The organism is Corynebacterium sp. HMSC05C01, from assembly GCF_001807155.1.
GTDB lineage: Bacteria > Actinomycetota > Actinomycetes > Mycobacteriales > Mycobacteriaceae > Corynebacterium > Corynebacterium coyleae.
The window spans coordinates 55512-107824 of the sequence record NZ_KV787940.1 but is presented as its reverse complement, the minus strand read 5'-3'; the positions used below and the strand labels follow the sequence as shown (position 1 = coordinate 107824).

Annotated in this window: 43 protein-coding genes and 1 tRNA gene (1 of these 44 only partly in view); 19 read left to right on the top strand and 25 right to left on the bottom strand. The window is 63.4% G+C overall.

Annotated elements, in window-relative coordinates:
* The coding region (locus HMPREF3145_RS11415) for an HNH endonuclease signature motif containing protein (protein ID WP_141740782.1) at positions 1-286 on the top strand (286 nt) is incomplete at its 5' end.
* Here the strand turns inward: HMPREF3145_RS11415 and HMPREF3145_RS01950 are convergent.
* From HMPREF3145_RS01950 to HMPREF3145_RS01925, 6 genes are all read right to left on the bottom strand, one after another.
* Positions 260-1024, bottom strand: coding sequence for a type 1 glutamine amidotransferase (locus HMPREF3145_RS01950; RefSeq protein ID WP_070421579.1), 765 nt, complete (start codon positions 1022-1024; stop codon positions 260-262). The two genes, HMPREF3145_RS11415 and HMPREF3145_RS01950, sit on opposite strands and share 27 nt — an antisense overlap.
* Positions 1017-2303: a Mur ligase family protein gene (locus HMPREF3145_RS01945; RefSeq protein WP_070421578.1), complete on the bottom strand. Its 1287-nt coding sequence runs from the start codon at positions 2301-2303 to the stop codon at positions 1017-1019. Before HMPREF3145_RS01945 ends, HMPREF3145_RS01950 begins: the two co-directional genes overlap by 8 nt.
* A gap of 10 nt (positions 2304-2313) precedes the next feature.
* Positions 2314-3297 (bottom strand): exonuclease domain-containing protein, encoded by a 984-nt coding sequence (locus tag HMPREF3145_RS01940; protein WP_070421577.1) that lies wholly within the window; start codon positions 3295-3297, stop codon positions 2314-2316.
* A 13-nt stretch (positions 3298-3310) separates the two neighbouring features.
* Positions 3311-4546: a hypothetical protein gene (locus tag HMPREF3145_RS11615; RefSeq protein WP_070421576.1), complete on the bottom strand. Its 1236-nt coding sequence runs from the start codon at positions 4544-4546 to the stop codon at positions 3311-3313.
* Positions 4547-4605: 59 nt separating this feature from the next.
* On the bottom strand, positions 4606-6417 hold the full coding sequence (leuA, locus tag HMPREF3145_RS01930) for a 2-isopropylmalate synthase (protein WP_070421575.1): 1812 nt from the start codon (positions 6415-6417) through the stop codon (positions 4606-4608).
* 147 nt (positions 6418-6564) lie between these two features.
* Positions 6565-7395 carry a DMT family transporter gene (locus tag HMPREF3145_RS01925; RefSeq protein ID WP_070421574.1) on the bottom strand — a complete coding sequence of 277 codons (831 nt, stop codon included), beginning with the start codon at positions 7393-7395 and terminating at the stop codon, positions 6565-6567.
* A gap of 91 nt (positions 7396-7486) precedes the next feature.
* Between HMPREF3145_RS01925 and HMPREF3145_RS01920 the strand changes: the two genes are divergently transcribed.
* Both HMPREF3145_RS01920 and HMPREF3145_RS01915 read left to right on the top strand, forming a co-directional pair.
* A complete protein-coding gene (locus tag HMPREF3145_RS01920) occupies positions 7487-8752 on the top strand; it encodes an aspartate kinase (protein WP_070421573.1) in 1266 nt (421 codons plus the stop codon).
* Between the two features lie 12 nt (positions 8753-8764).
* Positions 8765-9793 carry an aspartate-semialdehyde dehydrogenase gene (locus HMPREF3145_RS01915; protein ID WP_070421572.1) on the top strand — a complete coding sequence of 343 codons (1029 nt, stop codon included), beginning with the start codon at positions 8765-8767 and terminating at the stop codon, positions 9791-9793.
* A gap of 3 nt (positions 9794-9796) precedes the next feature.
* Here the strand turns inward: HMPREF3145_RS01915 and HMPREF3145_RS01910 are convergent, their stop codons facing one another.
* Genes HMPREF3145_RS01910 through HMPREF3145_RS01875 form a run of 8 tightly spaced genes read right to left on the bottom strand, consistent with a single transcriptional unit; the run spans position 9797 to position 17683 of the window.
* Positions 9797-11227, bottom strand: coding sequence for a YkvI family membrane protein (locus HMPREF3145_RS01910; RefSeq protein ID WP_070421571.1), 1431 nt, complete (start codon positions 11225-11227; stop codon positions 9797-9799).
* A 9-nt stretch (positions 11228-11236) separates the two neighbouring features.
* Entirely contained in the window at positions 11237-11776 is a 540-nt protein-coding gene (locus HMPREF3145_RS01905) for an RNA polymerase sigma factor (protein ID WP_070421570.1), read from the bottom strand.
* A 12-nt stretch (positions 11777-11788) separates the two neighbouring features.
* Positions 11789-12100 (bottom strand): Na+/H+ antiporter subunit G, encoded by a 312-nt coding sequence (locus HMPREF3145_RS01900; protein ID WP_070421569.1) that lies wholly within the window; start codon positions 12098-12100, stop codon positions 11789-11791.
* A complete protein-coding gene (locus HMPREF3145_RS01895) occupies positions 12100-12366 on the bottom strand; it encodes a cation:proton antiporter (protein ID WP_070421568.1) in 267 nt (88 codons plus the stop codon). The genes HMPREF3145_RS01900 and HMPREF3145_RS01895 overlap by 1 nt, the downstream gene beginning before the upstream one ends.
* On the bottom strand, positions 12367-12804 hold the full coding sequence (locus HMPREF3145_RS01890) for a monovalent cation/H+ antiporter subunit E (protein ID WP_070421567.1): 438 nt from the start codon (positions 12802-12804) through the stop codon (positions 12367-12369).
* On the bottom strand, positions 12804-14309 hold the full coding sequence (locus HMPREF3145_RS01885; protein ID WP_070421566.1) for a monovalent cation/H+ antiporter subunit D family protein: 1506 nt from the start codon (positions 14307-14309) through the stop codon (positions 12804-12806). The genes HMPREF3145_RS01890 and HMPREF3145_RS01885 overlap by 1 nt, the downstream gene beginning before the upstream one ends.
* Entirely contained in the window at positions 14309-14770 is a 462-nt protein-coding gene (locus HMPREF3145_RS01880; RefSeq protein WP_070421565.1) for a sodium:proton antiporter, read from the bottom strand. The genes HMPREF3145_RS01885 and HMPREF3145_RS01880 overlap by 1 nt, the downstream gene beginning before the upstream one ends.
* A gap of 3 nt (positions 14771-14773) precedes the next feature.
* On the bottom strand, positions 14774-17683 hold the full coding sequence (locus HMPREF3145_RS01875; RefSeq protein WP_070421564.1) for a DUF4040 family protein: 2910 nt from the start codon (positions 17681-17683) through the stop codon (positions 14774-14776).
* A 121-nt stretch (positions 17684-17804) separates the two neighbouring features.
* On the opposite strand from HMPREF3145_RS01875, the gene HMPREF3145_RS01870 reads away from it, so the two are divergent.
* From HMPREF3145_RS01870 to HMPREF3145_RS01860, 3 genes are all read left to right on the top strand, one after another.
* Positions 17805-19199 carry a hypothetical protein gene (locus HMPREF3145_RS01870; RefSeq protein WP_070421563.1) on the top strand — a complete coding sequence of 465 codons (1395 nt, stop codon included), beginning with the start codon at positions 17805-17807 and terminating at the stop codon, positions 19197-19199.
* 151 nt (positions 19200-19350) lie between these two features.
* Entirely contained in the window at positions 19351-26574 is a 7224-nt protein-coding gene (locus HMPREF3145_RS01865; protein WP_070421562.1) for a G5 domain-containing protein, read from the top strand.
* Positions 26575-26744: 170 nt separating this feature from the next.
* Positions 26745-29963 (top strand): alkaline phosphatase, encoded by a 3219-nt coding sequence (locus HMPREF3145_RS01860; RefSeq protein WP_070421561.1) that lies wholly within the window; start codon positions 26745-26747, stop codon positions 29961-29963.
* An 87-nt stretch (positions 29964-30050) separates the two neighbouring features.
* Here HMPREF3145_RS01860 and HMPREF3145_RS01855 read toward each other — a convergent pair whose 3' ends face one another.
* The 7 genes from HMPREF3145_RS01855 to HMPREF3145_RS01825 all read right to left on the bottom strand — a co-directional run bounded on the left by HMPREF3145_RS01855 (position 30051) and on the right by HMPREF3145_RS01825 (position 38224).
* Positions 30051-31241: a M20 metallopeptidase family protein gene (locus tag HMPREF3145_RS01855; protein ID WP_070421560.1), complete on the bottom strand. Its 1191-nt coding sequence runs from the start codon at positions 31239-31241 to the stop codon at positions 30051-30053.
* Between the two features lie 2 nt (positions 31242-31243).
* A complete protein-coding gene (locus HMPREF3145_RS01850) occupies positions 31244-32428 on the bottom strand; it encodes an amidohydrolase family protein (RefSeq protein ID WP_070421559.1) in 1185 nt (394 codons plus the stop codon).
* Positions 32418-33722, bottom strand: a complete 1305-nt coding sequence (locus HMPREF3145_RS01845; protein ID WP_070421558.1) for a type I glutamate--ammonia ligase — start codon at positions 33720-33722, stop codon at positions 32418-32420. The genes HMPREF3145_RS01850 and HMPREF3145_RS01845 overlap by 11 nt, the downstream gene beginning before the upstream one ends.
* Entirely contained in the window at positions 33719-35152 is a 1434-nt protein-coding gene (locus HMPREF3145_RS01840; RefSeq protein ID WP_083279331.1) for an APC family permease, read from the bottom strand. The genes HMPREF3145_RS01845 and HMPREF3145_RS01840 overlap by 4 nt, the downstream gene beginning before the upstream one ends.
* A gap of 159 nt (positions 35153-35311) precedes the next feature.
* A complete protein-coding gene (locus tag HMPREF3145_RS01835; RefSeq protein WP_070421556.1) occupies positions 35312-36031 on the bottom strand; it encodes a hypothetical protein in 720 nt (239 codons plus the stop codon).
* A gap of 821 nt (positions 36032-36852) precedes the next feature.
* Positions 36853-36929: transfer RNA gene (locus HMPREF3145_RS01830), tRNA-Pro, on the bottom strand.
* A gap of 410 nt (positions 36930-37339) precedes the next feature.
* Positions 37340-38224, bottom strand: coding sequence for a metallophosphoesterase (locus HMPREF3145_RS01825; protein WP_371325689.1), 885 nt, complete (start codon positions 38222-38224; stop codon positions 37340-37342).
* Between the two features lie 33 nt (positions 38225-38257).
* On the opposite strand from HMPREF3145_RS01825, the gene HMPREF3145_RS01820 reads away from it, so the two are divergent.
* Complete coding sequence (locus tag HMPREF3145_RS01820; protein ID WP_070421554.1) at positions 38258-38707, top strand: GatB/YqeY domain-containing protein; 450 nt, start codon at positions 38258-38260, stop codon at positions 38705-38707.
* A 9-nt stretch (positions 38708-38716) separates the two neighbouring features.
* Here the strand turns inward: HMPREF3145_RS01820 and HMPREF3145_RS01815 are convergent, their stop codons facing one another.
* Positions 38717-41119, bottom strand: coding sequence for a transglycosylase domain-containing protein (locus HMPREF3145_RS01815; RefSeq protein ID WP_070421553.1), 2403 nt, complete (start codon positions 41117-41119; stop codon positions 38717-38719).
* A gap of 182 nt (positions 41120-41301) precedes the next feature.
* On the opposite strand from HMPREF3145_RS01815, the gene HMPREF3145_RS01810 reads away from it, so the two are divergent.
* Genes HMPREF3145_RS01810 through HMPREF3145_RS01800 form a run of 4 tightly spaced genes read left to right on the top strand, consistent with a single transcriptional unit; the run spans position 41302 to position 43144 of the window.
* Positions 41302-41661, top strand: a complete 360-nt coding sequence (locus HMPREF3145_RS01810) for a WhiB family transcriptional regulator (protein ID WP_070421552.1) — start codon at positions 41302-41304, stop codon at positions 41659-41661.
* 14 nt (positions 41662-41675) lie between these two features.
* Positions 41676-41831, top strand: coding sequence for a Sp36 family protein (locus HMPREF3145_RS11610; protein ID WP_092101229.1), 156 nt, complete (start codon positions 41676-41678; stop codon positions 41829-41831).
* The gene (locus HMPREF3145_RS01805) at positions 41832-42293 is read left to right on the top strand and encodes a RidA family protein (protein WP_070421551.1); all 462 of its coding nucleotides are present in this window, start codon (positions 41832-41834) and stop codon (positions 42291-42293) included.
* Between the two features lie 41 nt (positions 42294-42334).
* Positions 42335-43144, top strand: coding sequence for an MBL fold metallo-hydrolase (locus HMPREF3145_RS01800; protein ID WP_070421550.1), 810 nt, complete (start codon positions 42335-42337; stop codon positions 43142-43144).
* A gap of 30 nt (positions 43145-43174) precedes the next feature.
* Here HMPREF3145_RS01800 and glxR read toward each other — a convergent pair whose 3' ends face one another.
* Complete coding sequence (gene glxR / locus HMPREF3145_RS01795; RefSeq protein ID WP_070421549.1) at positions 43175-43858, bottom strand: CRP-like cAMP-activated global transcriptional regulator GlxR; 684 nt, start codon at positions 43856-43858, stop codon at positions 43175-43177.
* A 250-nt stretch (positions 43859-44108) separates the two neighbouring features.
* Here glxR and nth point away from each other — a divergent pair, with 250 nt between their 5' ends.
* Genes nth through HMPREF3145_RS01775 form a run of 4 tightly spaced genes read left to right on the top strand, consistent with a single transcriptional unit; the run spans position 44109 to position 47350 of the window.
* Positions 44109-44900, top strand: coding sequence for an endonuclease III (gene nth / locus HMPREF3145_RS01790; protein ID WP_070614333.1), 792 nt, complete (start codon positions 44109-44111; stop codon positions 44898-44900).
* Entirely contained in the window at positions 44897-45454 is a 558-nt protein-coding gene (locus HMPREF3145_RS01785) for a TlpA disulfide reductase family protein (RefSeq protein ID WP_070421548.1), read from the top strand. The genes nth and HMPREF3145_RS01785 overlap by 4 nt, the downstream gene beginning before the upstream one ends.
* The gene (locus HMPREF3145_RS01780; protein WP_083279330.1) at positions 45454-46152 is read left to right on the top strand and encodes an NUDIX hydrolase; all 699 of its coding nucleotides are present in this window, start codon (positions 45454-45456) and stop codon (positions 46150-46152) included. The genes HMPREF3145_RS01785 and HMPREF3145_RS01780 overlap by 1 nt, the downstream gene beginning before the upstream one ends.
* Before the next feature lie 10 nt (positions 46153-46162).
* Positions 46163-47350: a MarP family serine protease gene (locus HMPREF3145_RS01775; RefSeq protein WP_070421547.1), complete on the top strand. Its 1188-nt coding sequence runs from the start codon at positions 46163-46165 to the stop codon at positions 47348-47350.
* Here HMPREF3145_RS01775 and HMPREF3145_RS01770 read toward each other — a convergent pair.
* Positions 47347-47856, bottom strand: coding sequence for a phage holin family protein (locus HMPREF3145_RS01770; protein ID WP_070421546.1), 510 nt, complete (start codon positions 47854-47856; stop codon positions 47347-47349). The two genes, HMPREF3145_RS01775 and HMPREF3145_RS01770, sit on opposite strands and share 4 nt — an antisense overlap.
* Before the next feature lie 118 nt (positions 47857-47974).
* Positions 47975-48793, bottom strand: coding sequence for an HAD family hydrolase (locus HMPREF3145_RS01765; RefSeq protein WP_070421545.1), 819 nt, complete (start codon positions 48791-48793; stop codon positions 47975-47977).
* Positions 48794-48962: 169 nt separating this feature from the next.
* On the opposite strand from HMPREF3145_RS01765, the gene ssd reads away from it, so the two are divergent.
* The 4 genes in view from ssd to HMPREF3145_RS01745 are tightly spaced (each overlapping or abutting the next) and all read left to right on the top strand, a layout consistent with a single transcriptional unit that may run on beyond the window.
* A complete protein-coding gene (ssd, locus tag HMPREF3145_RS01760; RefSeq protein ID WP_070421544.1) occupies positions 48963-49982 on the top strand; it encodes a septum site-determining protein Ssd in 1020 nt (339 codons plus the stop codon).
* The gene (locus tag HMPREF3145_RS01755; protein WP_070421543.1) at positions 49983-51110 is read left to right on the top strand and encodes a TadA family conjugal transfer-associated ATPase; all 1128 of its coding nucleotides are present in this window, start codon (positions 49983-49985) and stop codon (positions 51108-51110) included.
* Positions 51107-51853 (top strand): type II secretion system F family protein, encoded by a 747-nt coding sequence (locus tag HMPREF3145_RS01750; protein WP_083279329.1) that lies wholly within the window; start codon positions 51107-51109, stop codon positions 51851-51853. The genes HMPREF3145_RS01755 and HMPREF3145_RS01750 overlap by 4 nt, the downstream gene beginning before the upstream one ends.
* Positions 51850-52313: the 5' portion of a type II secretion system F family protein gene (locus HMPREF3145_RS01745; protein ID WP_070421542.1), read on the top strand. Its footprint extends 94 nt past the window's final position; 464 of the gene's 558 nt are visible here — the first part of the coding sequence; it begins with the start codon at positions 51850-51852; the stop codon falls past the right edge of the window. The genes HMPREF3145_RS01750 and HMPREF3145_RS01745 overlap by 4 nt, the downstream gene beginning before the upstream one ends.

Sequence of the window (52313 nt, the reverse complement as noted above, 5' to 3'; positions counted from 1 at the left end):
GGTCTCCCCGGTGTGTGCGTTTCCTGGCTGCCGTCACGGAGCTGACGTGTGCGAGTTACACCACGTGGAGGCCTGGCGGCATGGCGGGGAGACCAACATTGGCAACCTGGCGCCGTTGTGTCGCTATCACAATCGGGTGAATGATGATGACCCGTGGCGCAAGAAACGCGGCCGGATCGTCATGGTGCGGGGTGCCCCAGTATGGATCTCACCCCGCGGGTATCCGGTGAAAAACACCAACCGCGGGGCAATGGACCAACTATTTGGCGAGGCGTTCCCGACGTAGTTGGGCAACATCCTCGAGATCAAGCGGAGCCAACTCCGCAAGCGGCACGTCCAGCGCGCGTGCAATGAGCAAATCCGCCAACTGCGGGTTTCGCGCGAGCGCCGGACCGTGCATGTAAGTAGCGATCACGCTGCCCTGCACCACGCCATCCACCTTCGCGCCAGTGGTCGCAGCGGTGCCCGCAGCACCGGCACTAGCGCCATCACCGGCACCGTTGCCGACGCCGCGCGTCACCACGCCCAGCGCCTGCGCCTCGGGGCCGAGCACGGTGGCGCCCATGTGGTTCTCAAAGCCGGTCAGCGTCTCGGTCAGCTCGGCGGTGATGCCGGCCTGCGTCGGCTCGGACAGGAGTTCGCCCGTCGCGCGGGTATCCAACGGCGACGTGGTGATGTCCAGAAGCCCCACGCCCTCAACCTCCTCGCCATGCGCACGGAACGTGTGACCCAACACCTGCAAACCGGCGCACACCGCGAAGACCGGACGCCCATCCGCGGCAGCCGCCTGCAGCCCCGGCGAGGCGCTCAAACGGGCAGCGGCGATCAACTGGGCGGCGTCCTCGCCACCGCCGAGGGTGTAGATGTCGCAGGTGGCGGGGATGTCGTCGTGAAGTAAGAAGCGCTCGATGTGCGCATCGAAACCACGCAGGCGCGCACGCTCACGCAACACCAACGCATTGCCGTCATCGCCGTACGTGCCCAACACGTCGGGCAACACAAGACCAATGGTGAGTTTAGGCACGGTAATCCTCCTGCTTCGACAGCGCGCGGCGCAGATTCAGCAACGCCGTGTAGTTGGCCAACACCTCCACGCGACCCGGAGGGCAGGCACGAATCGCCTCCACAGGGTCGGGGATGCGCTCGTGGTCAATGCCGCCGTACGTCAGGCGCACCGCAAGGTCAGTGGCGCGCTCGCCGGCGGCGACGACGTGGGTGTCGCCGAAGTCCTCGAACTTCACGTCCCACAGCCACGAGACGTCCTCGCCGTCGCCTTGCTTGGCATTGACAGCGATGACGACACCGTCGGCGTCACGGTCCACCATCGACAGCGCCTCCTGCCATCCGGCCGGGTTCTTGGCCAAAAGCAGGTGGATGTCGTGTTCGCCGAGGTGGACGGTGGTGTAGCGACCGGCGACGTTGTCCACTTCGCTGGCGGCGCGCACCGCGTCGTCGAGCGGCACCCCGAAGGCTTCGACGGCGCACGCGATGGCTTGGGCGGCGTTGCCCCGGTTCGCGCGCCCGGGCAGTTTCAGGTCGAGTACCGCCGCGCCTTGAGGGGTTTGCAGGGCGTTGTCGGTGACGGTGTACTGCGGGGTGGGGCGGCGGAATTCGCGGCCGTCGGGGAGTGGTTCGACGGCGTACCAGTCCATATCGTCGTTGTTCGCGAGGGACGAGCGAACAACGTGCCCGCCGGAGCGTGGGTTGGTCACGGAGTCACCCAGCCAGCCGGCGCCCGCGGCGACCCAGATGACGTTGGGGTGGTCGTAGGCGATCGAGGAGATGAGCACATCATCGCAATTAGCGACGACCACCGCATCCGGATGCGCCATCACCGCCCCACGTAGCGCGCGTTCGATGGAGTTGATCTCGCCGACGCGGTCTAATTGGTCGCGCGTGAGGTTCAGCAGGACGAACGCTTTCGGCTGCAGACGCTCGGCAACTTTGGGGACGTGCAGTTCGTCGCACTCGAGCACGATGGCCTCCGCGTCCTTGCCGGCGAGCAAAGCGGAGATGATGCCGGCGTCCATGTTGTCGCCGCCGTCATTGGTGGCCACGGTGTGTTTCGTGCGGACGGCGCCGGCGAGCATGCGGGTGGTGGTGGATTTGCCGTTGGTGCCGGTGACCAGCACGGTGGGGCGGCCGCCGCCGAGGGTGGCCATGATGTTCGGGTCGATCGCGCCTGCGACGAGGCCGCCGATCATGCCGCCGGCGCCGCGTCCGGTGGCGCGGGAGGCTGCGGTGGCGAGGTTGGCTGCGGTCGTCGCTAGGCGTGCCCGGGCTCGGGAGATGGGTCCTTGCATGCGCACAAGGCTACTCTGCGGGGGTCATGTCTCCTAGTAGGCGGGCGAATTCGTCGCCGGAGACGACGGGGATGTTTTTGCGGTCGGCGTGCATGGCTTTGCCGCGCAGTTCGGCGCCGTGGAGTTTGGCGTCGGAGACGGTGACGGAGGTTTCGCGGGTGAGTTTTTCGCGGTAGGTCAGGCCGGCGCGCATGGCGGCGTCGATGAGGTCGTCGGGGTTGCGGGTGATGTCGTCGGAGATGACGAATTCCATGCCGGGTTTGAGACCGTCTTCGTCGAGCGGGCCGGGGTTGGCGGTGAGTGCGGGGGCTTTTTCGGCGTCGACGCGGACGGCGCTGCGTTGGAGGCCGAATTTGTCGCCAGTGAGGTCGGCGGGGTTGTAGGTGGCGGGGTTGTCGGCCATGTGGAGGTACATGGCGACGAGTTTGAGGGTTTGTTCGCGGGAGAATTCGGCTTCGGGGATTTGCGCGCGCTCAAGCGATGCGGTTGCGGGTGGGGATGCGACGCCAATCATGTTGGCGACTGCGTTGATGCGGGTGTCTGCGGGGATGTGGCCATTGCGTTGCGACGACGCCAGCACGTCCACAATCATCTCCGGCCGCGGCACGTGTCCGACGCGTTGGCGTCGTTTGTTGCCTCGGCCGCGGCGTGAGCGGTTGGCGCGGGCGGCGGCGTTCATGGCGCGTTTCGCCTCGGAGACGATGAAGCCCCAGGTGGTGGGGGCGTCGTGGACGATGAGGGTGCGGTTGTCGAGAAGTTTGTCCAGCGTGCGCAGGTGTCGGGAGAAGCGTGGTGCTTGGGCGAAGTCGTGTGGGGTGAGCCCGTGGGTGTGGGCGGGGCCGGGGTCGGTGCCGGGGTTGATCACGGCGTGGAAGTCTTCGCCGATGCGACCGGAGGCGTCGAAGGTGACTGCGTCGATGGTGAGCAGGCGTGCGGTGGATGGGTGGATGCCGGTTGCCTGCACGAATACTGCGACGAAGGGGTAGTCACTCATTGTTCAGAGGGTACTACGGCTCGGTGACCTCATACAGCGGGCGGTCGAGCGGGGCGTTGGATCGGACTTTGAAGCCGCCGATGGAGTATTCGTATGGGCGCGGGTCGGGCGCCGGTGCTGGCGCGGGGGCAGGTGCGGGTGCTGGTGCCTGCTCTTGTACCGGTGCCGGCGCTGGCGCTGGCGCGGGGGCAGGCGCGGGCGCGGGTGCTTGGACGGGCGCGGGCACGGGGGCAGGTGCGGGCACTGGCAGTTGTTGCTGTGGGGTGGGTACGCGTACGGCGGGGACGCTTGGCGCGGCGGGCGATTCGGACGGCTCCGGCGACTCCGACGGCTCGGGCGTCTCCGACGCCTCCGACGGTTCGGACGTCTCGGGCGTCTCCGACTCAGACGATTCCGACGATTCCGACGTGGTCGTGTTGGTGACGGTTTCGGGGAAGGGGGAGACGGAGCTTTGGTCTTCGCGCCAGGATGCGCTGATCATAGCGGTGCCGACGACGGTGACGGCGACGGCGATGACGGCGGCGCCTGCGGCGACGAGTCGGCCGGCGATGCTGTTGCGGCCTGCGGTGTCGGGTTCGGTGTGCTCTTCGGTGTCGGCGGCGAGGGCTGCGGCTTCGGCGTCGACGGTGGCGAAGAATCCGGTGTCGTTCTCGCGTGGCAGGGCGGGCAAGAATGGCAGGGGTGAGATGTTGAGGTCGCCGGTGTGGGGTGCGGCGTCGATGGTCAGCGTGTGGCCGTCGGTGGTGCCGCGGGCGACGATGGTGAGGTCGCGCGCGGTGAGGTCGGCGATTGTGTCGGCAAGTTCCGGGGCCTCTAGCTTTGCGACGACCCGCCCATCGACCGACACGTCCCCACCCGGAGCGATCACTGCGAGGACTTGGGCGGGGTGCTGGTCGGTCTCGTACGGGCCGACCGCGTACGTCTGGCCGCTGGGGAGGAGGACCCAGGGGGCGCGGGGTGGTTCGTTGGTGGGGATGGACAGGCTTGGGACGGCGAGGTCGAGGACGATGTCGTTGCCGTCGATACGCGCGCGCACTTGGGGTGCGAAGCCGTGGCGGGCGATGTGGTCGAGGTCGGCGCGGCGCCCGGCGCTCAACACGCCAACTACGGCGTCACCGCGCAGTACCTCGAACCCGCCTCGGTCGAGGGGGTTGAGGGTGGCGGTGAAGGGGGTGGCGGTGGGGTCGTCGATACGCGGTTGCTCGATGGGGACGTCAAATCCCCCACCGGGTACCGCGTACGTTCGCATCCGTCCTCCTCACCGCCTGCAAAGGTGTGCCCAAGTATAGACCTCTTGGGCAGGGCGGCCTAGTTCTTGACGTAGGACCGGTTCACAGCCGACACGATCGCTTCAAGCGAGGCACGTGTGGTGGAGCCGGCAATGCCTACGCCCCAGGCGGAGGTGCCGTCGACGTCGGCGTAGATGTAGCAGGCTGCGTCGGCGTCGTCGCCTGCGGTGCGGGCGCGCTGCGAGTAGTCCTGCACTTCGAAGTCGATGCCGATCTGCTCGAGTGCGTTGGCGAACGCCGCGATGGGGCCGTTGCCGGAGCCTTGCACTTCTCGACGAGCCCCCTCGTACGACACCACCGCCGACACGCGCGTGTCTTCGCCTTCTTCTTCGGCGGCGTCGATGCGGTAGGACGCCAGGTCCAGCGGGGTGTCCAGGTCGAGGTAGGTGGTGGCGAAGATGTCCCACATGTTCTTGGAGTTGACTTCGCCGCCTTCGGAGTCGGTGATGTTTTGCACCACGGCGGAGAATTCGGGCTGCATGGCCTTGGGCATGTTGATGCCGTGGTCGGTCTTCATGATGTAGGCAACGCCGCCCTTGCCGGATTGGGAGTTGACGCGGATGACGGCTTCGTAGGTGCGGCCGACGTCTTTGGGGTCGATTGGCAGGTAGGGCACTTCCCAGGTGGTGTCGCGCAGTTCGTCCCAGGTGACGTCTTCGCTGGTGGCGTCGGGGCGTACGGTTTGGGCGAGCGCGTCGAGGCCTTTGTTAATGGCGTCTTGGTGGGAGCCGGAGAATGCGGTGAAGACGAGGTCGCCGCCGTATGGGTGGCGTTCGGGTACGCGCAGTTGGTTGCAGTATTCGACGACGTCGCGGATGCGGGAGATGTCGGAGAAGTCGATTTGGGGGTCGACGCCTTGGGTGAGCATGTTCAGGCCGAGGGTGATCAGGTCGACGTTGCCGGTGCGTTCGCCGTTGCCGAACAGGCAGCCTTCGATGCGGTCGCCGCCGGCGAGGTAGCCGAGTTCGGCTGCGGCGACGCCGGTGCCGCGGTCGTTGTGGGGGTGCAGTGACAAGATCACGGCCTCGCGGTTGGCCAGGTTGCGGTGCATCCATTCGATGGAGTCGGCGTAGACGTTGGGGGTGATCATTTCCACGGTGGCGGGCAGGTTGATGATCATCGGGTTGTCTGGCGTGGCACCCATCTTTGCGACGACCGCGTCACAGACCTCCTTTGCAAACTCCAGCTCGGTGCCGGTGAAGGATTCGGGGGAGTATTCCCAGCGCCAGTTGGTGTCGGGGTAGTCGGCGGAGATGGTTTTGATCAGTTCGGCGGCGTCGGTGGCCAGGGCCTTGATCTGCTCGCGGTCCTTGCGGAATACCACGCGGCGTTGCAGTTTGGAGGTGGAGTTGTAGAAGTGGACGATGACGTTCTTCGCACCTGCGCAGGCTTCGAACGTGCGGCGGATCAGGTGCTCGCGGGCTTGGACGAGGACCTGGATGGTGACGTCGTCGGGGATCATGTCCTTTTCGATGATCTCGCGCACGAAATCAAAGTCCGTCTGCGATGCGGAGGGGAAGCCGACCTCGATCTCCTTGAAGCCCATTTCCACCAGCAGGTTGAACATGCGGCGCTTGCGTTCGGGGCTCATTGGGTCGATCAGGGCTTGGTTGCCGTCGCGCAGGTCAACGGCGCACCACTGTGGCGCGTGGGTGATTTTCTTGTCGGGCCAGGTGCGGTCCGGCAGGGTGATGTCTTCTACTTCTTGGGCGAACGTCAGGTAGCGCTCGACTGGCATTTGGGAGCCGCGCTGTTTGTTCCAGGCGGGTTGGCCTTCGTTGCGTGGGCCGGAGGGGGTTTGGATTTCGCGGGGTGCAAAGAAGTCGGACATTGTTTGGTTCCTTCATTGTCGGGGGTGGGGGTGTCCACGGCCGGCAATGAGAAACTCCGCGACGGGGTGCCGGCCGTGTTAGTGGGCCTGATTCCCGCCGCGGCGTAGAAGGAGAAGCGTCCGTTGCGACATGCGTCACACCCTACATCACTTTATGGAAACGCGTGTGAGGAACGCCGCCGAGATGAGCATCACGCTTATCGACGACCCCACCAGCACGTACCCAAGCACCGACTGGTGCCTGAAGCTTTCGCCCAACAACGTCAGGCTGAGGGAGAACGCGAGCAGGGGTTCGACGATCTTGGAGGCTGGCAGGGAGGTGGCCAGGTTGCCGGCGGCGAAGGCGTATTGCTGCACGATGGTGCCGGCGGTCGCCGCGACCAGCATGGCCCACAGTTGCCAGGAGGCGAGCAGTCCAGAGACGCCGCCGTGGACGAACGCGTCCACCGCCACCTTGGAGAACACGGCCTGGAAGCCGAACATGGCGCCGCAGATGATGCCGTCGATGAGTGCGCGGGTGTTGGGGCGTCGTCGAGAAGCAATGGCCAATGCGAGTATGGAGACCACCGCACCGACCCCCACCACGGTGGCCCACTCCCAGGTCGCGGGCTCGCGCTCGCCGGGGATGGGGCGGCCGAACACGATCACGCCAGCCACACTCGCGGTAAGAATGACCGCCCAAAAGGCTTCTGCCTGGTGCATCCGGCGATGCTCCGCGCGTGCCGAAAACACCAACGTCAACATAAGGGAGAGCGCCAGGATCGGCTGCACCACAAGCAGCGTGCCAAACGCCAACGCCGCGGCTTGAAAACCGTAGGCCAAAAACGCAAGCCCCATCGACGCCCACCAGGCTGGCCGGCGCATGGACTTCACCACCGAACTGCCGTCACGCATGATCCGGTGTCGCCACACGGTGCCCGCCGCCATCGTCGCCGCCGAAAGCAGCGCGAACACAACGGCGAGAAAAATACTATGCACGGTGAATGATATTAGCGAGAGACGCCAACCAACGCTTTTGGGACGCTATTCTTGACCGTTGGAATGCACGAAGGATCCGTGGGAGGCTGAGATGGCACTGATAGTCCAGAAATACGGAGGATCTTCGTTAGAAAGCGCCGAGCGCATCAACGCGGTCGCCCGGCGCATTGTGGAGACACGCCGAGCTGGCAACGATGTGGTGGTGGTCTGCTCGGCAATGGGTGACACCACCGACGAACTGCTCGACCTGGCAGAACAGGTCAACCCGAACCCGCCGGCACGCGAAATGGACATGCTGCTCACCGCAGGCGAGCGCATCTCCAACTCGCTGGTTGCCATGGCGGTCGACGCGCTGGGGGAGAAGGTGCAGTCCTTTACCGGCTCCCAGGCCGGCGTGATCACCACGGAGCGCCACGGCAACGCCCGCATCATCGAGGTCACGCCCGGGCGTGTGAAGGAAGCTATCGACGAGGGCAACATCGCCATCGTCGCCGGCTTCCAGGGCGTGAACCGTGAAACGAAGGACGTCACCACGCTTGGCCGCGGCGGCTCCGACACCACCGCCGTCGCGCTCGCCGCCGCATTGAACGCCGACGAGTGCGAGATCTACTCGGACGTCGACGGCGTCTACACCGCGGACCCGCGCATCGTGGCCGACGCCCGCAAACTGGACAAGCTCTGCTTCGAGGAGATGCTCGAGCTGGCCGCCAGCGGTTCCAAAATTCTTGTACTGCGCAGCGTCGAGTACGCGCGTGCCTTTAACGTGCCCCTGCGGGTGCGCTCGTCTTACAGCAACGACACCGGCACCCTGGTCGCCGGAGCATTGGAGGATATCCCCATGGAAGAAGCAGTTCTCACCGGTGTGGCCACCGACGACTCGGAAGGCAAGATCACCATCCTGGGCATCACCGACGAGGTGGGCGAGGCCGCCAAGGTGTTCCGTGCGCTCGCGGACGCTGAGGTGAACATCGACATGGTGATCCAGAACATCTCCAACATCGAGGACAACAAGACGGACATCACCTTCACCCTGCCGAAGGCCAACGGCGCCGCCACCATGGAACTGCTGCGCGCCATGCAGGTCAACGAGGGTTGGGACGACATTACGTACGACGACGAGATCGGCAAGGTATCGCTCGTTGGCGCCGGCATGAAGTCTCACCCGGGTGTGACCGCTGATTTCTGCGACGCGCTGCGCGACGCGGGCATCAACATCGAGATGATCACCACCTCCGAGATCCGCATCACCGCCGTGGTGCGCAAGGCCGACGTGGCCGAGGCGGCGCGTGCGATCCACTCGAAGTTTGACCTCGGCGGCGACGAGCCGGCCGTGGTGTACGCAGGCACTGGACGTTAAGGAGTTTTGCAAATGACCACGCTTGCTGTTGTTGGCGCGACTGGCCAGGTTGGCCGCGTGATGCGCGACATCCTCACCGAACGTAACTTCCCGGCGGATAAGGTGCGCTTCTTCGCGTCGCCGCGCTCTGCCGGCAAGACGATTGAGTTCCGCGGCGAGGACATCGTCGTCGAGGACCTCACACAGGTCACGGAGGAGTCCGTCGCGGACGTCGACATTGCCTTGTTTTCCGCCGGTGGTTCCACGTCGCGCGAGTGGGCGCCCGTGTTCGCCGCAGCTGGTGCGACCGTGGTGGATAACTCCTCGGCGTGGCGCAAAGACACCGACGTCCCGCTCGTCGTCTCTGAGGTCAACCCGGAGACGGTGAAGAACCTGGCCAAGGGCATCATCGCTAACCCGAACTGCACCACCATGGCCGCGATGCCAGTGCTCAAGCCGCTTCACGACGAAGCCGGGCTGCGCACCCTTCGCGTCTCCTCCTACCAGGCCGTTTCCGGCTCGGGCCTCGCCGGTGTGGATACGTTGGCCAACCAGGTCGCCGAGTTGGGCGACCCGCACGTGCTGGTGCGTGACGGTGTGACCGACAAGAACAGCGATTTCGGCCCGTACGTCGCCCCGATTGCGTTCAACGCGCTGCCGATGGCGGGCTCGATTGTCGACGACGGCACCTTCGAAACCGACGAAGAACAAAAACTGCGCAACGAGTCCCGCCGCATCCTGGACATCCCGGACCTGAAGGTCGCGGGCACCTGCGTGCGCATCCCGGTGTTCACGGGGCACACGATGGTGGTGCACGCGGAGTTTGAGAAGGAGATCACCCCGGAGCGCGCCGCCGAGGTGCTCGGAAACGCGCCGGGCGTGCGCGTCGTCGAGGTCCCGACCCCGCGTGAGGCCACGGGTATCGACGACTCCCTTGTCGGCCGCATCCGCCAGGATCAGACCATCGACGGCAACCGTGGCCTTGTGTTTGTGGTCTCGGGCGACAACCTGCGCAAGGGAGCCGCCCTGAACACGATCCAGATCGCCGAACTGCTGGTCTAGCCGCTAGAGGCGGCGCTCCTCTTCCTCACGCTCAGCGGCTTCGGCTGCCTCCTCGGCGGCGATCATGTCGTCGACGGTGCTGTCGTTCCACGGCTCGTCCGGGTTGGCCTTGTACTCCTCGGCCGACACGGGCTCCGTGTAGGAGATGTAGACCAGGTCGGAGGGGCTTTCGCGGTCTTCTTCGTCGTAGTCGATCTCGTCGTCGTCGAGAAGCTCTTGCGCAACTTCCTCCTCGAGTGCCTCGACGAGTTCCTCCTCATCCACGTTGGACTTGGACGTGATGTACTCGAGTTCGCGTTCCTCGTTCTTGGTAAAGCGCTCGCTCGGGTCCATCTTCTTGCGCGTCAGTTCGAGTGCGCGGCGGCGACGGTCGCCTTCCTTGCGCAGTTTCGGGATGCCGCGAAGCCACGCCAGGGTCATCACGGTGATCAGCAGGATGCCCAGGTAACCCAGGATCGGGTAGACGGTGGACACCAGCGACTGGAAGCCCACAAACGACAGCGCGAAGCCGATCAGGCAGGCGGCGACGAAGATGAGGCGGAATCGTTCTTCGCGGCCGCGGGCGAGGCGCTTGCCCAGGGCGTAGAACATGCTCAGCGAGGTGGCGAAGATCATGCCGAAGATGACTAGGGCCATGATGGTGCCCATGGTCGGGTTGAGGTCGGTGATCAGGGTCAGAAGCGGCATGTCGTCGCCTTCGACGGTCTCGATCTTCACCAGCAGCGACAGCGCCAGCAGGATCAGCATGACCAGGTAGCCCACGCCGCCCAGCAGGCCGCCGAGGCCGGCTGCGCGAGTATCCAGTTGGTTACCGCCGATGACGATGGCCATGGACGTCACGCAGATGATGTTCAGGCCCGTGTAGTTCAGGGCGGCGACCCACCAATTCGGCAGTGACGTCTCCACGTTGGATGCGGCGATGTTGAGGGCGTCCCAGTCGGGGTGGCCGTTGACCAGGGTCCAGCCACAGCCGACGATGACGAAGATGAGCAGGAACGGGGTCAGCGCACCGATAGCGCCGGTGACCTTGTCCACGTCCAGCATGCCGAAGCCAAGCGTCATCAGCAGCATGAGCACCGCGCCGATCCACACGGGCAGGCCGAACTGTTGGTTGAGGTTGGCGCCGGCACCGGCGAACATGACAAAGCCGATGGAGAACAGCGTCACAATGGTGGCGATGTCCAAGATCCAGCCCATGACTTTCGACGAAATCATGCCCAGCACTTCCATATGCTCCTTGGCTTGGAAGAACGAGCCGAGCTGGAGGATGGTTACGCCTGCGATCAGCATGAGGGCGGAGGAGAGGATCGCTCCCCACAGGCCCTGGGTGCCGAAGGCGGAAAAGTACAGCATGGCCTCCTGGCCGGACGCGAAGCCTGCGCCGACCACGGTGCCGATGAACGCGGCAGAGATAAGTAAGGCTTTTTTCAGCATGTAGATAATTTACTCGGTGCCAGCGATGATGTCGCGACGGGCCCGCGCAACCCGGGATCGGATGGTGCCCACGCGCACCCCTGCGATCTTCGCGGCTTCCTCGTAGGTATAGCCCAGGACCTGCGTTAATACGAGTGCTTCGCGGCGTTCGGCGGGGAGTTCGTCGAGAAGCGAGCGCGCGTCGATGACGTCACCCCACGTGTTGGGGTTGTCGGGGCTGGGGTCGGAGGCGGCGACGGTTTCGTATTCGGCGGCGGACTTGCGGGGGCGTGCCATGTCGTGGCGGACGGAGTCGACCCAGGCGCGCCGCGCGAGCGAGAGCAGCCACGTGCGGGCGGATGAGCGTGCCTGGAAGCGCGGCAGGGAGCCGAGGACGCGCAGGTAGGTCTCTTGGGTGAGGTCGTCGGCGTGTTGGGGGCCGGCGAGGTGGGCGAGCAGGCGCCATACGTCGTCTTGGGTGAGGCGGATGAATTCGGTGAGCGCGGCTTTGTCACCGCGGCCGGCGCGTAGCGCCAGTTCGGTGATGTAGCCTTCGTCGTTCCTGCTCACAACCTGTAGAGATTACAGTTTGTCGGACACCGTCACGCCGTAGAGGGAGCGGCCCATGATGAAGGAGGCGACGGAGCCGACGATCCAGACGCCGAGGATGGCCAGGATGGCGCGGATGAAGTCGTTGAGGTCGAAGCCGGTGGTGGACCAGGAGTAGATGAGTTTCGCGATGACCAGGATCGGAAACGCAATGACTACCAGGGGGCCGAGCAGGTTGACGCGGGTCAGCGCGTCGGGGGCGCGCAGTTGCAGGATGGTGGCTGCGATGACGCAGATGGTGGCCAGGATGACCAGGGCTGCGACGACGATTTCGGGGATGGTCATTAGCGGCGTCCTCTCGAGATGATGCGGGCCATGGAGATCGTTGGGACTACGCCGCAGACGATGCCGGCGAGGATCGGGATCTCGTAGGCGATGGACGAGGTGTTCCACAGGGTCCAGACGAGGAAGATGGCGATCATGCCGTAGAAGACCATGTCGGCCATGACGGCGCGAGATAGTTCGTCTTTGGTCAGGATGACTGCTGCAAGGGAGATGAGCAGGCAGATGGCCATGATGATGAGGCAGGCCTGCATGATGGTGACAAACATTTAGTTCATCCTTTCTGCGGGCGGGACGGTGTCGTCGTCAGGCGTGGGGCCCTGGTCGACGTAGGGCTCCCAGGTGACGGTTTTCGGGTCGATGGGGCTATTGCGTAGCGACGGCCGCACGTGCTCCTCCATATCCGCCAACCCCGCGATGATGTCTTCCGGGTCGGAGCCGAACGCGGCTTGCACCAGCAGAGTAATCGGCCCGCCGGGCTCGGTGGGGTGGCGCAGGCCCATGGAGAGGGTGCCTGGGGTGGCGGTGATGGAGGTGGTGAACCAGAACGCTTCCCAGTCGGTGCGCAGGCGCATGGGGTAGTAGATGACGATCGGTTCGATCTTGGCCGCTGGGTTGAATGCCTTGAGGACGGCGTCGAGGCCGGCGGCGAAGATTTCTTTGATGATCCAGCAGGTGTAGCCCGCGGCGTGGATGATGCCTCGCATTAGTTATCGCCTCCGATGGAGTCGTCGCCAAGTACGGCGCTGGTGTAGGCGTCGACGTTGAGCAGGTCGTCGACTGCGGTGGTGGTGATCTCCCACATTTGGCCGGCGAAGATGAACATGCCGAGCGAGAGGACCATGAGGACCGCGGACGGCAGCATGAAGCTCACGCGCACGTTGAGCGCTTCGGGGTAGTGCTGCATGGGTCGGCCCCAGAACACGCGTTGCCACAGGCGCATCATGGACAGCAGCGCGCCGAAGGAGGCGACGATGATGGCGGTGATGGCTACCCAGGAGCGCCAGTCGCCGGGTGTTGCGGCGGCGAGCACGATGGTGACTTTGCCGAAGATGCCGGAAAATGGCGGGAAACCGACGATGGAGAATGCGCCGGCGACGAAGACCGCAGAGGTCCATGGGTCGCGCCGGGCGATGCCGGAGAGTTTTGCCATGGTGCCGGTGCCGTAGGTTTCTTCGATCGCGCCGGAGTTGAGCACCAGGGCGGCGATGGTGACCATGTGGTGCAGGGTGTAGAGCAGGCCGGCGGCCAGGGCGTAGCGGGCGTCGTCGTTAGTGAATGCCAGCATGATGAGGATGAATGGCATGCCGTTGACCATCTGGTAGGCGAGCACGCGGCGCATGGTGGATTCCGCCAGGCCTGCGTAGCCGCCGATGATCATGGAGATGACCATGACCACGATCAGCAGCGTGTTCCAGCGTGGGTCCATGTCGAACATGATCACCCAGATGCGGAAGAGCATGTAGACGGCGACCTTGGTGTGCAGGCCGGAGAACAGGCCCATCACGGCGGCCGACGTCGATGGGTAGGTGCGCGGCAGCCAGGTGTAGACGGGGAACACGCCCGCCTTGGCAGCAATCGCGATGACGACGATGCCGGTGGCCACCGTGGCCGGCCCGTTGCCTGCGGCCACGCCCTGCAGGGAGGCGAGGTTGACCGCGCCAGTCACGGCGTAGAGGTAGCCCACGCCGAGCAAGAGCATTGTCGACGCCGCTAGGTTGACCAGCACGAACATACGCGCCGACAGCAGGCGGTGGCGGGTGCCCGACATGGCGATCAGGCCGTAGGAGGGCAGGAGGCAGACCTCGATCATGACGAAGAAGTTGAACAGGTCGGCTGTGAGCAGCGCGCCGGAAACACCGGTGACGAGCACGAGTGACAGCGGGGTGTAGAACCGCGCCTGGGTTTCGCCGACGTTGATGGCGAACCAGTTGGACATGAGCGCAACCAGCATGGTGGTCACGATCATCACCGCGGAGAACGCGTCCGCGGCAAACGAGATGCCCACCCCGCCCTGGTACAGGCCGATGACGTGGGAGATCGTGCCGTGCTCGGCGGTGTAGGTGTAGAGCCACACACCCATCGCCAAGTTGATGGCCGGGATGAGCAGGGCGAGGGTGTCGTTGAGTTTCTTCCAGGGGCTCAACGCCGTGACCGCGGAGACGATCAGCGGCAGCGCCACGAAGACGGGGAGGATTGCGTCGACTGCCATTAGTCTTTCACCTTCAGATCGTCGTTAGTGACTTCGCGGATCTCGCGTGCACGGATCTCTTCCAGCTTCTTGGGGTTGAGTCGCGCGTTGCGGCCGGCGGTGGACAGTGCCGAGGGGCTGAGCCGCATCTTGGAGTAGCCGGCGTCGGTGCCGGTGGGCTGCTCGGCGGTGTCGTCGTTACGCCCGAGCGAGGCGAGCATGAGCAGGATCGTCGTGGTGGCCATCGCGATGACGATGGCGGTGAGCACGAACGCCTGGGGTAGGGGGTCGCCCATGTCCTCGAACGGCACGCGCGACGGGAAGGCCTCGCCGCGCCACGCGCCGACACCGGCGGCGAGCAGGGTGAGGTTCGTGGCGTGGCCGAACAAGGACATGCCGAAGACGATGCGCACCATACCGCGCTGCAGCACCAGGTAGACCGATCCCGCGACGAGGACCGCGATGGTAAGTGCCATGACCATGGGTTAGGGCTCCTTCGTGATAACCGGTTGCGGGTCGTGCGCCGGGTTGATCGGTTCGGGGTGGGCGTCCACCGGGTTTTCCGGCGGCAGCGGCTCGGGGATGCTCGGCAGCGGGTTTTCGGCCTCGTCGCGCGAGTAGTCCAAATCCGACAGGTCGGCGCCGGGGCGCAGGTAGCCGCCGAGTGCGTTGATGGCGGCGGTGACCATGCCGAGCACGGCGAGGTAGATGCCGAAGTCGAAGATGAGCGAGGTGGTCATGTGTTCGCCGGCGATCTCGCCGTGGATGGCGTACATGAAGCCGCCTTCGATGAATCCGAGGAAGCCGGAGGAGATCGCGATGATGATGCCCCAGCCGGTCAGGCGGATTGGGGTGAAGTTCTTCACCACGTCGGCGTCCGAGCCGCGGGAGAGGTAGTTGATGGCGAATGCGGTTGCCATGACCAGTGCTGCGACGAAGCCGCCGCCTGGTGCGGTGTGGCCGCGGAAGAAGATCAGCACGGACAGTACGACCAGCACCGGGGCGACAAGCGCGGCGGCCTTGCGCAGCGGGATGGAGTTGAGCTGCGATTGGCCGAACGGGCGCGGGCGTGTGCCGGCCTCGAACACGTGGCGTGGCATGGAGGCAACCACGGCGGCGATGACCACGGCGGCCATGCCGAGCACGGAGAGTTCGCCGAGGGTATCGAAGCCACGGAATTCCACGATGATCACGGCGACGATGTTGTCGGCGCCGGTGACCTCGCCGCCTTCGGTGAGGTACCACTCGGCGAGTTCGGAGCGGCCGCGGCGGCCGGTCAGCCCGTAGACGCCGAAGAAGGCAACCACGCCGGCGAGCAGTGCGAAGACAGCAGCAAGTGCTTTACGACGAGGCTTTGTCTCCGGGAACATGCGCGGCTGGTAGCGCAGCACAACCAGGATGACCACGACGGTGAGTGCCTCGACGAGGAACTGGGTCAGGGCCACGTCGGGCGCGCCGAGCATGAACATCTGCAGGGTCATGCCCACGCCCACGGTGCCCAGCAGTACGGCGGAGGCCAAGCGGGAGCGGGTGAACACCATGCCAAGGACCGACATGGCGATGATGGCGAATGGGATGAGGTCCCACCACACGTCGAGGCCTTCGGCGCGGTCGGCTGGGGTCACACCGTCGATGCCGTCGGTGAGGCCGATGACGCACAGGCCCATGGCGGTGACGGAGGCCAGCAGTGGGAAGAGGTGGCGCGACGGGTTGAAGCCGTCGGCAAGCTTGCCCAGTTGCTCGCCGAAGTCGGATAGGCCGCGGGTGAGACGGAAGAGAATGTCGGGGCCGTCGGCAGGCAGGAGTTGCTTGTTGCGCAGTGCCGCGAAGACGGGTTTGCGGAAAGCAATTGCGAAGATCACGCCGGCGACCAGGACGATCAGGGAGACGATGAACGGCGGGGTCAGGCCGTGCCAGATGGCGAGGTGGGTGGTGAAGGTGTCGTCGCCAGTAATTGCGCGCACACCTGCGGAGACGGGGTTGTCCACCCAGAACAGCATGAACGGCAGGACCGCGGACGTCAGGCCTGGCAGTGCGGCTGGCAGCCAGAGGGCGACGGGGGCTTCGTGGACGTGCGACATGTCCTTCGGTCCGTCCACGAACGCGCCGAAGACGATCTTCAGCGAGTACAGGAATGTTAGGAACGCGGCGAAGCCGGCGATGATGAGCAGGGCCATGCCGTAGGGCGCCTCGTGGAAGGCATCCAGGATGGATTCCTTGGACACGAAGCCGAACAGCGGCGGCACCGCGGCCATGGAGGCGGCCGCGACCACGGTGGAGGCGAACGTGAACGGCATCTTGTCGTAGAGCTTGCCCAGGCGGCGCATGTCGCGGGTGCCGGTCTCGTGGTCGACCACGCCGATGAGCATGAACAGCGAGGACTTAAACAGTGCGTGCGCCAACGTGTGGGTCAGCGCGGCGGCCAGGCCGATGGGGGAGCCGACGCCGATGGCGGCGACGATCCAGCCCAGGTGCGACACGGTGGAGTAGGCGGTGAGGTGCTTCAGGTCCGTCTTGGTGATGGCGAAGCACGCCGACATGATTGCCGTGAACAGGCCGACGATGACCAGCAGGTAGTTCCAGGCGGCGACGTCCGAGAACACAGTGGAGAAGCGCAGCAGCAAGTACACGCCGGCCTTGACCACGGCGGCGGCGTGCAGGAACGCGGACACCGGCGTGGCGGCAGCCATGGCTTCGGGCAGCCAGAAGTGGAACGGGAACTGCGCGGCCTTGGTAAACGCGGAGAACGCGATGAGCAGGGCGACGACGACGGTGACGCTGTTGTCGCCCCACACGTCGGCGGCCAAAATATCCGCCAGGCGCGTCGTGCCGGCCTGGATGGAGGCGACCGCAAGGCCCGCCAGCAGCGTCAGGCCGCCGAAGAACGTGAGGATCAGCGTGCGGTACGAGCCGGCCTCACCAGACGAGCCGGATCGGGCGATCAGCATGAACGACGCGATGGAGACTAACTCCCAGGCGATGAAGAGCAGCACGGCGTCGTCGGCAAGCACAAGCAACAGCACGGACAGCGTGAAGGCCGTCATGATGGTGTAGAAACTCGTGTTGCCCTGCCTTTCGGGCAGGTAGGCGGCGGAGTAGACGAACACCACACCGCCGATGACCAGCGCAAGTAGTGCGAAGAAGATGCCTAAGCCGTCGGCGCGTAGCGCGAACTCGATCGCGGAGCCGGTACCCATCACATCGCGCGCCCACACAAACGACCATGTCAGGTCGTTGCCCTGGGAAACGGAGGTGAAGTTGGTGCCCAGCACACCTGCGGCAGCGAACAGCAGTGCTGCGAGCGGGTACCCGGCTTTCCTGTCCATGACTCGCACCAGCAGCGGTGAAAGCACCACCGTTGCTGCAACGAGCCCGATGACGAGGGGGAGAGTCATGGTGAACCCTTTTCAAAGGTTTGTAAGGGATTGGCAATGAACGTTAAAGACAGTATCAAGCTGCACGAGCGAGCGGTGCGCCTCCCGCAGAACGCATGTGACTGGTGATAAGAACAGTTGCATGAAATCGGACAACGCGTTGCGGTTGGTGTGTGCTCTGTTGGCGCTGGTGGTAGGCGTGTTTATGCCATTATCTCCGGCGTCCACGTGGGCGAACGCCGCGCGCGATGCGGAGGTGTCCGGCGCCCCGCAGGTTGGTGCGGACAACCTTGGGGACGCACGCCGTGCTGCCGGTGAAGCGGGCCAGCAGGCGAAGGTGCTCAAGGAAGGCGCCAGCAAGTTGGCAGAAGGTGTTGGTGAGGCGCAGGGCCAGACCCAGCAGCTTCTCGACGCCCTCGCCGCCGCCCAGACCGGCTCCCAGCAGTTGTCCGACGGCATGGTGCAACTCCAGGCAGGCACCGGACAGTTGGGGGCGGGCGCGACCCAGTTGGCGGATTCCATCGGTGAGGTAGTCAACCAGGTCACCGGTTTTGAGGCTGTGCGCGGCCAGGTGGTCGGCGCGATTGACCGCTCGCTCGCTGAACTCAAGGACGCAAAGGATCCGGATGCGGTCCAGGCCCGCGAATCGCTCAAGGGGCTACGCGAGCAAGCACAGACCGCGCAGTTGCCGCCGGATGTGGTGGCGAAGATGAACCAACTGCGCGACGGTTCCCGCGACCTTGCCAACCAACTCGCCGTCCCGGGCTACGGGTACCACGACGGTATATATACAGCCACCAACGGTGCTGCCGAGTTGGCCGCGGGCCTGCGCGAGTTGCAGGGACAGACCTCTCAAGCCACCGGTGGTATCGACGAGTTGGTCGCCGGCGTGCAAAAGATCGACCAGATGGCCGGCATGAACGCCGACAAGGTTTCCGCGGTGCGTGCAGCGCTTCCGGTGCCCGCGGCCGCGCCGGGTAGCCCGGGTGCGGAGCAGACCCGTTCGACGCTTGCGCCGATTGCCGCGATGTTGCTCGCGGCCATGGCGGTGCTGGGCGGTACGGCACTCGCAGCAGCATTTTGCCTATCGACGCGCACCCGCCGGTGGATCATCCTCCCCGGCGCAATCGTTATCGCAGCGGCCGGCACCATCCTGGCTGGCGTCCTCGGCGAGGGGCTCGGCGCACAGGAATATGCAGTGGTCGCCGCTGGACTGTTGGCTGGCGCACTCGCCTCAACGGGGCTAGCCGCAGTGTTGATGCGTTTGTGTGGTCTGGCTGTCGGGTTGGGGGCCGCGGCAGTGGTGGCGCTGGCACAGACCGGCCTCGTCGGTTGGGTGTGGCGCACCGCCACTACAGCACAGGTGGATGCAGTGTGGGCGGCACTTTCGCAGGCAGCGCCTATGCACTGGGCGTCGACTGCGGTCTCCGCGGCCGGCAATGGCGGAGACTACCGTGGTGTGGTCGCCGCACTGCTGCTGTCCGCGTTGCTCGCCGCAGCGGGACTGGCGGGGGTATGGCGCAGGAGCGCCGAGTAAACCGCCACCTAGACATGCGTCCGGTACGCCTCTAAAATGTGATGTCATCTATTGCTTAGCTGTTCCAGCTAGGCAAAGGTCACAACTTGAATACCTGATAACGAGGTTGCTTCCGCAGCCCACGTTCAGTGGATAATAAGAGGAGTACCACATGGCCGAATCATCTCGGCGTCTACGCAAGTCAACGTCCACGGGCATCGCAGCCTCGTCCGTAATCGCGCTCGCGCTTGGCGGCCTGAGTGTCGTCGCCCCTGGCCCGCTTGCGCCGGAGGCTGCGGCCGCCACACTCTCCGGCGGCATCCGTGACAAGTCCGGCGCGGTGGAGAAGGACGCCCAGAAGGCCTCCGACCTGCCCGCCGGTTCGTGTGTTGTTCAGGCAGACAACTCTCAGCAGGGCAGCCAGGCTGGTTTCAGCTGGTATACCTCTGAACCGTCTGCGAGCAGCCCCGACAAGAAAGCCTGGGGCTTGAGCGTCTCCTTTGATAACTCGAAGGACCGCACGTTCGCCGATTGGGGTTTTACCAATAATGGCAGGATGGGCACGTACCTCGATGCAGCTCAAATTTCCGCTATGAATGCCGGTCAGACCCTTGTTGACAAGGTGGTTACGCACAAGGCCGACGAAATCCTCGGTATTACTGCTTCTGGGCCACAACGACCCCTGAATCTCAATGCGAAGCTGACCGATGCGAAAGTCAAGCAGTTCGCTGAGGCCACTACCGCTAACCCAGTACGTTATGCCTGGCAGGGAAACTATACGAAGGAAAATCCTGATGGGCCAAGGGCCACCCACGGGGCCAACCAAAGCTTCCGCGCCGTAGTGAACCCGTGGCCGAGTGAGAACATCGAATGTAACCCGATCACGGTGTCGTGGGAGAACCGGGAGAAGTTGGTCATTAGGCCGGGCGAGGAGCTCAAGGTCGGCAAGATCAATGTTCCGGCTGTGCAGAACGGCGGCACCGATGACTCCATGTCCCGCATGGTCGTGGAGGCCTACGACGCCCAGGGTAACTTCATCGGTACAAGCGATACCGATGCTTCCGGCGCTGATACGCCGAGCGTACGTATTGATGAGACTACCGGCGAGATCTTCTACACCATGCCGAAGTACAAGGGCACGAAACTGAGCGATCAGCAGGGCATGCGCTTTAGTGTGCTGGCCAAGCCTCGTTCTGTGGAACAGCTCCAAGTAGCCGTTGAGAACAACAACGGTGGCGAAGGTCAGGCCTTCGACAGCTCCAACTCGCTGCCGCGCTATAACAAGCCGAACGTAATCGCCAACCACCAGTGGAGCTTCGACGACACCCAGTTCCACGACCCGAAGTATGACCCCGATCAGCAGGCAATTATTTCCGGCGTGGAAGACAATAAGCCCACCAAGGAACGCCAGGTGGTCACGTTCAAGGAAGCCGGGGACAAGATTGCGGACCTGGTGAAGAAGCGTGAGGACGGCGGCGTTGATGCCGAGGTCAAGCTGGACAAGAAGAACGTCTATTCGGGTTGGGATGTCAAGATGGATCCCAATACCTATGAAGTCACCGTCACCGCGCCAAAGGACCCGCGGCCAGGGACCTTCGCGCAGCCGCGCGTCATTGTGACCTACTCCAACGGTTCCCGTGACATCATTCCGCTACTTGTTGTTGTGGACCCCAATAACACCCAGGTCACTACGCTGGTTAGCCCTGGGACCACCACGGGTGTTCCGGGCCAACCCATCGACGCGCAGCTGACTTGGGATCCTGTCTTTGAAGACCGCGACCCCGTCCAGCCGACGAAGTATGAAGTCGATCCGAGCACTGTGCCGGAGGGCTGGACTGTCAAGGTGGGTGACGACGGCACGGTCACCGCGACCGCACCGTTAGACGCTCCGAACTTCTCCACGATCTCCCCAGAGATTAAGGGCATCTACCCGGATGGCACCAGCGACACTGTCAAGCTGACCTTCCAGGTGATCAACAATGTGAAGGTGCCGGACTACACCGCGGTCTCCGGTAAAAATAATGAGGAAGTGTCGCTCCAGCCGGTCATGCCCCCGGTGGGGCAGGGGGGCAAGGACACGGACGAAGAGCCGAACCGCTACACGTTCGAGGACGGCTCCACCGAGTACACGACTGGGGATTGGACGCTCCAGATCGACCCGGACACCGGTGTACTGTCCACCACCATCCCGCCTAATGTTTTCCCTGGCGCACAGCTGACCGTGCCGGTGAAGGTGCATTATGCCACCGGCGCAAACCCGCAGATCACTACCGGCACCATCAGCGTGATCGGTGACAAGTCGGGTGAGGATACCGCGCACTACCAGCCGAAGCTGACCAAGGCAGGGGAGTCGGTGAGCACCGAGTTCCAGAGCCTCCTGACCGATCCGAAGTTGGCTACGTTCAAGCTGCCGCCGAAGAATCAGTGGCCGAAGGACTGGGAGTTCACTATTGACGAAAGCGGTACCATCACCGCGACCCCAGGCCCAAGCGTTCCGAATGGTCAGTCCGTCTCCATCCCGGTACATGTCACCTATCCGGATGGCTCTACGGCTGAGGTGCCGGCAGACTTCACGGTGGTTGGGACCCACGCGCGTGCCAACCAGCCGTCGTACCCAACGGTGATGGGAAAGACCGGAACAACGGTGACAAGCCAGGTTGACCGCAAGAACCTCAGCGACGCCTCGGAGCCGCGCTTCTCCCTGGTCACTGACCCGAATGACCCGGACTACATTGCGCCGCCGCGTAACCTCACCTGGGACCAGGTGAAGATTGACCCGGTTACGGGCGAGATCAAGACGCCAATTGCTGCTCGCGTGTTGCCGGGCTCGTCCGCGGACATTCCCGTGCGTGTGACGTACAAGGATGGTTCGACGGACTTCACGATCGCCACTGTGGTGGCTCAGGGCGAGCACCGTCAGATTTATGAGCCGAAGTACGAGCAGAAGACCACCAAGCCGGGCGAGGGTGTTGCCTCCTCCATCACGGAGGACACGAAGGTCCCTGATCGCGACCTGGCTACGGACGTGTCGAAGCGCTACAGCGTGCCTGACACTGTTGATGGTTGGGCAGTCAAGGTTGATGAAACCGGCGTTGTCACCGCAACGCCGCCGAAGACGGCCAAGGCGGGCGACGGCATTCAGGTGCCTGTGACCGTGACCTACCTCGACGGTTCCCAGGACATTATCTTGGCGCCGTTCAAAGTGAGGGAGTCGCAGAAGGACGTCTATGAGCCGTCCTACTCCGTGCAGGATGCGGGCCCAGGCGAAGAGCTGAAGCGAAACATCAACCTGAACAACATTCCGGATGGTTCGACCTTCTCCTTCGGTATGCAGGGCGATGAGCCGGTCACTGAGACTACTGTCGACGGCTGGACGTACAAGATCGATCCCGCCACCGGCGAAGTTTCAGTGACCCCGCCTGCAAACGCCAAGCCTGGCGACAAGCACAGGTACAACGTCTCCGTCACCTACCCTGATGGTTCGATTGATGAGGTCCCCGTGGCCACCGTGGTGAAGATGACCAACAATTGGGAGGCCAATCCGACCTTCCCGACTGAGACGGTCAGCCCAGGCGGCACGGTTACCTCGCCATTGAGCGTGGACAAGCCGCAAGACGTCAACTATGCGGCTGTAGACCCGTTTGTCATTGACCCGGCGGGGCTCCCAGCGGGTAGCGAACCCACTGGTGAGAACAACGCTCACGGCAACCCGACCTACAAGATTGCAACCGCAAACGGTGACTGGATTGTCGGCTTGGACAAGCAGGGCAACGTCATCTCCACCGCGCCGTCAACTGCCAAGGCAGGCGACAAGATCAACGTCCCGGTCATCGTGACGTATGAGGACGGCTCCAAGGACACCACCACAGCAACGGTGAACGTGGAGGATGCGCCCACGCGCGAGGTGCCGTTCAAGGTCGAGTACAAGTACGACAACTCCATCCCTGCCGGCACCTACAAGGTTGAGACCACGGGTGTGCCTGGCGCGGAGAAGATGAACCAGGACGGTACCTGGGAGCGCACCGAGGAGCCGACGAACGAGGTCGTTGTCATCGGCACCAAGCCGGCTGAGAGCGCCAAGGACGTGACCTGGAAGTTCCCGATTCCGTACCCGACTGAGGTGCGCGAGAACCCGGACCTCAAGCCTGGCGAGATGAAGACCGTCCAGGAAGGCGAGAACGGCGAGAAGACCTACACCGCCAAGTTCACCTCCAAGGGCTCTGAGGCACAGGTTGCTGAGGAAGAGACCACCAAGGAACCGGTTACTCGCATCATCGAGGTTGGCCCGGGTATCCCTGATCAGGAACTGACCAGCAAGAAGACCCAGGAAGTTCCGTTCGAGATCGAGTACGTCTACGACGACACCCTCGAGTCCGGCCAGCAAGTTGTTGACGAAGAGGGCGTCCCGGGTGAGCAGACCATCACCTCCACCCAGAAGATCAAAGACGGCAAGCCGGACGGCGAGCCGAGCATCAACATCGAGCAGACCAAGGCCCCGAAGAAGGCCAAGATCCGCATCGGTACCAAGACCGCTGGTGAGACCAAGAAGACCGTCGAGTCTGAGGTTCCGTACGGTGTGAAGATCGAGTACGACCCGAACCTGCCTGCTGGCAAGTCCGAGGTTGTCACCGAAGGCAAGCCGGGTAAGAAGACCACCACGGTGACCCAGAAGGTCACCAACTCCCAGCCGGATGGCGAGGCCACCGTTGAGGAGAAGATCACCGAGCAGCCTGTCGATCAGGTGATCAAGGTCGGCACCAAGCCGTCCGAGACCTCTGAGAAGGTCGAGTGGAAGGCGCCAGTTCCGTTCGAGGTTGAAACCCGTCCGAACAAGGATCTGAAGCCGGGCGAGATCAAGATCGTCCAGAAGGGCGAGCCGGGCGAGAAGACCTACACGGCCAACTTCACCTCCAAGGGCGACGACTCTTCGGTCACCCCTACGGAGAAGCAGACCAAGGATCCGGTCAACGAGATCATCGAATACGGTCCGACCGCTCCTGACCAGACGCTGACGTCGAAGACGACCCGCGAGGTCAACTTCGAGACCGAGTTCATCGTGGACAACACGGTGCCGGTCGGCCAGACCAAGGTCGAGCAGGAAGGCGAGAAGGGCGAGGAACTGATCACCTCGACCCAGAAGATCAAGGACGGCAAGCCAGACGGCGAGCCGAGCATCACCGTCGAGCAGACCAAGGCGCCGAAGAAGAAGATTGTCCGTGTCGGTTCCATGACCGATGGCTCGTACGAGCTGGAAGAGAAGCTGCCGATTCCGTTCGACACCGTAATCGAGTACGACCCGGAGATCCCTGCCGGCGAGTACAAGGTCGTCACCGAGGGCAAGCCTGGTGAGAAGATCACCAAGATCACCCAGAAGATCGTGAACAGCAAGGTCGTCGAGGCAACGCGTGGCAGCGAAACCACCACCACCGAGCCGGTCACCAAGGTGATCAAGGTCGGCACCAAGCAGGCAACTGCTACCGACAAGGTGGAGTGGAAGGAGCCCATCCCGTACCCGACGGAGCTGCGCCCGAACTCGGAGCTCGCTCCGGGTGAGGTTCGGGTTGTTCAGGAAGGCAAGGACGGCGAAGCCACCTACACTGCAACCTTCACAGGTACCAGCGGTGAAGCCACCAAGACCGAGGTCACCGATCGCACCGAGCCGACTCCGCGAATCGTCGAGTTCGGCCCGGGCCTTGAGGACGACAGCGTGGTCTCTTCCACGACCCGTTCCGTTGAGTTCGGCACTGACGTCATCGAGGACCCGAACCTCGAAGAGGGCAAGCAGGTCATCGAGCAGGGCGAGTTCGGTGAAGAGGTCGTGACGTCGACGCAGAAGCTTGTCGACGGCAAGCCGTCCGGCGACCCAGTCGTCGAGACGAAGCGCACGAAGGAACCGAAGAATGCGGTCATCCGCATCGGCACCAAGAAGCCTGCGAATCCGACGCCGCCGACCGATGAGCCGGAGCAGCCGACTCCGCCGACCGACGAGCCGACCCCACCGGTCGAGCCGAAGGAAGTCGAGCTTCCGTACACTACGAAGATCATCTACGACGAGACGCTCGAGCCTGGTCAGGAAATCGTGGACCAGGAAGGTGCGAACGGCAAGGTCGAGGTGACCGTCGAGAATGGTCAGCCTTCGGTGAAGGTCGTGAAGGAGCCAGTCGAGAAGATCATCCGTGTTGGCACCAAGCCGCCGGCTGGTCAGGAGTGGAAGGAACGGATCCCGTTTGAGGTGAAGGTCAAGCTTGACCCCACCATCCCGGCGGGTGAGCACAAGGTTGAACAGGAAGGTAAGCCCGGCCTGGTTCAGCACAACTCTGACGGCACCGAAGAGACGCTCGTTGAGAAGCAGGATCACGTCATCCTCATCGGCACCAAGCCGGCCGACCCGACTGACCCGGAGAACCCGGATCAGCCGACGCCGGAAGGTGAGCTCGATATCAACGTCCGCTACACCACCAGGATCGTTTACGACCCGAACCTGAAGCCAGGCGAGGAAGTCGAAGACGTTGCTGGTAAGGACGGCCGCTACACCATCAAGGTTGTCGACGGCAAGCCTGTCGCCGAGATGGTGGAGAAGCCAGTCGAGCGCGTAGTCCGCGTTGGCACCAAGCCGCCGGCGGGCACCAGCTGGACTGAGGAGATCGCCTACGACTACGAGGTCATCGAGGACTCCGAACTTGAAGCTGGCAAGCACGAGGTTGTGCAGCCGGGTAAGCCTGGCGAGCGCATCCACCGTGAAGACGGCAGCTTCGTCGAGGTTCCTGCGCAGAAGTTGATCATCAAGGTTGGCACGAAGAAGCCGGCTGATCCGAGCGAGCCGACTGAGCCGAGCAAGCCGACCGATCCGTCGACGCCTGCCGATCCGAAGGACCCGCAAGGCTCTTCCGATAAGGCGAAGCGCTGCGTGGCCAACGCGTTTGCGAAGAACAGCCCGATCCTGTGGCTGCTGCCGATCGGCGTCCTCGCTGGCATTGGCTACGGCGTGAACGAGGCGTTTGGTCCGCAAATCCAGAAGGCATCCGCGGAGCTCAACGCTCGCTTCCAGGAGTCCATGCCGAAGCACGATTGGGGCCACGGTAACCGCGGCCGCCAGTGGGAGCAGCCTGAGTGGGCTCGTGAACTGCAGATGAAGGCAGACGCCATCAACCGCCAGTTCGCAGGCTACGGCGAGCAGCTCCAGCCGCTGGGCATTGCGCTCGGTGTCATCGCCGCAGCCAGCCTCACCGGTGTGCTGATTGCACAGGCCTGCCGCGAGGAAGGCTTCAACAACGGCATGACGGTGCTGGGCTCCTCGGAGCGTGTGACGTCCTCGGGCGAGACGGGCTCGTCGTCAAGCAAGGGCTCATCGGAGAACGCAGGTTCGTCGGAGAACGCAGGCTCCTCCAGTAAGTAGTCTGAACGCGTAAGCGAAGGGCGGTACCCGGTTGGGTGCCGCCCTTTTCGCATCTGCCGTCACCTAAAATTCACCTGAGTGTTCCTTATTAGAAATTTGCTGTGTTTAGGGTGCGTATCGGTTCAAAAACCGTTTCATATTCTTCGGCTTCTCGTTATAAGGAACCCAACATGCGTTTCTCGCTAAAAGCAGCTACCGCGGTAGTCAGCGCTTCTGCGTTGGCTATTGCGAACCTGCCTACCTCCCTCGCACAGTCGGCGGAGCAGTCCTTCAACGGCAAGGACACCTGCATTTCCATCGATTCCAACGGCAACATCGTCGCCCCGCAGCCGGGTGACTGCACCCAGTTTGGCAAGGGCGGCCAGGGCAACACCGACGCCCAGGCACGCAACGTCATCTTCATCCTGGGCGACGGCATGGGCCACCAGGAGATCACTGCTGCTCGTAACTACCTCAAGGGCGCTAACGGCCGCTTCGAGGGCCTCGACGAGCTGACTGCGGCAGGTGCTTACACGACCTTCGCCGTGGGCAAGGACGGCAAGCGTCAGTACGTCACCGACTCCGCCGCGTCCGCAACGGGCTGGTCCACCGGTACGAAGACCTACAACGGCGCGTTGTCCGTTGACATCACCGGCAAGCCGCACGAGAACCTGTTGGAGATGGCGAAGAACGCCGGTATGCGCACCGGTAACGTCTCCACCGCAGAGATCCAGGATGCGACCCCGGGCGCGATGCACTCGCACATCTCCAAGCGCGGCTACTACGCGCCGTCCGGCGACGCGAAACCGGTCAAGGGCGCTGAAGCTCGCGAAAACGGCGGTCTCGGCTCCATCTCCGAGCAGATCATCGACACCCGCGCCGACGTCACCCTGGGCGGCGGCCGCAAGTACTTCGACGCCGAGGTTCAGCAGGGTGGCGAGAACCGCAACCCGTTCCTGACCGACAAGAATGACGGCGGCGCCGACTGGGAGGCCGGCAAGTCCGTCCGCGAAAACGCGATTGCCAAGGGCTACCAGGTTGTCGACGACAAGCAGGGCCTCGAGGGCATCACCGTCGCGAACCAGGACCAGCCGGTGCTCGGCCTGTTCCACGACAAGAACATGACCCGCAAGTTCGAGCAGACCGTGCCGGTGAAGTCCGACGGCACCACCGAGCCGGAGGTCTGCAAGGAAGCTGATCGCGGCGACGAGCCGTCCGCAGCCGAGATGACCAAGAAGGCCATCGAGCTTCTCGACGACAAGAGCGCCGACAAGGGCTTCTTCCTCCAGGTCGAGTCCGCATCCATCGACAAGGCAGACCACGCAGCCGACGCCTGCGGCATGATCGGAGAGACCCAGCAAATCGACGAGGTTATTAAGGAAGCCCTCGACTTTGCCAAGGCTGACGGTGAGACCATGATCGTTGTCACCGCCGACCACGCGCACACCGCGGAAATCATCCCGGACGGCCGCCCGTCAGTGTCCGCCGTAACTCGCCTGAAGACGCCGAAGGACGGCACCACCATGTCCATCGGCTTCGGCACCCAGCCGTGGCTGGATGAGAACGGCAACCCGGTCTTTGACAAGAAGGAAAACGGCGACTCGTTCGACACCCCGAACTTCTCCATGATGCACACCGGCACCCAGGTGCGCATCGCAGGCTTCGGCCCGGGCTCCGAGAACGTCAACGGTCAGCTCGATCAGACTGACGCCTTCTACGCTATGGCGAACGCGCTCGGACTCAACGGCGGCACCGAGGGTGGCCAGAAGCCGTGGAAGATCAACAAGGGCGCCAAGGTTGCTTCCCTGGCGAACCGCTCGAAGGCGAAGCCGGGTGACGAGCTGTGCTACCTCGTCTCTGCAGGCGAGGCCCCGAAGGTCGGCGACTGTGCCCAGTTCGGCACCGAGGGCCAGGGCATCGACAACGCCAAGGCGAAGAACGTCGTCCTGCTCATCGGCGACGGCACCGGCGACTCCGAGATCACTGCAGCGCGTAACTACCTTAAGGGCTCCGCAGGCCGCTTCGAGGGGCTCGACGACCTCGACTACACCGGCTACCTGACCACCTTCTCCCTGGACAAGGAAACCGGCCTGCCGAACTACGTCGGTGATTCCGCTGCAACCGGCACTGCATGGAACTCCGGCGTGAAGACCTACAACGGCGCGGTCGGCGTGGACAACGCCGGCAAGCCGGTTGCCACCCTCGGCGAGATCGCAAAGGCCAAGGGCCTGAAGATCGGTAACGTCACCACCGCCGAGATCCAGGACGCCACCCCGGCAGCCTTCGCTGCACACGCAATCAAGCGTTCCTACTACGCACCGTCTGGCGACAAGAAGGTCGCAGAGGGCGAGCAGCTGCGTGAAAACGGCGGTCTTGGCTCCATCTCCGAGCAGATCGTTGACCTGCGTGCAGACGTCACCCTCGGTGGCGGCCGCAGCTACTTCAACACCGAGGTCGTCCAGGGCGGCCAGTGGGGCGAGAACGGTAACACCTGGACCGCAGGTAAGACTGTCCTGGAAAACGCGAAGGACAATGGCTACCAGGTTGTCACTAACGCCTCCGAGCTCGACGCGATCGCAGAGGCAAACGCCGACAAGCCGGTCCTCGGTCTGTTCTCCGAGGGCAACATGCCGCGCGCGCTGAACCAGTCCATTCCGACCACCGACGGTGGTGACCTCGAGCCGGCCACCTGCGTTGCTAACCCGGAGTTCACCGCTGAGACTCCGCGTCTGGCAGCCATGACCTCCAAGGCGCTGGAGCTGCTGCAGAACGACAAGGGCTTCGTGCTCCAGGTCGAGTCCGCCTCGCCGGACAAGGCCGACCACCAGGCTGACGCCTGTGGCCTGATCGGCGAGGTCGGCCAGCTTGACGAGGCCGTCCAGGCTGTTCAGGATTGGGTGGAGAAGACCGGTGAGGAGACCCTGATCGTCGCCACCGCCGACCACGCTCACACCGCACAGATCACCTACGAGAACCAGAACACCGCTGGTCGCGTCACTCAGCTGACCACGGTTGAAGGCTCCACCATGGCCGTCAACTTCGCCACATCCAAGACCAACGAAGACGAGGATGCGCTCGGCGGCCAGCAGCACACCGGTGCGCAGCTGCGTGTCGCAGCCTCCGGCCCGGGTGCCGCGAACCTCACCGGCCAGATCGACCAGACCGACCTCTTCTTTGCCAGCCTGAACGCGCTGGGCATCGATCCGGTCAACCACAATCTGACCTTTGAGAACAAGATGCAGCCGGTGGAGGAGACCACCGACGAGAACACCGCCGCCGGCTCCTCCGTCGACTCCCCGGCGCTCATCGCCACCCTGGCCATCGCAGGCATCGCGGGCCTGATCTCCCTGATTGCCCTGCTGGCACCGTTTGCTGTCGACGGCGCCCTCGGCCCGATCGCGAAGTTCTAGCCAGAACTAGAAACTAAAAATAGCCACCGAGAACAAGATGTGTTCTCGGTGGCAATTTTGCTAACTGCCAATCGGCGTGGGGATTGGCTAGCCTTCACCTTCCGAGATGGCTTCGGCTGCAGCAATGTAGCCAGCGATCATTGTCTTACCTACGTTTGACAGCGCCTCGTCGGACGGGAGAAATGATGGATCGTGCAGAGACGCCGTTTCTTTCTCGCTGTCTGCGACACCGACAAAGCACATGAGGGATGGGCAGATCTCTCCATAAAATGAGAAGTCGTCGGCGCCCATCGAACGCATCGTCTCTGCATTCGCGATGCCGAGGGAAGCGGCGTAGGCATCGAATTTCTCTGACAAAACTTCGGCGTTTACGAGCTCCGGTTCGCCTGGTTTGTATTCCACATTGACGGTGCAACCATATCCAGTTGCGATACCGGTTGCCATTGTGCGGATTGCCTCAACGATGCGCTCATTAATCGCAGACGTAGTGCTGCGGACAGTAGCGAAGATCCGTCCCGACCGTGGCAAAACATTCGCTGCCCCCTGTCCTACCGCGATAGTGCCGATGCTTACCAAAGCAGGCGACATTGGGTCGGCGATCCTGCGTACAACCTCCGAGATACCTACAGCGATTTGCGCCGTGGGAACAGCGGCGTCACACCCGTTGTGTGGGTACGCACCGTGGCCTCCCTTACCGGTTACCGAGATTGCAATCTCGCCAGCAGCAGCATTGACAAATCCAGAGCCTGCGGCAACTGCACCCGTGGGAATTGAGGGGTGAACGTGTGCGCCGATGACATGGCGGACGCCGAGTTGTTGAAGTTTTCCGGACTCTGCGATGTCGAGCGCACCGGATGGGTACGTTTCCTCACGCGGCTGCAGGATTGGTACAAGGCCATATGGCAGATCGAGGTTCTTCGCTGCTCTGATCACACCGGCCAAGGCTGCAAGGTGTACGTCGTGACCACAGGCATGCATCGCATCGTTTGTTGATGACCATTCCACCCCCGTCTCCTCTGTTACCGGCAGTGCGTCTAACTCTCCTCGGATGCCGATGGACGCACCCTCTGTCGGCCCGATTCGGCCGACCGCGCCAGTTTGAGCAACCGGCTCGAGTCGTACGCTCATCGTTTCGATCATCAAGTCAGTAGTGGGCTGTTCTTCGCCACTCACGAAGGGAGAACTGTGAATTTGTTTCCGTAGCTCCACGACATCGCTGAGGTACTTGTTGAATTCAGAAACCCACTGTTCCGCCAGCTGTTGAAGGTTTTCGCGCATCCTTAGCTTGGCTCCTTTTCGTTGCTGCTAGTTGTAGATACACCGTACAAGCGCTGTGCGTTTTCGAATCCGATCATTTGCGCGACGCGGATGCATTCATCGATTGGCCATCCGTTGTGTTTGTGAAACTCTTCAAGCACTGACAAAAGTCCTTCACGGAACAGCAAAGTACCGATGTAATAAAGCTCGGGTAGGCCGAACGCATCTGTACTGAACAGAATCTTGCCGAAAGGTGCCAGTTCCAGTGACTCCGCAATTACTGCGCGTGACCGGGCACCGGTGTAGTTGATAGCCAGTCCAACATCGAAGTACACGTGTGGGAAAACATCTGCAAGGTAGCCCGCCTCTCGATGGAACGGATAGCAGTGCAGCAGGGTGAAGCGGGCACCGGATTCTAGAGAGGCGCGGAACAGATTCGTGAGTAGTAGCGGATTGCAGCGATGCAAGTCCACATCGTCGTCACCGTAGCCGATGTGGAGTTGGATCACCTGCGCACGATCGATGGCGAACCACAGCAAATGGCGAATGAGAGTGCTGTCCTCTAGTCGAAGCTTCCCGGAGGTTCTTACAAACCTTTCCGCCGCTGCAAGTACCTCCTGTTCAGAGGGGCGATCTGCATCGAAATCGAGACCAGTTCGGTATGCAGCGATGGACTTCACACCAGCTGCTGTAACAAGATGCTCGTCAAGCGTTACTCCGAGCTGGGTGAGGAATTCAGTGGCTTTGTCACCAACGGCTTCACCATCACGAACAGCTTCTGCCACTTGCTCTGCGACACGCTCGAGTCGGACAATCTCGTAAACAGTGCCTCCAGATGTTCGTCGAAAAGCATCCGGGTCAGTGATCGTGTCAGCGGCATGTCCGGTCTCCACGCCGAACTCCGCGATACCGGTCCTGCGGATGAAGCGTTTGTTGACTTCTTCTGATTCGAGTTCAGCACGGGCGGCGATGTAGTCGTCAGGACTTGCGAACGGATCAAGTCCCAGAACCGGTGCACACAGGTTGCGGACCTGGAAACCGATCTGCGAGTCGAACCGTGTCGTACCTGGAGTGGCCGCGCTTGAAGACTCAGAGATGAGCGCCTCGAATTCCTCGCGGGTTAGAGTGTCTGTGACCACGCCATGGCAATGGTGATCAAAGAGGGGGATCCGATCGATAGCATCTTGCAACTCGTTGTTAGTAGACATTCGCGTAAACCTCACACTGCTCAACGATGCTCTTGTCCTTCAGATGCTGGATCTCGTCGCGCTTGACCTTCAAGAATGTTTCTACCCAGGCATCTGAGAACCAAGAGCGTACGACCTCGTTTGTTTCAAAACGGTCTAGGGCTTCTTTAAGGCTCGCAGGTAGGTTTTCGTTGTCCTGCGATTCGAGCTCAGAGTAATCGTCGCCAGTCACTACCGGCACTGGGTCGAGGTTTTCCTCTATTCCGGCCATCCCCGCTCGGATAATCATGCCCATCAGGATCCAAGGGTTAGCGCCGATATCGCCGCCGCGGAATTCGAAGTGGAACTGTTTATCCGGTGTGCGTCCGTCGGCTTCGTTCGTCGGACAAATGCGTACCAAAGCCTCACGGTTCTGTTCGCCACAGAATGCTTGGGCAACCGACCAATTGTGTGGCTTGAGGCGCTCGTAGCTAACTGTCAATGGGGCAAATAAGCAGGTCATCGGCGCAGCGTACTTAACCAGTCCCGCGTTAAACTGACTCGCAATGCGCGACATCCGCCCGGGTCCGTCCGGATCAAATGCGACAACTTCGCCGTCGGTGCCGTACAACCCGTAATGGACATGAACTCCAGAACCGCCCTCGGAGGCAACCGGAACAGGGGAGAAAGTGACCTCACGGTCGTAGGCCTTAAAAACAGTGCGGACAATATCGCGAACCAAAATTGCACGATCCGCAGCAGTAACAGGGTCTGTCGGCTTGACAGTCAGCTCGTATTGATACGGCGCATACTCCGGCAGCCAGCATTCTGGGTTTACACCTGCGTTTTCCAGAACATTGAAGAGTGCACTCCCCACTGGCTCTCCGTCGACGAAGCTAGCGAACGAAAATGGGTGTGTCGCTTCTTTCGTGTGGCGTTCGGTGAACTCATGCTCAAACGCTGCGGTCATGACTAACCCATGTCGGTCGCGAAGCTCGTCGACCGCTTCCTTGAGGAAGTTACGGGCGCAAGATTCCCACGGAGTGCCATCGGTGTTGATCAGGTTTGCGAAGCTCAAAGAAAACGTTGGGATTTCCGGGATACCGGCGATTTCATAGGTTGCATCAGCATCTGCCACAAGACGAATATCACCAGTGGCATCGTAGGGAATTCCATCGACAATGTGACCGAGTGGCCCGATGCCTAGATTCGCTGGAACCCAGCCAACGCTCGCACCTTTTTCAAAATCTTTGGTGCTTATCGCCCGTCCTTTAGTGCGTGCGGAGATATCTGTGGTTGCCAGGAACGTGAACGTGCCGTTGTTGTGGATGCTCATGCGTCAATGTCTTCTTTCGTAAGTTTCTGCCCAATGTTCTGGGCAAGCTTGGGATTGAGGATGATGATTGCGAGGCCCAACAAGCACCACGCGCCAGAGAGCCAGGGGAAATATGTGTACGGTGCAACCTGTCCCACGACTTGGATGAGGTAAACGTAAACGAGGTAGCCCAGCGCCAAGATTGGGAAAACGATTTCCCAGACGGGAATGGAGGATTCCTTTTTCAGGATGAACCGGATCGCGCCAACAGAAGCCATGCCATAGGCGATGACCATGCACAGCGTCGCAATAGTTGCGTACCAGTAATAGACCTCAACATTGGTTCGGCCAGCGAATGCCATTCCAAGCGCAAACACCAACGCGATAATGTTGGTCGCCCATACTGCTTGTTTCGGAACACGAGTGTGCGGATCGCGGTTTGCAAAAACGGTCGGGCCGAAACCATCGCGGGCGAGAGTGTAAATGAGGCGTGACGTCGCAGTACTCGAGCTGAGGAACGCGCCAAATGCCACCGAGAACGCGATGACAGAGATCAGCACCGCGAACCATTGGCCGATGTACGCGGAGCCGAGCTCGGTCAGTGTCGACGATGCACCTGCGAAGCGTTCAACGCCGGCTTCGTCAGTGCCGAAACCGATTGTCTGAGCAAACATGACGAATACATAAATGACACCGCCGGTAACCACCGCGAGCAAGAGAGCCTTAGGGACCGTCTTTTTCGGCTCCGTTGTTTCCTCCCCGAGTGAGGAACCAGACTCAAATCCGGCCCAGGACAAGAAGGCGAAAACCGATGCGGTCATGATCGCGGACCATGAGTTTCCTGCAGGAGTGAGTGCTCCAAGATCAATCGATGTTTCGTACGGCGCTGTGCCGGCACTTACCTTTGACAGGATCACGACGGAGAGAATCAACATGGCGATGATGCCGATCAGGCCGATTACCAGTGTGACTCTCGCGGCCGAAGTGGAGTTTCGCAGGTTGAGGTACAGTCCTAGCGCTCCGATGAACAACGGAACCAAAATGCCGACGAACTGTGAAGATCCGGCAGAGAGCTCCGTCAGCATCGCTTCGAAAAACACCGAGCATGCACCGAGGATGCATGTAGTCATGAAAATGTATGTGCCGAGCAATGCGAAACCACTAAAGAACCCGGCTTTTGGTCCGACTGTCACGCCAGCGAGGGCGTACACCGAGCCGGCGTGCGTAACTCGTTGCAATAGCCGTACAAAGGCGTAAGCAACGAACACTGCGCCAGCGAATGCCACTGCGAATGCGAACGGAACGGCTTTGCCGACAAGCCCCGCCACACCGATGCCGTTCAGTGACATTGCCATCACCGGGGCCATGAACCCCACCGAGATGGCAGTCACCTCCCATGTAGAGAGCATTTTCCGCTCATGGGGAGGAGAAATATCTGCAGTTGTCGTCATCGATCATTCCTTCCAGAAAGCGGGATGAACGAATGCTACAGAAACTATGATGCAGGTCGCAGTAAAACATGGAATATGATTCACAACACACTCAGTGCGAGGTGGTAAAAAGCCCTGCCTCCAACGTGGATGAGGAGACAGGGTCGGTTTCGGGGAGAACTACATGCCCAGCATCGGCAGTTTGATGCCGAAGTGGGGCAGCGCGAAGAACAGGCCTGCGATCACCAGCAGCGCCGCAATCACCCCACCGACAATGGCCGGCACATTCACGTCCGCCTTGGCGGTGGGGTATTTCACGTCCGCTCGCATGCCCTTGGTGCAGGTTTCGGCGGCGGTGGCGTCGGCGTCGTCGATAAGCATGCGCTTCGCGGCGACCTTCCCGGACGGGGTCTCCGTCCACGCCTTGTACACGTCGCCATCCTTCGCGGTCAGCGGCGTCTCCGTGCGCTTGGTGTCCTCCGGGCCAACGCGCCACGAATCCGTGTCAATCGCCTCCAGCGTGCGATTCACCGTCGGCTCCGACTCCTTCATCGTCTTCTGCGCATCCGCATACTTTGCGACGAGACCCTCCGGCAACACCTTGCCAAACTCCGCCTTCTCACCCTTGAGCGCCTTCTCGTTCTCCGCGACAACGCCGGGGTAGACCTGCTCGATCGCCGCGATGAGGTCGCGGGCCTGCTCGTAGTCACCAATCGCCTTCGACTCGTCGAACCACGACTCGATGAAACGCTTCTCGGCCGGCGCGAGCTTCACGACGCACACGCCGTCCTTGTCCTTCATAGCGACGGTGGCGGCGTTCGCCGGGTTCGCGGCGACAGCGCCGAGCGCGAGCGTTGCTGCGGTTGCGTACGCGGCGATACGGGTGGTGGTGCTGGTCATGGTTTTCCTCCTCGGAGTGTGAGTGTGTGTACGGGCTGTACCACCTCAGTGTCCAGGAAGACGTGTTGCGACAGCGTTAACGTGCGGTGGTGGGGGCACTGCTTGTTAGGATCCTGGGCGAAAACACCGTGTCAGAAGCAATGCGATGAACCAGAGGTGGATGGAGATTTCACAAATGCAGTTAGCCGCTTTGCTAGGCAATGGAGTTTCTCCATTGGAACCATCACCGGTCGATTACGTTTTTATGTTGCTCACGTTTGTGGCTGTGGTGCTATTAGTTGCCAGCGTGATTGTATTTTTCAGGCAACCTAATAGACGACCTAACAGACGATGGTCGGATGTCTGGATCGTGCTCTTTCTGGTGTTCATACCTGTGGTAGGGCCGTTGGTGTATTTGCGGCATGTGCGGTCTAGCAAAAAGAGCGACAAAAAATCGTAGATGTGTGAGGCAAGGCCCAGCTTTGGGTTAAGCCGTGGGGGCGTGGCCTGGGCAAAATAAAGAGTGGCCCCCGCATCCCACTGAAGAGATGAAAGGCCACTCAAGTTTGAAGCGCGCAACCACTTGCGCTTTCCGGGACTGCGAACTTAATCCCAGCCGGCTCGAGAGGTGGTGGGTTTTAGCCCAAATCCCTCGAGAACCCCAGTATAGAACTGGCATCAGTTAAATCAAGCATTTTCTGACCCAATCGTCACAATATAGAAACCGTGAGACTGGCGAAGATGGAGGATACGGGCACTCGATCAGGGAGCGAAAAAATCTTCGTGGCGCTGCCGACACGGACTATCGAATGCGAAAACCCGCCTCGGAAGGCGGGTTGTGTTGGTCGGGATAACAGGATTTGAACCTGCGACCTCTTCGTCCCGAACGAAGCGCGCTACCAAGCTGCGCCATATCCCGGTGGTATCTCGGACTGTTGTCCGCGGTACTCGAAACACAATACCCCTGGGGTTCGGTTTGGCCAAAACGGCAGGTTGTGTGCGTTTTGTTGCCGGTGTGGGGGCGTGGCGGTGGCGCGGTGGCGGCGTGGCGGTGGCGCGGTGCGGCGCGGTGCGGCTTGGATCCAGCGCCACAAAAGACGATATCGGGATTTGCGTCCTCGTTTTTGCAAAAGCCCAGGTCGCGTTCCGGGAAAATCGCCAAATCCCGATATCGTCTTTTAGGCAGTTCGCGCGACCTGCGGCGGAGCAGGCAGAGCAGACGGAGCAGACGGAGCAGACGGAGCAGGCAAAGCAGCGGAGCGGCAGACGAACGGACGGGCCGACCAGCCCGCAACCGACCAGCCCGCAACCGACCACCCCGCAGCCGGTCTACCCGCGCTCGACGACCCGGATCAGCGATGCGGACGGCGGGCAGAACAGGCGCACGGGTGCGTACTTGGACTGGCCGAGCCCGTTGGATACCTCCATCCACATGCGGCCGTAGCGGTGGAGGCCGGAGGCGCGTTCGCGGTCGATGTCGGCGTTGGTGACCAGGGCGCGACCACCGGGTAGGCAGATCTGGCCGCCGTGGGTGTGGCCGGCCAGGGCGAGTTGGTAGCCGTCGGCTTCGAAGGCGTCGAGTACGCGCCGGTAGGGGGCGTGGAGCAGGCCGATGGCCAGGTCGGCGTCGGGGTTCGGCGAGCCGGCGATGGATGGGTAGTCGTCGAGGTCGTGGTGCGGGTCGTCGACACCCGCCAAAGCAAGGCGCACGCCGGAGGCTTTGAACTCCAGGCGGTTATGGGTGGCGTCGTGCCAGCCGCGCTCCATGAACGCGGCGCGCATGCCTTCCCACGGCAGGTCCACGTACGACGGCTCGCGCTTGGCGCCGGTGAGGTACTTCAGCGGGTTGACGGGGCGCGGGGCCCAGTAGTCGTTGGTGCCGAAGACAAACGCGCCGGGGCGGTTGAGCAGCGGGCCGAGGGCGTCGAGCACCCAGGGAACACCGCCGAGGTCGGAGAGGTTGTCGCCGGTGTTGATCACCAGGTCCGGGTCGAGCGCGTCCAGGCCGGAGACGAACTCCACCTTTTCCTTCTGTCCGGGGATCATGTGGAGGTCGGATACGTGGAGGATGCGGAACTCGTTACGCTCGCGCAACACGCCTGGCTCCAGCAGTGGCAGGGTGTATTCGCGCAGTTGGAAGTTGTTGCGTTCGGTGTACCCCCAGGCGAGTGCGGAGGTTCCGGCGGCGAGGGTGGCTGCGGCGGCTTTCTTCAACGTCTTCACTCGCACCACTGTAATCTCGCAGGCATGAGTGCATTGAAAGACCAGATCCGCGCAGACCTCAAGGAAGCCATGAAGGCGAAGGAGAAGGAGCGCACCGGCACGATCCGTATGCTGCTTGCGGCGATCCAGACCGCTGAGACCGAGGGGTCGAAGCATGAGGTGGATGATCAGGAGATTCAGAAGATCATCGCGCGTGAGATTAAGAAGCGTCGCGAGTCCGCCGAGATCTACCAGACCAACGGCCGCGACGATCTCGCCGAAACCGAGCTCGCCGAGGCGAATATCCTCGAGGCGTACCAGCCGAAGCAGTTGACGGACGAGGAGCTCGCAGTGCTTATCGACGACACCGTGGCCGAAACCGGCGCCACCTCCATGGCACAGATGGGGCAGGTCATGAAGGCCGCCACCGCCAAGGCCGCCGGCCGTGCTGATGGCAAGCGCATCTCCGAGGCTGTCAAGGCCCGCCTGAGCTAGCCAGCCGCGTTAGTTGTTGCCGAAGGCGTTGGCGATGGCGTCGCGGGCGTCGTTAAGCGATTGCTCGATGCCGCTGAAGTCCGGCGCCGGTGGGGCAGCGGGGCTCGGGGGAGCAGACGGGGACGGGGATGGGCTCGGCGCGGTGCTGGAGGGGGCCGAGCCGTCCGAGACGTTCAGGGTGATGGTGGAGCCGCGCGCGAGCGACTCGTCCGCCGGGGTGATGGACACAACCTGGCCGGCCGGGGCACCGCCGCCCGGCACCGTCTTCAACACGACCTTGTAGCCCTGGGCCTCCAGCTGGGATTTCGCGGCGGAGGAGTACTGGCCAACCACGGAGTCCACGGCCGCGCGGCGCGCACCAGTCTGGTACTTCGCGCTCGCCGCCGGAAGGCCTGAGGCCGCGCCGGGCACACCCGCGGCGGCCTGGAACCAGGTGTTGGCTGCCTCGTTGCCGCCGAAGAGGTTGCCCACGCCGCACTGGCGGACCGGGGCGGTGCACAGCGGGGTGGTTTGGGTGCCGTCGTTGAAGATGTACGGCGCCGCCGACATGCCCAGCGTGAAGCCGAGGAACGCGGAGGACTGGTGCGACTCGGTCGTGCCGGTCTTCGCGGCGGTGGGTGCGCTCCAATGGTTGCGTTTTGCGGCGTCGGCGCCGGTGCCGTCGACAATGTCGTGCGACATGCCGGCAGCCAAAGCGGCGGCGATCTCCGGGTCGATGGCTTGCTCGCAGGCAGGACGGTCGATGAAGACCTCACGGCCGTTCTTATCGGTCACGCTCGCGATCGGGTTCGGCTCGCACCAGCGCCCGTTGGAGGCCAAGGTGGCGCCCACGTTGGACAGTTCCAGCGCGTTGACGGCCAAGGGGCCGAGGGTGAACGAGCCCATGTTTTCTTCCTTGGCGGCCTGGGCGATGGAGCGGCCGTCCCCAAACGAGTTGTCGTCCTTGTAGGAGCGCAGGCCCAGGCGCACCGCAAGATCCACGACCGGGGCAACACCGACGGTCTGAATCAGCTCAATGAAGGTGGTGTTCGGCGATTGTGCAAGCGCGTCTTGCAGGCTCATCTTCGGTGCATAGACGCCGGCGTTTTCTACACAATATGCACCCGGCGGACAGTTCGCGGCGCCGCCTGCGCCCATGCCGTACACCACGGAACGCGCCGGTGTGTTCAGCATGGAGTTCAGCCCGTAGCCCTGCTCAAGCGCGGCGGCCGCGGTGAAGATCTTGAATACGGAGCCTGCACCGTTGCCCACCAACGACACAGGCTGCGGCAGGATCGTCTGGCTTTGGTCCAGGTCCAGGCCATAGAAGCGGGAAGACACCATCGCCTTGATGTTGCGCGAGTCCGCGCCGGGCTCCACAATGTCCAACACCTGCGCCACGCCTGCGGTGTGCGGGCTGACGTTGTTGCGCACCGCGTTGAGTGCGACCTGCTGGATGTTCGGGTCGAGCGTGGTCTTGATGGTGTAGGACCCGTTTTTGATGGTGTCCAGGTCCAGGCCCTTTTCCGCCAGGTAGCGCAGGGCGTAATCGCACATGAAGCCGTTGTCGCCGGCGGTGATGCAGCCTTCCGGCAGTGTTTTCGGCTTGTCCAGAATGCCCAACGGGGCGCCCGCCCAGCGGTCGGCCTCGGACTGCTCGATGTAGCCCTGAGCGGCCATGTTGTTGAGCACTACGTTGCGACGACGCACCGCCCCTTCCGGGTTCGTATACGGGTTGAGCGCCTCCACCGACTGCAGCAGGCCCACCAGCATCGCAGCCTGGGCCGGGTTGAGCTTGGCGGCGCTGGTGTCAAAGTAGGTCCGGGCGGCGGCCTCGATGCCAAAGGAGTGCTGACCAAACGACACCAGGTTCAGGTACCGGGTAAGGATCTCGTCCTTCTCCAGCGTCTTGTCTAGATCGGATGCCATGCGCATTTCGCGCAGTTTGCGGGGGATGGACTGCTCGGTTGCGGCGAGGGCTTCCTCTTCGTTTTCCGCGTCGATGAGCCAGAGGTAGTTCTTCACATACTGCTGGTTCACCGTGGACGCGCCCTGCTCCACACCGCCGGCCAGCACGTTGGTCACCAGCGCGCGGGCAAAGCCCTGCATATCCACGCCCTCGTGGACGTAGAAGCGGCGGTCCTCCGTAGAAACCAGCGCGTCCTTGGCGTACTGCGAGATCTGCTCGCTGGGCACCTCATAGCGGCGCTGTTTGAAGATCCACGCCATGGGTTTGCCGTTGACGTCCGTAATCGTGGTCACGCCCGGCACGTCGCCGTGGGTGAGGTCGGAGAGATTGGACTGCATGGTCTCGTCGGTACGCGCAATTGCGGCACCCCCAAGACCTGCGATCGGCGCCAGGCATAACGCCATGACAAGCGCTGATGCGACGACGGCGACCAGCAGGTTTCCTAAGCTTTTCAGGGCAGACACGCCAACACCTTAATTCAATCTGTGGCGTGGGGGAATACCATGCTCCCCCCAAAAATGTGATGCATTCGACATGGAATTTCCTGTGTGATTCCATTTACATGGGATCGCTAATATGCGGTCGATTGTATAAAAGGAGTCCGCTCCGCTTCCGGATAGGGATAGGACGTCTAAGGAGACGCACGATGACCACGAGTTTGAAAAAGGCACCGGCAACCAACCTGCGACCGACCACCTCCAAGAAGTGCGACTCCACGGGAACACTGGTCTTCGACCGTGGCGAGTGGGTCACCCAGGCCCAGTGCCGCGGCGGCGACCCGGATGCACTCTTCGTTCGCGGTGCCGAGCAGCGCAAGGCAGCAGCCATCTGCCGCGCCTGCCCGGTGATGACTGAGTGCCGCGCAGACGCACTGGATAACAAGGTGGAATTCGGCGTATGGGGAGGCCTGACCGAGCGTCAGCGCCGCGCAGTACTGCGTAAGAACCCGCACGTGAAGGACTGGGCAACCCACCTGTCCAGCGGCGGCGAAATTATTGGCCTCTAGGTAGGGTGAATCCCATGAAGAAATGGGAATACGCAACCGTTCCGCTGTTGTCGCACGCCACCAAGCAGATTCTGGATTCTTGGGGTGAGGACGGCTGGGAACTCGTCGCAGTCACCCCGGGTCCGAACCCGGACAATGTTGTCGCCTACATGAAACGAGAGGTTGAGTAAATGGCACAGTGGTCTGAGCGCCTGAAAGAACTGGGCATTGAACTTCCGACCGTGGCCGCACCCGTGGCCGCATACGTCCCAGCAACACGCACCGGCAACCAGGTGTGGACGTCCGGCCAGCTGCCATTTGTGGACGGCAAGCTGCCGGCCACCGGCAAGGTTGGCGCCGAGGTACCCCAGGAGGATGCATACGGCTACGCCCGCCAGGCTGCGCTGAACGCGCTGGCTGCAGTGGACGCACACGTGGGCATCGACAACGTCGCCCGCGTGGTCAAGATCGTGGGCTTCGTGGCCTCCGATCCGGCATTCACGGGGCAGCCCGCCGTGATCAACGGTGCATCCGAACTGGTGCAGGAGATCTTCGGCGAAGCCGGTGCACACGCACGTTCCGCAGTCGGTGTTGCTGTCCTTCCGATGGACACCCCGGTTGAGGTTGAGATTGTCGTGGAGCTCGAAGGCTAGTTTGCCCATCGGCGCAGCCGTGACGGGGTAGGGTGGGAGCCATGAAACATCCCGCATACAGCCAGCTGCGCCCTGTGACCCCCAACGCCGCGGTGGTCCTGGTGCCGAACCCCAGCTACGCGGCGCTCGAGGGCACGAACTCTTGGGTGATCCGAGGTGAGGGCGACGAGGCGAGCATCGTCGTCGACCCGGGCCCGGCCGATGAGGGCCACCTCAACGTGCTGCAGGCAAAGGCCGACAAGGTCGCCTTGATTCTGTTGACTCACCGTCACCACGATCACGCAGACGGCGCGGAACGGTTCCGCCAGCTCACTGGCGCACCGGTCCGCGCCCTTGATCCGTCCCATACCTCCGGCGCTGAGCCGCTCACCGACGGCGAAGTGATCTCCGTTGAGGGGGTTACCCCGCGCGTGAAGGTCGTCGCTACGCCGGGCCACACCAGTGACTCTGTGTGCTTCTTCGTCTACCCGGGCGAAGACACCGACGGTAAGCCGGAAGGCATCATCACCGGCGACACCATTGCGGGTCGCCACACCACCATGATCTCTGAGACCGACGGTGATCTGGGTGCGTACCTGGACACCCTGGAAATGCTCGAGGAAAAGGGCAAGGGTGTCATGCTGCTTCCAGGCCACGGCCCGGAAGGTGAGGACCTGTCTGCGTACGCCCGCAAGTACATCGATCGCCGTAACCAGCGCCTGGATCAAATCCGTCAGGCACTGAAGGAGCACGGCGATAACGCGGACATCAATACGCTGGTCGATGCGATTTACGACGATGTCGACCCGGTCCTGCGCGGTGCCGCAGAACAGTCGACGCGTGTGGCGTTGCGCTACCTCAACGCCAAGTAGCGGATTCTCGACCCGCCGCGGGCGCCTCCGTTAGCGCGCGCGGCGAGCGAGGTGCTCAGTGTTAACAATGAGCACGCTTTTACCCTCCAGGCGGATCCAGCCGCGGTGAGCGAACGTGGCCAATGCCTTGTTCACCGTCTCACGCGACGCGCCCACAAGCTGGGCGATCTCTTCCTGGGTGAGGTCATGGTTGACGCGGAGCGCGCCACCCTCATGTACACCGAAGCGGTTTGCCAGCTGCAGCAAGGTCTTGGCTACGCGGCCAGGCACGTCGGTGAAGATCAGGTCTGCCAGCGACGCGTTCGTGCGGCGTAGGCGGCGGGCCAGCACGCGCAGCAGCTGCTGGGAGATCTCCGGGTGGTTGTCGATCCACTCGCGCAGCATGGTGGAGTCCATGGTGGCGCAGGTGACGTCCGTGACGCAGACTGCGGAGGAGGTACGCGGGCCGGGGTCGAAGATGGAGAGCTCGCCGAACATGTCGGACGGGCCCATCACGGACAGCAAGTTTTCGCGACCGTCCGGCGCATGGCGGGCAAGTTTAATTTTGCCTTCGACGATGATGTAGAGGCGATCGCCGGGCTCGCCTTCGTCGAAAATCGTGGTGCCCTTCGGGAAATCCACGGTGTCCATATCGTTGATCAGCGCGGCGACCGCGTCAGGGTCGACGCCCTGAAAGATGCCGGCGCGGGCAAGAGTGTCTTGAACGCCTTCCATGAGTCCTCCTCAGACTGTCGCTCACGCATTCTGCGTGGGATTGGTCACGAACGGTGCCATTAGCGGTGACCGTCACACAAACTGGAACTCTACCAGCTCAACTAATCAGTGGGATAGTCTTTCCGCGACTGGGAACTGTGCTAGCCGATGACCGCTGCTTCCACATGCTCCATGAAAAGCGGAAACACCCCGAGCACAAGCGGATTCAGCGCCACAAGCAAAAAGGTCATACCCATAGTGTACGGCTAGCATGTTGGGCATGGCCGCTTCGACCTCTCCATTGAAACATCGCCGCCCAGGCGCTCATCCCGCCGCGAAGGGGAAAGAGACTCCGATCGGGCGTAAGCGCAGGGCACGCCGTATTAACCGCACGTTGGCGGCAGCGTACCCGGATGCGCACGCGGAGTTGGACTTTACTAACCCGCTGGAGTTGCTCGTTGCTACGGCATTGTCCGCGCAGACCACGGACGTGCGGGTGAACATGGTCACCCCGGCGCTGTTTGCCAAGTACCCCACGGCCGCCGACTACGCGGAGGCCAACCAGGCAGAGGTGGAGGAGATTATCCGCTCGACCGGGTTTTACCGCTCCAAGGCGGCGAACCTGATCGCGATGGGCCAGAAGCTGGTCACCGATTTTGGTGGCGAGGTGCCCGAGAAGCTCGAGGACCTGATCACCCTGCCCGGGGTGGGCCGCAAGACGGCGCATGTGGTGCGCGGCAACGCGTTCGGCTACCCGGGGCTGACGGTGGACACGCACTTCCAACGCCTGGTCAAGCGCATGATGCTCACGGAAGAGACGGATCCGGTGAAGATCGAACACGCGATCGCGGAACTGATCGAGCGCCGCGAGTGGACCATGTTCTCCCACCGCATCATCTTCCACGGCCGCCGCGTCTGCAACGCCCGCAAACCGGCCTGCGGCGCTTGCCCGATCGCGTTCGACTGCCCCTCCTTCGGCGTCGGCCCAACCGACCCGGAGGAAGCCGCCGAACTGGTCACCGGGCCCGAGCGCGACCACATTTTGAGGATGGTGGGCCTGTGAAGCGCACAATCTGGGTCAGCGTCGCCGCGATCGTTGCGGTGACTCTTCTGGTCATTGCGGGTGCCAGGGCGTTGCTTGTCGACGACGCCACGCCCCCGGCTGGCGACGGTGTCGTCGAGAAGCAATCTGCCCCGGTGACTGGACGTCCGGACTGCCCGGAAGGCGCAGTCGGCGGCGTGGACCTGGCGTGCCTAGGCGGCGAGGCCGCCGGCGCGCAGCAGGAGATCACCGTGGCCAACGTGTGGGCGTGGTGGTGCGAACCGTGCCGGGCGGAGTTGCCTGTGGTGGAGGAGTTCGCCCGCGCGCACCCCGAGTACACCGTGGTGGGCGTGCACGCGGACCGCGATGGGGCGCGCGGCGCGGCGTTGTTGGAAGACCTCGGCGTGGACTTGCCGAGCTTTGAGGACGACTCCAACGTGTTCGCCGGCACGCTCGGCCTGCCGCCGGTGGTGCCGCTGACCGTCGTGTTCCGAGGCGAGGAAAAAATCGGCGTGTTTGCCAAGGAATTCACCTCAGCCGAGGAGCTGGCCGAGGCCGTGCGCGGGGTGCTGTGATGGTTGCCGTGCAGCCGGAACGGGCACCGGTGTGGCTGCGGGGGCTCGTGGATAAGCTACGCGCTGGCGAGGGCGATGCGCGGGTCAAAGCGATGCTGGGCCCGCGCGTGCCGCAAACGCCGGGGGAGGACCAGGCGGCGGTGCTCATCGTGTTCGCTGGCGACCCGGACGCGGAGGAACTGCCGGAGGACGCTCGGGTGCTGATCACGCACCGCACCCCGTCTATGCGCAGCCACTCCGGCCAGATGGCGTTTCCGGGCGGGCATATCGACGCCACAGATACAGGCCCGGTGGCGGCGGCGTTGCGCGAGGCGTACGAGGAGACGGGGCTGGCCCCTGAGCGGGTTGTGCCGCTGGCGGTGATGGGGCAGGTGAAAACCGGTGGCAGCCGCAGGCTGGTGCGCCCCGTGGTGGCGTACGCACCCGACCCGGGTGAGGTGTACCCGGCAAGCGAGCTCGAAACCGACGACGTGTTCTTCGTTCCCGTCCGCGACCTGGTGGATCCGGCCAACCGCGCGAAACTCGGCTGGAAGCACTGGACCGGTCCGACGTTTTGGGCCCGCGACTATCTCATCTGGGGTTTTACCGGAATCCTGCTGGCGGTCGTGCTGGAATTAGCCGGCTGGGTGCGCGCCTGGGACGAGCTTCCGGGCGATCTTTACGAGGCGCTGGCCCGATCCCGCAACCGCGAGCTGTAACATTTGCGGAATGCACCTGGTCGTTGACGTTCTGCTTGGGCTTGCCGTCGTCGCTGCGTTTGTCAGTGGCTGGCGCCAAGGTGCGTTTTCGGCTGTGATCTCCGCAATCGGCATCATCGCGGGCCTCGTGGTGGGGCTGGCGGTGGCGCCATTGCTTCTCGACGTCACCGAGTCCCAACCCATCCGCATCACGCTGCTGCTGTCGGTGGTGGTGCTCTTCGTCGGCCTGGGCAACCTGCTCGGCGTGACCCTCGGGGGCAACTTGCGGGCGCGGGTACGCAGCCGCCTGACGCGTTTCGTGGATTCGGTGGTGGGCGCACTGTTCCAATCGGTCGCACTGGCGCTGGTGGTGTGGTTTATCTCAATCCCGCTGGCGTCGGCGGTGCCTGGCGAGTTGGGCGACGGGATCCGCAACTCGCACATCCTGGCCAAAATCCACGACACCGCTCCGGAGAGCGCCGGGAAACTGCCCGCGAAATTCGCAGCGCTTCTCGACGAGTCCGGCCTGCCCCCGCTCGTTTCCCCCTTCCAATCCCCGCACGGCGCCCAGGTGGACGCACCCGATAACGCGGCGCTTCGTCCCGAAGTTGTGGAGGCGGCCCGCCCGAGCGTGGTCCACGTCATGGGTGATGCGGAGAGTTGCCGCCGCCGGCTCATGGGCTCCGGCTTCGTGTTTGAGGATGGCTACGTGCTCACCAACGCGCACGTCGTCGCCGGCACCGAGCGTGTCTCCCTGGACACCGTCGTCGGCGTGAAGCCGGCGGATGTGGTGCTCTACGACCCGGATACCGACATCGCGGTGTTGCACGCCCAGGGCTTGGGTCTGCCGCCGCTGCGTTGGGCTGCACGCGAGCTGCAGCGTGGCGACGACGCCGTGGTCATGGGCTACCCCAAATCCGGTCCCTTCGAGGCCGCACCGGCGCGCATCCGCAGCCAACTGACCATCGCAGGGCCGGACATTTACACCACCGGTCGCGTGGAGCGCGAGGCCTACACCATCCGCGGCGACATCCGCCAGGGCAACTCCGGTGGCCCGCTGCTCACCCCGGCAGGGGAGGTCGCCGGTATGATCTTCGGCGCGTCCCTGGATGCCTCAGAAACGGGTTACGCGCTGACTGCACACCAGGTGCAGCAGCGCGTAGGGGATGTGACCAGGCTGAACGGTGTCGTCGATACGCAAGCCTGCGTCAGCGGTTAGCGGCTGGTGTAGAGCCCAGCCTCGTTTTTGGTCAGGTTCTTCTGAGCCTCGCCCGGCTTCAGGTTCTTCAACTCGTTGACCGAGCTGATGGTGCGCTCCGGAGCCTTGATCTTCTTGACCTTCTTCAGGCCAACCAGCGCGAGCAGGCCAGCCAGGGCGATCATGATGAGGAAGACGATCAGGAATGCCCAGCCGCGGTGCATCCAGGATGCGAGCATCTCCGCGAACGCGAAGAAGAGGAAGAACGAGGAGTACAGCGCAATCACGCCGGCGACGCCGAACAGGCCACCGCCAACGGCGCCCTTCTTCACCTCGCCCATGACCTCAGCCTTGGCCAGCTCGATCTCGCCGCGGACCAGGGTGGACACCTGCTCCGACGCGTTAGAGATCAGCGTGCCGATGGACTGCTGGCCCGGCACCGTCACATCGGTATCGCGCAGCGGAATCGAATCCACCTTGGCGGTTACGGCGGTCGAGCCGCTGGTGTACAGACCTTCGTTGCTCACTGTTTACTCACCTTCCTGGGTGGCTATGCATGAGGCACCCTGGGAAGGTGCCTGGAATTCTCCCAACGATGTTAGCGACACATCACAGTGTTTGCCTGAATCGGGGTGAAACATAACGTCACGCGCTGCGGCGCTTGTCGCCAGATTTGCCGGAGACCGCACGCGCGATGAGCACCCCAGCCACCGCCAACGCCGTCACGCCGGCGATCACGCTCGCGCCGATGCCGACCTCGCGGGCGTTCGGCATCTGGATCAGCGGCTCCGGGTTTTTAAAGGTCCGCACCTGCCAATCGTGTGACAGTGCGTGCTTGCGAAGCGCCCGGTCCGGGTTCACCGCCACCGGGTTGCCCACCAGTTCCAGCATTGGAATGTCCGTGGCGGAATCGGAGTAGGCGTAGCTGCGCTCCAGGTCGTAGTCGTGGTCGGCGACAAACTGGCGCACAGCCTCCGCCTTCGCCCCGCCCTTGAGGTAACGGGTGATCTCACCGGTGAGCTTGCCGTCCTTCTCCGCGAGTTCGGTAGCCACGACCGTGTCTACGCCGAGTTCGCGCGCGATCGGCTCAACCAGAATTGATGCAGAGGCGGAGATGATGATGACGTCGTGGCCTTGGGCGCGGTGGTCGTCGATAAGTTCGCGCGCTTCGGCGTAAATCGCGGGCGTGACCACGGTGCGCATCGTTTCTTGGGTGATGCGCTGGACGTCCTCGATCGACCAGCCTTCGATGAGTTGGGCGAGCGAATCGCGCGTGGCGTCCATCTTCTCGCTGGAATGGCCGACCAGCATGTACTGGGCTTTGGTTAGGTAGAGGTCCCACGCCTCTTGTCGCGTGATCATTCCGTTGTTGCGGAATTCTTTGCCGAAGGCGAAGGCGGAAGACGTCGCGATGATCGTCTTGTCCAGGTCGAAAAACGCCGCCACCGGCCGTGTGGGAGACATGCTTTAGCAGTCTAGCCCCACTTTGCTGGTGGGGCAGTGTAGGCCCGCTGTGAAAGAAGTCAACGTTTGTGACGAGTTGTCCACAGGCGATTTGTTGAAATGTCACCCAGATTGCGAGTTGTCCACAGGGTGGTTGCCGTATTTGCGCTGGTGAAAAACACTTATTGGCATGACACGCACACACCCACATGCCGGCCCGATCGTGGTGGCGGTGGCAGACCCAGCCACCCACTCCGAGGCCGTCCACCTCGCCGCCGCGACCGGCCGCCAAGTCATCGACACCGCCGATGCCGCCGAGCTCTCTCGCTGCGCGCCCAAAGCATTCGCAGTGCTTATCGACGACACCCGCGCCCCCGAACTTCCCCCACCCCACGGGCCGAACGTGTTCCGCGTCGGTGGGGAGCTGGTCGATTCAGCCGAGCGGGTCTTCGTCCTGCCCGCCGAGGCCGCGGACCTCCTGCGCGCCATTGGCGCCCTTGTCGTGCAGCCCGCGGCGATGGCGGCGCGCGGGAAGGTGATCACTGTCGTCGGCGCATCCGGTGGGGCAGGGGCGTCCACCCTGGCAGCCGCGCTGTGTCGGGTGGCGGCGCGGGGTGACTCGGCAACGCTGCTCGACGGGCACTGGCTCTCCGGCGGGCTCGACCTGCTGCTTGGCATCGAGCACGTCCCCGGCGCGCGGTGGGGCGAGATCGACTTCGGTGAGGGCACTGTTGCGCGCACCGACGTGCGCCGCGCGCTGCCCGCCACCGCCGACGACATCGCGGTGCTGACCTTTCCGCGCCAGCGCGTGGCGGACCCGTTCCGGCTGGAGGCGGCCGCGTTGGAGCACGTCGCCGGCGCCGTCGGCGGGGCAGGGCTGACGGTGGTGGATGCGCCCGCCGCGCTGATTCCCGGCCGCAGCGACCTGGTCGTCGTGGTGGTCGTGCCCGAGGTGCGCTCAGTTGCCGCCGCGACCCGTATCGTCGCCGAGTGCGCCGCCGCCGGTCTGCCGTGTGTGGTGGTTGTGCGCGATAGCGCCTGGGCCGCGCTGACCGACGAGGAGATCGCGCATACCACCGGCGCCACCGTGCTCACCCACCTGCCACACGTGCGCGGGCTGACTCGCACGGTGGAGAAGTCCGGCCTGCCCGCGCGTGTGCCCCGTTCGCTAGCCGCCTGCGCCAATGCGGTGCTCGAGGAGGTGGCCTAAATGATCGACCGCGACCTCATCGCCCGCGTCAAGCGCCGCCTCGCCGACGAACCCACCACCCCGGAGCCTGCCCGCATCGCAGCCCTCATCCGCGAAGAGGCCGTGGTGATCAGCGACATCGGCGTGCTGGATGTGATGCGCACACTTCGCGACGACACCACCGGCACCGGACCCCTCGAAGCACTGCTTGCCGACGACACCGTCACCGACATCTGCGTCAACGGCCCCAACTGCGTCTACGTCGACTCGGGCGCGGGCCTGGAACGCTCCGCGGTGCGCTTCGAATCCGAAGCCGCCGTGCGCCGGCTCGCCTCCCGCCTGGCCGCCAGTTGCGGGCGCCGCCTCGACGACGCGCAACCGTTTTGCGACGGCCACATCACCCGCGACGACGGCACCCTCCTACGCTTCCACGCCGTGCTCGCCCCAACCGCCCAGGCCGGCACCTGCATCTCCCTGCGCGTGCTGCACACCGCCTCTGCCACCCTCGACGACCTGGTGGCGCGAGGCGCCCTGAGCGGTGAGGTTGCGGAGGTGCTGCGTGGGGTCGTCGCAAAGCGAAAAGCGTTCGTGGTGGTCGGCGGCACCGGCTCCGGCAAAACCACGCTGCTGTCCGCCCTGCTCGCGGAGGTCGACCCGGCCGAGCGCATCGTCGCCATCGAAGACACCCTGGAACTCACACCCGACCACCCGCACGTGGTCAACCTGACCACCCGCGGGGCGAACTCCGAGGGCGCCGGCGAGATCACCATTGCGGACCTGGTGCGCCAGTCGCTGCGCATGCGGCCCGACCGCGTCGTGGTTGGCGAGATCCGTGGCGCCGAAGTCGTCGACCTCCTCGCGGCCCTGAACACCGGCCACGACGGCGGCGCCGGCACCCTGCACGCCAACTCGATCGCCGAGGTCCCCGCCCGCTTCGAAGCGCTCGCCGCGCTGGGCGGGCTGGATCGCGCCGGGCTGCACGCCCAACTCGCCGCAGCTATCGACGTGGTCATCGTGGTCAAACGCCACCCCGACGGCACACGCCGCCTGAGCCAGATCGGCGTGCTCGACGGCCAACCCGTGCGCGCCAAGGTGGTGTGGGACGCCGACGCCGGCCCCGCCGACGGTTACGAGGAGCTCCTGTCATGACCACGCTGTTGCTTCTCGCCGGCGCCGCTGCCTGCCCGCCGCCTGCCCCGAGTGCTCGCATCGCGCCGCGCTCGTTGGCTGTTCCACCTCGCGTTGCTATCCCGCTGGGCATCGGTGCCGTGGTGCTCGCTGCCCTAGCGTTCGACCGGGCCAGCCTGGTCATCGCGCTAGCGATGGGTGCGGCGACGGTGGTGTGGGTTGTAGATACCCAACGGCGCGCCCGCGTCGCCTCCAAGCGCACCGAAGCGGTTGCCACCTTCCTCGGCCACCTTGGCACCAACGTCGAAGCCGGCGCGCCACTGCACGCCGCGTTAGAGCGCACCGCCGAACACGCACCGCGCGAGATCGCCCGCGACGTCGCACACCTCATCCACCACGTCAGCACTGGCACACCGCTTGCCGCCGAGACGGACGAGTTCGCCCGCATCGCCCCGCTGTTCGCACTGTCGGCCAGCAGGGGAGTGCCGCTGTCGCGTCTGGTCGCCGCCGCGCGCGACGACATCGACCACACCCGACGCCACCGCGCCGCCACCAACGCCGCGCTTGCCGGACCCAAAACCACCGCGGTTGTGCTCGCCCTGCTGCCGTTCGCCGGCCTGCTCATGGGTGCGGCGATGGGTGCGAACCCGCTCGCGCTGCTCACCGGGGGAGGCCTCGGCGGAGCGCTGCTCACTGTCGGCACCGCGCTGGTGTGCGCCGGTGTGATCGTTTCCCAACACATCATCCAAGGAGCCACCACATGATCGCCGCAGCCCTGCTCATCGCCATCGCGCTCGCCGTCAGCCCCACGCAGCCCGCCCGGCGCGTCACCCGCCAGGTGCCGCCCACGCCGAAGACCCCGCGCGACGGACCCGACTACGCGCTGCCGGACCGCTGTGCCGCCGACATCACCCTGTTCGCCGCCTGCTTCGAGGCCGGCCTGCCGGTCAGTGCCGCAGCCGCCGCGGTTGCCGAAACTCACGACGGTGACCGCAGCCCGTGGCACACCGTCGCAGCGCTGCTCGCGCTCGGGGTCGAACCTGAGCGTGCTTGGTCGGAACTCCACGCCATTCCCGGCGGGGAGGACTTGGCCAGTCTCGTCGCTATGACGCACGCGTCCGGCGCGGCGCTGGCGCAAGGGTGCGAACGTATCGCCTCAAACCTGCGTGCCGACGCCGCCGACCATGCCAAAGCCAAAGCGGAACGCGCCGGCGTACTCATCGC

Bases quoted from the DNA above. Each gene is read 5' to 3' on its own strand.
- HMPREF3145_RS01910 (WP_070421571.1), bottom strand. From the start codon at position 11,227: ATGCTGAAAAAAGCCTTACTTATCTCTGCCGCGTTCATCGGCACCGTG.
- HMPREF3145_RS01880 (WP_070421565.1), bottom strand. From the start codon at position 14,770: ATGGTCATGGCACTTACCATCGCGGTCCTCGTCGCGGGATCGGTCTAC.
- HMPREF3145_RS01850 (WP_070421559.1), bottom strand. From the start codon at position 32,428: ATGTCTACTAACAACGAGTTGCAAGATGCTATCGATCGGATCCCCCTC.
- HMPREF3145_RS01915 (WP_070421572.1), top strand. From the start codon at position 8,765: ATGACCACGCTTGCTGTTGTTGGCGCGACTGGCCAGGTTGGCCGCGTG.
- HMPREF3145_RS01765 (WP_070421545.1), bottom strand. From the start codon at position 48,793: ATGTCTCCCACACGGCCGGTGGCGGCGTTTTTCGACCTGGACAAGACG.
- HMPREF3145_RS01840 (WP_083279331.1), bottom strand. From the start codon at position 35,152: ATGACGACAACTGCAGATATTTCTCCTCCCCATGAGCGGAAAATGCTC.
- HMPREF3145_RS01750 (WP_083279329.1), top strand. From the start codon at position 51,107: ATGACCACGCTGTTGCTTCTCGCCGGCGCCGCTGCCTGCCCGCCGCCT.
- HMPREF3145_RS01900 (WP_070421569.1), bottom strand. From the start codon at position 12,100: ATGACCATCCCCGAAATCGTCGTCGCAGCCCTGGTCATCCTGGCCACC.
- HMPREF3145_RS11615 (WP_070421576.1), bottom strand. From the start codon at position 4,546: ATGCGAACGTACGCGGTACCCGGTGGGGGATTTGACGTCCCCATCGAG.
- HMPREF3145_RS01860 (WP_070421561.1), top strand. From the start codon at position 26,745: ATGCGTTTCTCGCTAAAAGCAGCTACCGCGGTAGTCAGCGCTTCTGCG.
- ssd (WP_070421544.1), top strand. From the start codon at position 48,963: ATGACACGCACACACCCACATGCCGGCCCGATCGTGGTGGCGGTGGCA.
- HMPREF3145_RS01810 (WP_070421552.1), top strand. From the start codon at position 41,302: ATGACCACGAGTTTGAAAAAGGCACCGGCAACCAACCTGCGACCGACC.
- HMPREF3145_RS01875 (WP_070421564.1), bottom strand. From the start codon at position 17,683: ATGACTCTCCCCCTCGTCATCGGGCTCGTTGCAGCAACGGTGGTGCTT.
- HMPREF3145_RS01870 (WP_070421563.1), top strand. From the start codon at position 17,805: ATGAAATCGGACAACGCGTTGCGGTTGGTGTGTGCTCTGTTGGCGCTG.
- HMPREF3145_RS01885 (WP_070421566.1), bottom strand. From the start codon at position 14,309: ATGGCAGTCGACGCAATCCTCCCCGTCTTCGTGGCGCTGCCGCTGATC.
- HMPREF3145_RS01865 (WP_070421562.1), top strand. From the start codon at position 19,351: ATGGCCGAATCATCTCGGCGTCTACGCAAGTCAACGTCCACGGGCATC.
- HMPREF3145_RS01855 (WP_070421560.1), bottom strand. From the start codon at position 31,241: ATGCGCGAAAACCTTCAACAGCTGGCGGAACAGTGGGTTTCTGAATTC.
- HMPREF3145_RS01775 (WP_070421547.1), top strand. From the start codon at position 46,163: ATGCACCTGGTCGTTGACGTTCTGCTTGGGCTTGCCGTCGTCGCTGCG.
- HMPREF3145_RS01845 (WP_070421558.1), bottom strand. From the start codon at position 33,722: ATGAGCATCCACAACAACGGCACGTTCACGTTCCTGGCAACCACAGAT.
- HMPREF3145_RS01895 (WP_070421568.1), bottom strand. From the start codon at position 12,366: ATGTTTGTCACCATCATGCAGGCCTGCCTCATCATCATGGCCATCTGC.
- HMPREF3145_RS01780 (WP_083279330.1), top strand. From the start codon at position 45,454: ATGGTTGCCGTGCAGCCGGAACGGGCACCGGTGTGGCTGCGGGGGCTC.
- leuA (WP_070421575.1), bottom strand. From the start codon at position 6,417: ATGTCCGACTTCTTTGCACCCCGCGAAATCCAAACCCCCTCCGGCCCA.
- HMPREF3145_RS01835 (WP_070421556.1), bottom strand. From the start codon at position 36,031: ATGACCAGCACCACCACCCGTATCGCCGCGTACGCAACCGCAGCAACG.
- HMPREF3145_RS01920 (WP_070421573.1), top strand. From the start codon at position 7,487: ATGGCACTGATAGTCCAGAAATACGGAGGATCTTCGTTAGAAAGCGCC.
- HMPREF3145_RS11610 (WP_092101229.1), top strand. From the start codon at position 41,676: ATGAAGAAATGGGAATACGCAACCGTTCCGCTGTTGTCGCACGCCACC.
- HMPREF3145_RS01755 (WP_070421543.1), top strand. From the start codon at position 49,983: ATGATCGACCGCGACCTCATCGCCCGCGTCAAGCGCCGCCTCGCCGAC.
- HMPREF3145_RS01805 (WP_070421551.1), top strand. From the start codon at position 41,832: ATGGCACAGTGGTCTGAGCGCCTGAAAGAACTGGGCATTGAACTTCCG.
- HMPREF3145_RS01820 (WP_070421554.1), top strand. From the start codon at position 38,258: ATGAGTGCATTGAAAGACCAGATCCGCGCAGACCTCAAGGAAGCCATG.
- nth (WP_070614333.1), top strand. From the start codon at position 44,109: ATGTTGGGCATGGCCGCTTCGACCTCTCCATTGAAACATCGCCGCCCA.
- HMPREF3145_RS01945 (WP_070421578.1), bottom strand. From the start codon at position 2,303: ATGCAAGGACCCATCTCCCGAGCCCGGGCACGCCTAGCGACGACCGCA.
- HMPREF3145_RS01890 (WP_070421567.1), bottom strand. From the start codon at position 12,804: ATGCGAGGCATCATCCACGCCGCGGGCTACACCTGCTGGATCATCAAA.
- HMPREF3145_RS01940 (WP_070421577.1), bottom strand. From the start codon at position 3,297: ATGAGTGACTACCCCTTCGTCGCAGTATTCGTGCAGGCAACCGGCATC.
- glxR (WP_070421549.1), bottom strand. From the start codon at position 43,858: ATGGAAGGCGTTCAAGACACTCTTGCCCGCGCCGGCATCTTTCAGGGC.
- HMPREF3145_RS01800 (WP_070421550.1), top strand. From the start codon at position 42,335: ATGAAACATCCCGCATACAGCCAGCTGCGCCCTGTGACCCCCAACGCC.